This window comes from Caballeronia sp. BCC1704 (genome assembly GCF_902833455.1).
In the GTDB taxonomy this organism is placed as follows: Bacteria; Pseudomonadota; Gammaproteobacteria; order Burkholderiales; family Burkholderiaceae; genus Caballeronia.
Window position 1 is genome coordinate 802,849 of the sequence record NZ_CADFFT010000002.1, and the last position, 56,203, is coordinate 859,051.

The 56,203-nt window shown below is 61.6% G+C and carries 54 protein-coding genes and 1 pseudogene (3 of these 55 only partly in view); 18 read left to right on the top strand and 37 right to left on the bottom strand.

Annotated elements, in window-relative coordinates; genetic code table 11:
- Positions 1-74, bottom strand: partial view of an ethanolamine ammonia-lyase subunit EutC gene (gene eutC / locus HWX53_RS13335; RefSeq protein WP_279612494.1) — the 5' portion only. 826 nt of this gene lie to the left of the window's left edge; 74 of the gene's 900 nt are visible here — the first part of the coding sequence; it begins with the start codon at positions 72-74; its stop codon lies beyond the left edge, outside the window.
- Positions 1-1,363, bottom strand: partial view of an ethanolamine ammonia-lyase subunit EutB gene (locus HWX53_RS13340; protein WP_175941504.1) — the 5' portion only. The gene continues 26 nt to the left of window position 1, outside the view; 1,363 of the gene's 1,389 nt are visible here — the first part of the coding sequence; the start codon lies at positions 1,361-1,363; its stop codon lies beyond the left edge, outside the window. The genes eutC and HWX53_RS13340 overlap by 100 nt, the downstream gene beginning before the upstream one ends.
- Positions 1,364-1,506: 143 nt before the next feature.
- Between HWX53_RS13340 and mnmH the strand changes: the two genes are divergently transcribed.
- Together mnmH and HWX53_RS13350 are read left to right on the top strand one after the other, a co-directional pair.
- Positions 1,507-2,574 carry a tRNA 2-selenouridine(34) synthase MnmH gene (gene mnmH / locus HWX53_RS13345; RefSeq protein ID WP_175941506.1) on the top strand — a complete coding sequence of 356 codons (1,068 nt, stop codon included), beginning with the start codon at positions 1,507-1,509 and terminating at the stop codon, positions 2,572-2,574.
- Between the two features lie 28 nt (positions 2,575-2,602).
- Positions 2,603-3,652 (top strand): permease, encoded by a 1,050-nt coding sequence (locus HWX53_RS13350; RefSeq protein WP_175941509.1) that lies wholly within the window; start codon positions 2,603-2,605, stop codon positions 3,650-3,652.
- A gap of 24 nt (positions 3,653-3,676) precedes the next feature.
- Here the strand turns inward: HWX53_RS13350 and HWX53_RS13355 are convergent, their stop codons facing one another.
- The 3 genes from HWX53_RS13355 to HWX53_RS13365 are packed head-to-tail and all read right to left on the bottom strand — an operon-like array spanning position 3,677 to position 6,226.
- Positions 3,677-3,838 (bottom strand): hypothetical protein, encoded by a 162-nt coding sequence (locus tag HWX53_RS13355; RefSeq protein WP_175940670.1) that lies wholly within the window; start codon positions 3,836-3,838, stop codon positions 3,677-3,679.
- Positions 3,816-4,817, bottom strand: a complete 1,002-nt coding sequence (gene cydB, locus HWX53_RS13360) for a cytochrome d ubiquinol oxidase subunit II (protein ID WP_175941512.1) — start codon at positions 4,815-4,817, stop codon at positions 3,816-3,818. The genes HWX53_RS13355 and cydB overlap by 23 nt, the downstream gene beginning before the upstream one ends.
- Positions 4,818-4,819: 2 nt before the next feature.
- Complete coding sequence (locus HWX53_RS13365; RefSeq protein WP_175941515.1) at positions 4,820-6,226, bottom strand: cytochrome ubiquinol oxidase subunit I; 1,407 nt, start codon at positions 6,224-6,226, stop codon at positions 4,820-4,822.
- 404 nt (positions 6,227-6,630) lie between these two features.
- Between HWX53_RS13365 and HWX53_RS13370 the strand changes: the two genes are divergently transcribed.
- From HWX53_RS13370 to HWX53_RS13380, 3 genes are all read left to right on the top strand, one after another.
- On the top strand, positions 6,631-7,503 hold the full coding sequence (locus HWX53_RS13370; RefSeq protein WP_175941517.1) for a neutral zinc metallopeptidase: 873 nt from the start codon (positions 6,631-6,633) through the stop codon (positions 7,501-7,503).
- Positions 7,504-7,665: 162 nt separating this feature from the next.
- A complete protein-coding gene (locus tag HWX53_RS13375) occupies positions 7,666-7,896 on the top strand; it encodes a hypothetical protein (protein WP_175941520.1) in 231 nt (76 codons plus the stop codon).
- Between the two features lie 97 nt (positions 7,897-7,993).
- Positions 7,994-9,838, top strand: coding sequence for a glycoside hydrolase family 15 protein (locus HWX53_RS13380; protein WP_244140100.1), 1,845 nt, complete (start codon positions 7,994-7,996; stop codon positions 9,836-9,838).
- A 339-nt stretch (positions 9,839-10,177) separates the two neighbouring features.
- Here HWX53_RS13380 and HWX53_RS13385 read toward each other — a convergent pair whose 3' ends face one another.
- The 5 genes from HWX53_RS13385 to HWX53_RS13405 all read right to left on the bottom strand — a co-directional run bounded on the left by HWX53_RS13385 (position 10,178) and on the right by HWX53_RS13405 (position 14,200).
- Complete coding sequence (locus HWX53_RS13385; protein ID WP_175941524.1) at positions 10,178-11,566, bottom strand: FAD-binding oxidoreductase; 1,389 nt, start codon at positions 11,564-11,566, stop codon at positions 10,178-10,180.
- A 116-nt stretch (positions 11,567-11,682) separates the two neighbouring features.
- A complete protein-coding gene (locus HWX53_RS13390) occupies positions 11,683-12,567 on the bottom strand; it encodes an anti-sigma factor (protein ID WP_175941526.1) in 885 nt (294 codons plus the stop codon).
- Positions 12,564-13,082 (bottom strand): sigma-70 family RNA polymerase sigma factor, encoded by a 519-nt coding sequence (locus HWX53_RS13395; RefSeq protein ID WP_175941528.1) that lies wholly within the window; start codon positions 13,080-13,082, stop codon positions 12,564-12,566. Before HWX53_RS13395 ends, HWX53_RS13390 begins: the two co-directional genes overlap by 4 nt.
- 28 nt (positions 13,083-13,110) lie before the next feature.
- Positions 13,111-13,806: a transcriptional regulator gene (locus HWX53_RS13400; RefSeq protein WP_175941530.1), complete on the bottom strand. Its 696-nt coding sequence runs from the start codon at positions 13,804-13,806 to the stop codon at positions 13,111-13,113.
- Positions 13,807-13,888: 82 nt separating this feature from the next.
- Positions 13,889-14,200, bottom strand: coding sequence for a DUF4148 domain-containing protein (locus HWX53_RS13405; RefSeq protein ID WP_175941531.1), 312 nt, complete (start codon positions 14,198-14,200; stop codon positions 13,889-13,891).
- A 180-nt stretch (positions 14,201-14,380) separates the two neighbouring features.
- Between HWX53_RS13405 and HWX53_RS13410 the strand changes: the two genes are divergently transcribed.
- Complete coding sequence (locus HWX53_RS13410; RefSeq protein ID WP_175942411.1) at positions 14,381-15,436, top strand: catalase family peroxidase; 1,056 nt, start codon at positions 14,381-14,383, stop codon at positions 15,434-15,436.
- Entirely contained in the window at positions 15,423-15,965 is a 543-nt protein-coding gene (locus HWX53_RS13415; RefSeq protein ID WP_175941533.1) for a cytochrome b, read from the top strand. The genes HWX53_RS13410 and HWX53_RS13415 overlap by 14 nt, the downstream gene beginning before the upstream one ends.
- Positions 15,966-15,978: 13 nt before the next feature.
- Here HWX53_RS13415 and HWX53_RS13420 read toward each other — a convergent pair whose 3' ends face one another.
- The 5 genes from HWX53_RS13420 to xylA all read right to left on the bottom strand — a co-directional run bounded on the left by HWX53_RS13420 (position 15,979) and on the right by xylA (position 22,811).
- A complete protein-coding gene (locus tag HWX53_RS13420; RefSeq protein ID WP_175941535.1) occupies positions 15,979-17,361 on the bottom strand; it encodes a 3-deoxy-D-arabino-heptulosonate 7-phosphate synthase in 1,383 nt (460 codons plus the stop codon).
- 87 nt (positions 17,362-17,448) lie between these two features.
- Positions 17,449-18,651 carry a sugar ABC transporter permease gene (locus HWX53_RS13425; protein WP_175941537.1) on the bottom strand — a complete coding sequence of 401 codons (1,203 nt, stop codon included), beginning with the start codon at positions 18,649-18,651 and terminating at the stop codon, positions 17,449-17,451.
- Positions 18,648-20,219, bottom strand: coding sequence for a D-xylose ABC transporter ATP-binding protein (xylG, locus tag HWX53_RS13430; RefSeq protein ID WP_175941539.1), 1,572 nt, complete (start codon positions 20,217-20,219; stop codon positions 18,648-18,650). The genes HWX53_RS13425 and xylG overlap by 4 nt, the downstream gene beginning before the upstream one ends.
- Before the next feature lie 62 nt (positions 20,220-20,281).
- Positions 20,282-21,310: a D-xylose ABC transporter substrate-binding protein gene (xylF, locus tag HWX53_RS13435; protein WP_175941540.1), complete on the bottom strand. Its 1,029-nt coding sequence runs from the start codon at positions 21,308-21,310 to the stop codon at positions 20,282-20,284.
- Positions 21,311-21,494: 184 nt separating this feature from the next.
- On the bottom strand, positions 21,495-22,811 hold the full coding sequence (gene xylA, locus HWX53_RS13440; protein ID WP_175941542.1) for a xylose isomerase: 1,317 nt from the start codon (positions 22,809-22,811) through the stop codon (positions 21,495-21,497).
- Between the two features lie 222 nt (positions 22,812-23,033).
- Between xylA and HWX53_RS13445 the strand changes: the two genes are divergently transcribed.
- Positions 23,034-24,221 (top strand): DNA-binding transcriptional regulator, encoded by a 1,188-nt coding sequence (locus tag HWX53_RS13445; RefSeq protein ID WP_175941545.1) that lies wholly within the window; start codon positions 23,034-23,036, stop codon positions 24,219-24,221.
- Positions 24,222-24,242: 21 nt separating this feature from the next.
- Positions 24,243-25,337 (top strand): aldose epimerase family protein, encoded by a 1,095-nt coding sequence (locus HWX53_RS13450; RefSeq protein WP_175941546.1) that lies wholly within the window; start codon positions 24,243-24,245, stop codon positions 25,335-25,337.
- Between the two features lie 6 nt (positions 25,338-25,343).
- Here HWX53_RS13450 and HWX53_RS13455 read toward each other — a convergent pair whose 3' ends face one another.
- Positions 25,344-27,146: an alpha/beta fold hydrolase gene (locus HWX53_RS13455; protein ID WP_175941549.1), complete on the bottom strand. Its 1,803-nt coding sequence runs from the start codon at positions 27,144-27,146 to the stop codon at positions 25,344-25,346.
- Positions 27,147-27,404: 258 nt separating this feature from the next.
- Entirely contained in the window at positions 27,405-27,806 is a 402-nt protein-coding gene (locus HWX53_RS13460) for a hypothetical protein (protein ID WP_241269919.1), read from the bottom strand.
- Between the two features lie 18 nt (positions 27,807-27,824).
- On the opposite strand from HWX53_RS13460, the gene HWX53_RS13465 reads away from it, so the two are divergent.
- Positions 27,825-28,235, top strand: a complete 411-nt coding sequence (locus tag HWX53_RS13465; protein WP_175941550.1) for a hypothetical protein — start codon at positions 27,825-27,827, stop codon at positions 28,233-28,235.
- A 296-nt stretch (positions 28,236-28,531) separates the two neighbouring features.
- On the opposite strand, the gene HWX53_RS13470 is transcribed toward HWX53_RS13465, so the two are convergent.
- Complete coding sequence (locus HWX53_RS13470; protein WP_175942415.1) at positions 28,532-28,861, bottom strand: DUF4148 domain-containing protein; 330 nt, start codon at positions 28,859-28,861, stop codon at positions 28,532-28,534.
- A gap of 93 nt (positions 28,862-28,954) precedes the next feature.
- Complete coding sequence (locus HWX53_RS13475) at positions 28,955-29,848, bottom strand: ketopantoate reductase family protein (protein WP_175941553.1); 894 nt, start codon at positions 29,846-29,848, stop codon at positions 28,955-28,957.
- 423 nt (positions 29,849-30,271) lie between these two features.
- Between HWX53_RS13475 and HWX53_RS13480 the strand changes: the two genes are divergently transcribed.
- Positions 30,272-30,982 (top strand): FCD domain-containing protein, encoded by a 711-nt coding sequence (locus HWX53_RS13480; RefSeq protein WP_175941555.1) that lies wholly within the window; start codon positions 30,272-30,274, stop codon positions 30,980-30,982.
- Positions 30,983-31,093: 111 nt separating this feature from the next.
- A complete protein-coding gene (locus HWX53_RS13485; protein WP_175941557.1) occupies positions 31,094-31,567 on the top strand; it encodes a ferritin-like domain-containing protein in 474 nt (157 codons plus the stop codon).
- 52 nt (positions 31,568-31,619) lie between these two features.
- On the opposite strand, the gene HWX53_RS13490 is transcribed toward HWX53_RS13485, so the two are convergent.
- Positions 31,620-32,276: a peroxiredoxin gene (locus tag HWX53_RS13490; protein WP_175941559.1), complete on the bottom strand. Its 657-nt coding sequence runs from the start codon at positions 32,274-32,276 to the stop codon at positions 31,620-31,622.
- 408 nt (positions 32,277-32,684) lie between these two features.
- On the opposite strand from HWX53_RS13490, the gene HWX53_RS13495 reads away from it, so the two are divergent.
- Positions 32,685-34,112 (top strand): amino acid permease, encoded by a 1,428-nt coding sequence (locus HWX53_RS13495; protein WP_244140101.1) that lies wholly within the window; start codon positions 32,685-32,687, stop codon positions 34,110-34,112.
- On the opposite strand, the gene HWX53_RS13500 is transcribed toward HWX53_RS13495, so the two are convergent.
- The 3 genes from HWX53_RS13500 to HWX53_RS13510 all read right to left on the bottom strand — a co-directional run bounded on the left by HWX53_RS13500 (position 34,109) and on the right by HWX53_RS13510 (position 37,555).
- Entirely contained in the window at positions 34,109-36,139 is a 2,031-nt protein-coding gene (locus HWX53_RS13500) for an acyl CoA:acetate/3-ketoacid CoA transferase (RefSeq protein WP_175941562.1), read from the bottom strand. The genes HWX53_RS13495 and HWX53_RS13500 overlap by 4 nt on opposite strands.
- 71 nt (positions 36,140-36,210) lie before the next feature.
- Positions 36,211-36,930: an anti-sigma factor gene (locus HWX53_RS13505; RefSeq protein WP_175941564.1), complete on the bottom strand. Its 720-nt coding sequence runs from the start codon at positions 36,928-36,930 to the stop codon at positions 36,211-36,213.
- Positions 36,920-37,555, bottom strand: a complete 636-nt coding sequence (locus HWX53_RS13510) for an RNA polymerase sigma factor (protein WP_175941566.1) — start codon at positions 37,553-37,555, stop codon at positions 36,920-36,922. Before HWX53_RS13510 ends, HWX53_RS13505 begins: the two co-directional genes overlap by 11 nt.
- 267 nt (positions 37,556-37,822) lie before the next feature.
- On the opposite strand from HWX53_RS13510, the gene HWX53_RS13515 reads away from it, so the two are divergent.
- Both HWX53_RS13515 and HWX53_RS13520 read left to right on the top strand, forming a co-directional pair.
- Complete coding sequence (locus tag HWX53_RS13515) at positions 37,823-38,722, top strand: metallophosphoesterase (RefSeq protein ID WP_175942418.1); 900 nt, start codon at positions 37,823-37,825, stop codon at positions 38,720-38,722.
- Complete coding sequence (locus tag HWX53_RS13520; protein ID WP_175941568.1) at positions 38,719-39,090, top strand: cupredoxin family copper-binding protein; 372 nt, start codon at positions 38,719-38,721, stop codon at positions 39,088-39,090. Before HWX53_RS13515 ends, HWX53_RS13520 begins: the two co-directional genes overlap by 4 nt.
- Positions 39,091-39,117: 27 nt before the next feature.
- Here HWX53_RS13520 and HWX53_RS13525 read toward each other — a convergent pair whose 3' ends face one another.
- The 3 genes from HWX53_RS13525 to HWX53_RS13535 form a co-directional block, all read right to left on the bottom strand.
- A complete protein-coding gene (locus HWX53_RS13525) occupies positions 39,118-40,221 on the bottom strand; it encodes a VOC family protein (RefSeq protein ID WP_175941570.1) in 1,104 nt (367 codons plus the stop codon).
- A 144-nt stretch (positions 40,222-40,365) separates the two neighbouring features.
- Positions 40,366-40,614 (bottom strand): hypothetical protein, encoded by a 249-nt coding sequence (locus HWX53_RS13530; protein ID WP_175941572.1) that lies wholly within the window; start codon positions 40,612-40,614, stop codon positions 40,366-40,368.
- Positions 40,615-40,625: 11 nt separating this feature from the next.
- Positions 40,626-41,156, bottom strand: coding sequence for a lecithin retinol acyltransferase family protein (locus HWX53_RS13535; RefSeq protein ID WP_175941573.1), 531 nt, complete (start codon positions 41,154-41,156; stop codon positions 40,626-40,628).
- A 384-nt stretch (positions 41,157-41,540) separates the two neighbouring features.
- Between HWX53_RS13535 and HWX53_RS13540 the strand changes: the two genes are divergently transcribed.
- Both HWX53_RS13540 and HWX53_RS13545 read left to right on the top strand, forming a co-directional pair.
- Positions 41,541-41,831 (top strand): hypothetical protein, encoded by a 291-nt coding sequence (locus HWX53_RS13540; RefSeq protein ID WP_175941576.1) that lies wholly within the window; start codon positions 41,541-41,543, stop codon positions 41,829-41,831.
- A 52-nt stretch (positions 41,832-41,883) separates the two neighbouring features.
- Positions 41,884-42,654 (top strand): protein phosphatase 2C domain-containing protein, encoded by a 771-nt coding sequence (locus tag HWX53_RS13545; protein ID WP_175941579.1) that lies wholly within the window; start codon positions 41,884-41,886, stop codon positions 42,652-42,654.
- A gap of 11 nt (positions 42,655-42,665) precedes the next feature.
- Here the strand turns inward: HWX53_RS13545 and HWX53_RS13550 are convergent, their stop codons facing one another.
- The 11 genes and pseudogenes from HWX53_RS13550 to HWX53_RS13595 form a co-directional block, all read right to left on the bottom strand.
- A complete protein-coding gene (locus HWX53_RS13550) occupies positions 42,666-43,967 on the bottom strand; it encodes a sigma-54 dependent transcriptional regulator (RefSeq protein ID WP_175941581.1) in 1,302 nt (433 codons plus the stop codon).
- Complete coding sequence (locus HWX53_RS13555) at positions 43,964-47,023, bottom strand: peptidase domain-containing ABC transporter (RefSeq protein WP_175941584.1); 3,060 nt, start codon at positions 47,021-47,023, stop codon at positions 43,964-43,966. The genes HWX53_RS13550 and HWX53_RS13555 overlap by 4 nt, the downstream gene beginning before the upstream one ends.
- 15 nt (positions 47,024-47,038) lie before the next feature.
- A complete protein-coding gene (locus HWX53_RS13560) occupies positions 47,039-47,791 on the bottom strand; it encodes a peptidylprolyl isomerase (RefSeq protein WP_175941586.1) in 753 nt (250 codons plus the stop codon).
- A gap of 25 nt (positions 47,792-47,816) precedes the next feature.
- A complete protein-coding gene (locus tag HWX53_RS13565; RefSeq protein ID WP_175941588.1) occupies positions 47,817-49,190 on the bottom strand; it encodes an HlyD family efflux transporter periplasmic adaptor subunit in 1,374 nt (457 codons plus the stop codon).
- Complete coding sequence (locus tag HWX53_RS28035; protein WP_347879162.1) at positions 49,168-50,574, bottom strand: hypothetical protein; 1,407 nt, start codon at positions 50,572-50,574, stop codon at positions 49,168-49,170. The genes HWX53_RS13565 and HWX53_RS28035 overlap by 23 nt, the downstream gene beginning before the upstream one ends.
- A 483-nt stretch (positions 50,575-51,057) precedes the next feature.
- A pseudogene (locus HWX53_RS28040) lies at positions 51,058-51,681 on the bottom strand (FHA domain-containing protein); the annotation flags it as partial.
- A gap of 161 nt (positions 51,682-51,842) precedes the next feature.
- Entirely contained in the window at positions 51,843-53,234 is a 1,392-nt protein-coding gene (locus tag HWX53_RS13575; RefSeq protein WP_175942420.1) for an efflux transporter outer membrane subunit, read from the bottom strand.
- A gap of 235 nt (positions 53,235-53,469) precedes the next feature.
- Positions 53,470-53,748, bottom strand: a complete 279-nt coding sequence (locus HWX53_RS13580) for a hypothetical protein (RefSeq protein ID WP_175941592.1) — start codon at positions 53,746-53,748, stop codon at positions 53,470-53,472.
- Positions 53,749-53,788: 40 nt separating this feature from the next.
- Complete coding sequence (locus tag HWX53_RS13585; protein WP_175941595.1) at positions 53,789-54,073, bottom strand: hypothetical protein; 285 nt, start codon at positions 54,071-54,073, stop codon at positions 53,789-53,791.
- A gap of 218 nt (positions 54,074-54,291) precedes the next feature.
- A complete protein-coding gene (locus tag HWX53_RS13590) occupies positions 54,292-54,750 on the bottom strand; it encodes a DUF4399 domain-containing protein (RefSeq protein WP_175941597.1) in 459 nt (152 codons plus the stop codon).
- A 59-nt stretch (positions 54,751-54,809) separates the two neighbouring features.
- The gene (locus HWX53_RS13595; protein WP_175941598.1) at positions 54,810-55,247 is read right to left on the bottom strand and encodes a DUF4399 domain-containing protein; all 438 of its coding nucleotides are present in this window, start codon (positions 55,245-55,247) and stop codon (positions 54,810-54,812) included.
- Positions 55,248-55,509: 262 nt separating this feature from the next.
- On the opposite strand from HWX53_RS13595, the gene HWX53_RS27655 reads away from it, so the two are divergent.
- Positions 55,510-56,203, top strand: the 5' portion of a protein-coding gene (locus HWX53_RS27655; protein WP_244140102.1) for a caspase family protein. Its footprint extends 125 nt past the window's final position; only the first 694 of its 819 coding nucleotides appear in the window; it begins with the start codon at positions 55,510-55,512; its stop codon lies beyond the right edge, outside the window.

Here is a 56,203-nt window from a genome sequence, read left to right on the forward strand (position 1 = left end):
GTTGTCGCACTGCGCCCGACGAATGCGGAAGCAGCGCGCCGTGCGCATCCGTGACCCGCATGCGCGCGAGCCACGCCTCGAATTCAGGCGCGCGCTTCAGGTTCAGCACGCGGCGCACGTAGAGCGCGTCGTGGAAAGAGGTGCTCTGATAGTTGAGCATCACGTCGTCCGCGCCGGGCACGCCCATGATGAAATTGACGTTCGCGACGCCGAGCAGCGTCAGAAGCGTGTCCATATCGTCCTGATCGGCCTGCGCATGATTGGTGTAGCAGATGTCGCAGCCCATCGGCACGCCGAGCAGCTTGCCGCAGAAGTGGTCTTCGAGGCCCGCGCGGATGATCTGCCGCCCGTCGTACAGATACTCCGGGCCGATGAATCCGACCACCGTATTCGTCAGGAGCGGCCGGAAGTGTCGCGCGACCGCATAGGCGCGCGCCTCGCAGGTCTGCTGGTCGACGCCATGATGCGCGTTTGCGGAGAGCGCGCTGCCCTGACCGGTTTCGAAGTACATGACGTTGTCGCCCACGGTCCCGCGCGCGAGCGATTGCGCCGCGTCGTGCGCTTCCTGCAACAGCGCGAGCGACACGCCGAAGCTCGCGTTGGCGCGCTCCGTGCCCGCGATCGACTGGAACACGAGATCGACGGGCGCGCCGTGCTCGATCGCCGCGAGCGTGTTGGTCACATGCGTGAGGACGCACGACTGCATCGGCACGTCGTAACGCTGGCGGAAGTCGTCCATCATCGTGAGCAGCGCGGCAATGTCCGCGGGCGAATCGGAGGCCGGATTCACGCCGATCACGGCATCGCCGCAGCCGTAAAAGAGGCCGTCGAGCATGGAGGCCGCGATGCCCTTCGGATCGTCCGTCGGGTGATTCGGCTGCAGGCGCACCGACAGCCGGCCCGGCAAGCCGATGGTCGTCCGAAAGCGCGTGACGACCGGGCGCTTTCTGGCGGCGAGAATCAGATCCTGATTGCGCATGAGCTTGGAGACGGCGGCGGCCATTTCGGGCGTCAGGCCCATTTGAACGGCTTCGAGCGCGGCGGTGTCGGTCGCATCCGACAGCAGCCATTCGCGGAATTCGCCGACCGTCAGATGCGCGATGCGCGCGAACGCGGCGGCGTCGTGCGTATCGACGATCAGCCGCGTGACCTCGTCCGTTTCATAGGGAATGAGGGGCTCATCGAGAAATGCGCGCAACGGCAGGTCGGCGAGCGCCATCTTCGCGGCGACGCGCTCTTCCTCCGTGGCCGCCGCGACGCCCGCGAGTTCATCGCCCGACCGCTGCGGGCTCGCGCGGGCGAGCAGCGTCTTGAGGTCGTCGAAACGGTAGCGCCGCACGCCGATAGTTGCCTGATAGCCCATCGATTCTCCTGCCCGCATGACCGGATTCGCGATGCCCTTACTGTAACCGCATCGCGGCGCGCGCAAAAATCCGCCGCAAAACCGAATTCGCTGCCCGTGCGATAATTTCGGGCTTCGCCGCCGCCGAATTGCGCTCAAATTCCGTGAAAAACCTGCTCGTTTCAATCGACCGTCTTCAGGATTTCGATGAAATCGTCGATGTCCGCACGCCGCTCGAATTCGCCGAGGATCACATTCCGGGCGCGATCAACGCGCCGGTGCTCGAAAACGAGGAGCGCGTGATCGTCGGCACCATGTACAAGCAGGTGTCGCCGTTCGAGGCCACGCGCGTCGGCGCGGCGATGGTCGCGCGCAACATCGCGCGTCATCTGGACACGATCTTCGCGGACCGCCCGCGCAACTGGCGGCCGCTCATCTATTGCTGGCGCGGCGGCAAGCGCTCCGGCTCCATGACGACGTGGCTGAACATGATCGGCTGGCAGGCGCGGCAACTCGATGGCGGCTACAAAAGCTACCGGCGCGACGTGCTCGACAGGCTAACGGCGTTGCCGGCGCAATCTCGCTTTATCGTGCTGATCGGCCACACGGGCAGCGGCAAGACCCGGCTCTTGCACGCGCTCGCGCAAGCGGGCGCTCAGGTGCTCGACCTCGAAGGGCTGGCGGCGCATCGCGGCTCGCTGCTCGGCGCGCTGCCGGGGCACGCGCAGCCGACGCAGAAAGCATTCGATTCCGCGCTCGTCCATACGCTGCGCGGCTTCGATCCGGCCAAGCCCGTTTTCATCGAGGCGGAAGGCCGGCGCATTGGTTCCATCTCGACGCCCGACTCGCTGCTCGACAGCCTGCACGCCGCCGCCTGCGTGGAAGTGGAAGCGCGCCGCGAGGACCGCATCGCATTTTTGTTGCAGGACTACGCGCATCTTTTCGACGAACCCGCGTTCTTCAAGGCGCAGTTGTCGAAGCTCGTCGCGCTGCATAGTCGTGAGCGCGTGGAACATTGGCATCGGCTTATCGACGAAGGCGAGCGCGCCGCGCTGTTCGCCGAGCTGATCGACCGCCATTACGATCCGGCGTACGGCCGCAGCAGCCGCGCGCTCTACACGCAGTTGCCGCACGCGGCGCATATGCTGTTTCGTCCGAACGATGCCGACAGCGTCGATCAGGCGAAGGCGCTGCTTGCGCAGCTGTCCGAGACGACGCCTGCGCTCGGCTGAATTTTCTTTTTTCGATTCGACCAAGAATATGACCACGCTTCGACAACCCCGCGTCGCGCTCGGCTGGCTGGTGTTCCTGCTGATCGCCGTCGCGGGCCTTTTCTATGTCAAATGGTTCCCGTACTACAACCGCGCGTTTGTCGCGGCGAGCCAGCATTCCATCGGCAAGTCGATTTTGATGGGCGCGTCCGCGAGCGCGCCGGAGCCGTCGTGGCAGGCCGCGCTCGATTACGCGATGGCCTACGGCAAGGCCATCTGGCAGGCGATGGTGCTCGGCCTGTTGCTGGGCTCGGCGGTGCAGGCGCTGATCCCGCCGCAATGGGTCGCGCGCGCGCTCGGCCAGCATAGCTTCGGCAGCGTGATCAACGGCGGACTGATGTCCTTGCCCGGCATGATGTGCACGTGCTGCGCGGCGCCGGTCGTCGCGGGCCTGCGCGCGCGTCAGGCGGCGCCGGGCGCGGCGATCGCGTTCTGGCTCGGCAACACGGTGCTCAATCCGGCGGCGCTGGTATTCATGGGCTTCGTGCTCGGCTGGCAGTGGACCGGCCTGCGGCTGGTGCTCGGCGTGTTGATGGTGTTCGGCCTCGGCTACGCGGTGAACCGCATGGTGACGCCCGCGCAGGCGACGGCATCGCGCGAGGCGCTCGCGAAGCTGATCGAAGAAGACGAGCCGGGCACTGCGTTCTCGCGCTGGATCAAGATTCTCGGGCGCATGACGCTGCGGCTCGTGCCCGAGTACATCGTGCTGGTGCTGCTGCTTGGCGCGGCGCGGGCGTGGCTCTTTCCGCATATCGGGCCGGATATCGGTAACGGCGCGCTGTGGATCGTCGCGTTCGCGGTGGCCGGCACGCTGTTCGTCATTCCGACGGCGGGCGAAGTGCCCATTATCCAGGCGATGCTGTCGCTCGGCATGGCGGCCGGCCCGGCGGGCGCGCTGCTGATGACGCTGCCGCCCGTGAGCGTGCCGTCGATGGCGATGCTCGCCCGCTCGTTTCCGCCGCGCGTGCTTGCGTTCGTCGCGGGGGCGGTGGTGGGGTTCGGCGTCGTCGCAGGCACGATTGCGGCGGCGTTCTTCTGACGTCCGCCGCAACGGACTCGCGGTTCAATGAATCGCCGTCCCGAGCCGAATCAACAGCTTGAACGGCAGCGCGAGCAGCATCGCGCCGCCGACGCCCGCCATCCACAGCGCGACGAACCAGAACAGCTTCGTCGCGCGCGTCATTGCAGTCTCGCCGCCGCGCTCAGTGGTAGTGATGTTCGCCATGACGCACCTTTCCTCTGAATACCCAATAGCCCAGCGTCGTGTACGCGATGATGACCGGCAGAATCACCGCCGCGCCGACAATCGTGAATAGCTGGCTCGACCGCGGCGACGCCGCATCCCAGATCGACACGCCGGGGAAAATGTCGTTCGGCGAGATGCTCGCGACCAGTCCCGCGTAGCCCAGCACCACGAAGCCGAGCGCGACGGCGAACGGCCGCTTTTCGTGGCGCGACAAGATGGACCGCCGCATCGCCCAGGCGCACGCAAGGACGAGTATCGGCACCGGCAGCATGCGATAGAAAAGCGGCGAATCGAACCAGCGCGACGCGATGCTCGCATCGAGCAACGGCGTCCACACGCTGACGACGGCGATCGTCGCGAGTTGCAGCAGCGTCAACGGCCACACGACGCGGTACATGCGCCGCTGCAAGTCGCCTTCGGTCTTCGCGATCAGCCAGCACGCGCCCAGCAACGCATATGTGACGACGAGCGCGCCACCCGTGAACATGGAAAACGGCGTGAACCAGCCGAAGGCATCGCCGGAAAAGCGGCCGTCCGCGACCGGAATGCCGTCGAGGAACGCGCCCAGCGCCACACCCTGAAAGAACGTCGCGCCCGCCGAGCCGCCGATGAACGCGAGATCCCACATTGGCTTGGTGCGCGACGCCTTCGCGCGAATCTCGAACGACACGCCCCGGAAAATCAGGCAAACGAGCATGAGCACGAGCGGCAGATAAAGCGCCGAGAGCACGGTCGAATAGACCATCGGGAACGCGGCGAACAGGCCCGCGCCGCCGAGCACGAGCCATGTCTCGTTGCCGTCCCAGACGGGCGCGACGGTGTTCATCATCACGTCGCGGTCGTGCGGGTCCGGAAAGAACGGAAAGAGAATGCCGATGCCGAGGTCGAAGCCGTCGAGCACCACGTACATGAGAAGACCGAGCGCGATGATCGCGGCCCAGGCGAGTGTGAGGTCCATGGTCATGCTCCTTCGATGGACTGATTGGGCAACGAAAGGGGGCGGCGGGCGGTTCCCGCCGAGGAAGCCGGCGCGTGCGGCGTCTCGCCCGGCAGTGCGGGGCCGTGCCGCAGCAGCTTCAGCAGGTAGTAGATGCCCGTGCCGAAGACGATCGTGTACACGACCACGAACGCGAGCAGCGACACGCCCACCTGCTGCGCCGTCACGGGCGAGACGGCATCGGCCGTGCGCATCACGCCGTACACCACCCAGGGCTGGCGACCGGCTTCGGTCGTGACCCAGCCCGCGAGCAGCGTGATGAAGCCGGTCGGCCCCATGACGAGCGCGAAGCGATGAAACCAGCGCGCGTCGAACAGCTTGCGCTTGCGATGCAGCAGCCACCCGGCAACCGACATCACGATCATCAGCACGCCGAGGCCCGCCATCACGCGAAAACTCCAGAACACGATGGTCGAGTTGGGGCGTTCATCCTTCGGAAAAGACTTCAGGCCGCGAATTTCGCCGTTCCAGCTATGCGTGAGGATCAGGCTGCCGAGATGCGGAATCTGAACCGCGTACTTCGTCGTTTCTGCCTGCATGTCCGGAATGCCGAACACGTTCAGCGCCGTGCCGCCTTTCTCCGTGTCCCAGATGCCTTCTATCGCCGCGATCTTGGCCGGCTGATATTCGCGCGTGTTCAGGCCGTGCGCGTCGCCGACGAGCGCCTGAATCGGCGTCAGCGCGAGCAGCAGCCACAGCGCCATCGAGAAGGTCTTCTTGATCGCGGGATCGCGCCGGCCTTTCAGCAGATGCCATGCGCCCGTTGCCGCGACGACGAGCGCCGCCACGATGAACGCGGCAATCGCCATGTGCGCGAGCCGATACGGAAACGAAGGGTTGAAGATGATCGCGAACCAGTCGACCGGCACCACGTGATCGCCCTCGATGCGAAAGCCTTGCGGCGTCTGCATCCAGCTATTGGAGGCGAGAATCCAGAACGTGGAGATGAGCGTGCCGATGGCGACCATCAGCGTCGCGCCGAAGTGCGCCTTCGGGCCGACCTTGTTCCATCCGAACAGCATGATGCCGAGGAAGCCTGCTTCGAGGAAGAACGCGGTCATCACTTCGTAGGTCAGCAGCGGGCCGGTGATGGGACCCGCGAAGCTGGAGAAGCCGCCCCAGTTGGTGCCGAATTCGTACGCCATGACGACGCCCGACACCACGCCCATGCCGAAGGCGACCGCGAAGACCTTCGACCAGAAAAGGCACAGTTCCTTGTAGACCGGTTTGCCGGTTTTGAGCCATGCGCCTTCGAGCACGGCGATGAAGCTCGCGAGCCCGATGGACAGCGCCGGAAAGATGATGTGAAACGATACGGTGAACGCGAACTGTATCCGCGCCAGATCGAGTGCTTCAGGAGTCGATTGCATGATGACGTCTGCTACGTAGCGTGTCTTGGCCAGGTCGGCCGTGTTTCGGTTTGCGTTGGTAACGGGCAGAGCGTAGCGCTGAATCGCGCGAGGTGTTGCGCTGCGTCAGCAAAGCCGGCTTGCGCGGAAATGCCGCAGTTTCGACGTAGTAACGCGTCTATTTGCTTGATATTGCGAGGTTTTCGAGATAGCGGGCGCGACCGGCATGGAGGACGCAAGCAGGCATCGTCGCGACAATCGACCGCACTGCATCAAGCGCTTCCCGCGACATTCGGCAACGCGTTGCCTTCGGAAATAGGCGGACGAACGTTGACTTACCGGCCGTGTAGAGAAGGGCGCCGGCGCGGGTACGATAATCGCTTTATGAGCAGCGCGCGACGCGCCAACTAAACGGAGAAAGCAACATGCGCCTCGATGATGAAGCGGAAAGTCAGAACGTCGAAGACCGGCGCGGATCGGGCGGGTTCAGCATTGGCGGCGGCTCGATCGGGATTGGGACGATCATCGTCGCGCTGGCGGCGTCGTACTTTTTCGGCATCAATCCGATGACGATCATCAACGGCGCGCAGGTCCTGCACGGCAATGCGCCGCAACGCCAGGCCGCGCCGAGCGACGCGCCGCCGGCGAACGATCCAGGCGCGGTCTTCGTGCGCCGCGTCCTTGGCAATACGGAACGCACGTGGGAGCACATCTTCCGCACGCAGTTCAATCAGGACTATCCGGCGCCAAAGCTCGTGCTGTTCTCGGGCGGCACGCAGACGGCCTGCGGCATGGGCCAGGCGGCAATGGGGCCGTTCTATTGTCCGGCCGACCGCAAGGTTTATATCGATTTGTCGTTCTACCGCGAGTTGCGTGACCGTTTCGGCGCGGGCGGCGACTTCGCTCAGGCTTATGTCATCGCGCATGAGGTGGGGCATCACGTTCAGAACGTGCTCGGCATCTCAGACAAAGTTGACCAGGCGCGGGCGCGGATGTCGCGTGAGCAGGCGAATGCGTTGTCCGTGCGCGTCGAATTGCAGGCGGATTGCTTCGCCGGCGTCTGGGCGGCTGTGGCGCAACGGGACAATGCGAAGCTCATCGAACCGGGCGACTTCGAGCAGGGCCTGAACGCGGCCGGCGCGATCGGGGACGATCGCTTGCAGCAGGAGACGCAAGGGCGCGTGGTGCCGGAAGCGTTCACGCACGGAACGAGCGCGCAGCGGCAGCGTTGGCTGCGGCGAGGGTTGTCGACGGGCGATGTTAGGCAGTGCGATACGTTTTCGGCGCAGGGGTTGTAGCGGGGTGAGTGAAATTCTGCCTGAAACGGCACAGAACGCCTTGCGAATTGATTCTCCTCCTGCGGACCCCAACAAATTTCCGGGCGAGCGAATGCGCGTCGCCACACCGTGCGCGTCGCTCATCGATGCTACCTTGGCACGTCAACACGAAATGGGGATGAGATGAAGCGCAAGTCATCGGGCGTGGCCGTAGTCGCGGTGCTCGTGGGCGTGGCCGTCGCGGTGACGCTCTATATCGCGAGCTTCGGCAGGTCGTCGCATCACGCCAGCATCGACACGCCCGCGACGCACGACGCCATCGCAACCCAAGACATGCACGCGAGCGACGCCGCCTTCACCGCAGCGCCGATGCAGCCCGTCTCCGCTCCCAGCGACGCAACCGCAGCGCGTTAGGCTCGAACATCGTCGCGTCGACCCTTTGTCCTGGACGCGACAAATCACGGGAATGCGCCTTGCTCACCGGCTTGAAACTTCAAGCCGGAGCATATCCTTGGGCCATCCATCGCAGCAGATTCCGCCCGCCGTCCTGCCTGTCGATGCGCGCGGCATCATCGGCAACATGAAGACGGCGGCGCTGGTTTCGGTGCGCGGCACGATCGACTTCATGTGCTTTCCGCGCGTCGATTCGCCCACGCTGTTCGCGGCGCTGCTCGACGACGAGCATGGTGGCTCTTTCGCGATTTCCCCGCGCGATCCGGATGCCAACGTCAAGCAGATGTATCTGCCCGAGACGAACGTGCTGCTCACGCGCTTTATGACGGGCGAGGGCGTCTGCGAGTTGCTGGACCTGATGCCCGTGCCGTCGTCCGAAGCGCGCGTGGATGCGGTGCCGAATTGCGTGATGCGCATCGTGCGCATCGTGTACGGCCGCATGACATTGGATGTCCGGTGCGATCCGCGCTTCGACTACGCGCGCGTCGCGCACACGGCACATGCGGTAGAGAAGGGCGTGCAATTCACGAGAGCCGACAACGGCACGCCGCTTGTACTGCGCGCGAGCGTGCCGCTTTCCATCGAGCATGATGCCGTGCGCGCGACGCTCGACATGAAAGAGGGCGACTCGGCCTGCTTCGCGCTTGGCGCGGTCGACGACATGCCGAAGCTCGACACCAAAGAGAAGTTCGACGGCATGTTGCAGGAGACGATCGCTTTCTGGAAAGAGTGGTCGTCGCGCTCGACGTATCGCGGACGATACCGCGAAGTCGTGCTTCGTTCCGCGCTGACGCTCAAGCTGCTGAGTTCGGACGAACATGGCGCGATTGTGGCGGCGCCGACGTTCGGTTTGCCCGAAGCGCAGGACGGCTCGCGCCGGTGGGACTATCGCTACACGTGGATTCGCGACGCCGCGTTCTCCGTTTATGCGCTTTTGCGTCTCGGCTATACGGGCGAGGCCGAGCGCTTCATGCGCTGGATTGCCGAGCGCAATCGCGATTGCAGTTCGGACGGATCGCTTGCCGTGATGTATGCAGTGGACGGCGAGCCCGCGCCCGAAGAAACGCAACTCTCGGCGCTCGGCGAATCGGCGCCGGGCACGCTCGTCGTGGGCAACGGCGCGCGTGGACAAACCCAGCTCGATGTCTATGGCGCGCTGCTCGATTCCGTTTATCTCTACAACAAGTATGGCGCGGCGATCTCGTATCAAGGCTGGCGGCATGTGACGCGCACCGTCGACTATGTCGTCGAGCACTGGCGCGAGGCCGACCACGGCATATGGGAGTTTCGCAACGGCAAGCGGCCGCTGCTGCATTCGCGGCTGATGTGCTGGGTGACGGTGGATCGCGCGCTGCGTCTTGCGCAGAAGCGCTCGCTTCCCGCGCCGCTCGCGACATGGTTTCAGACGCGCGACGACATTCATCGCGACATACACGAGCAGTTCTTCAACGAAGAGCTGCAGTCGTTCGTGCAGACGCCGGGTTCATCGACGCTCGATGCATCCGCGTTGATGATGCCGCTCGTGCGTTTCATCGGCCCGAAAGATCCGCGCTGGACCGGCACGCTGGATGCGATCGGCCGCGATCTGCGCGTCGATCCGCTGGTGTTCCGATACACGCGCGGCACGACGCTCGACGGTCTTCCCGGCATGGAAGGCGGCTTCAGCGCGTGCTCGTTCTGGTATGCGGAGGCGCTCGCGCGCTCGGGCCGCGTGGACGAGGGGCGGCTCGTGTTCGAGAAGATGCTCGCCTATGCGAACCATCTCGGGCTGTTCTCGGAAGAAGTGGCGACCAACGGCGCGGCCCTCGGCAATTTTCCGCAGGCGCTGACGCATCTGGCGCTGATCAGCGCGGCGTATCAGCTGGATCGGGATCTGGATCGTACGCATGTGCCGTGGACTTGAGGGCGGGATGTGAGCGCTTTGGCGCTGGGCGTCAGTTGACATAACACAAATTAGCGATGTTTCAGTAAGCGCCCAAAACAGACTTCGCCGCGCCCGTGAAGCATTCTGCCGAAAGCGGCCGGCTCATTCCCCCTGGCGGCATCGGCTCCGACGCGCCGAACGAACTCTCTTGCGCCGGCGACGCGCCCGGGCCCGCCGGATTCACATCCGGCGGCGCGCCGAGCGTCCGGTTCGGCTCGCGCTCGGGCGGCGCGATCGGCTCATTCGACGGATCCGCAGCGGGCGACGTGTTCGCCCAGTTCGTACAGGACCGAAGCCAACCCGCCAGCCAACGAACGCCTAAACGACTTTGCCCGGATTCAACAGCCTGAGTGGATCGAGCGCGCTCTTGATCGCACGCATCGCGTCGATGTCCGTCTCTCGACGGCTTTGCGAAAGGAACGCTCGCTTCTTGACGCCGATGCCGTGCTCGGCCGATATCGACCCGTTCAACTCGCGCGTGACGTCGTAAATGACGCGGTCGATATCGTCATGGTCGTGCTTGCCCATGCCCGGCACGTCCACGACGATATGGATGTTCCCGTCGCCCAGATGCCCGTAAATCATGACGAGCGACTGCGGCCAGTGTTCGCGCAGACGCGCCTCGCAGCGCGCGGCAGCCTCGCCGACCTGCGCGATGGAAAAGCTCACGTCGTAGGCGGCGTGGTTCGGTATGAACCGCTGATACTCGCCGGGCGCATCGCGGATCGCCCAGAACGCGAGCGCATGCGCTTCCGACGACGCAATCGCCGCGTCCGTCACGATGCCTTCTTCCAGCATCGCGCCCAGAAACTCCTCGAACGCTTCGCCGTGGCGCGCCGGATCGGTCCCGACGCTTTCGAGCAAGACGTAGAACGGATGCGCTGAACCGAGCGGCGCGCGCAGCTGCGGCAAGTTGGCGAGCACCGCATCGTGATAGCCGGCCCACATGACCTCGAATGCGGACACGCCCGACGCCAGCCTCGCCTGCGAACGCGCGAGCAGCGTGGTCACCGCGTTGAAGTCGGGCAAGCCGCACCATGCGGTCGCCGTCGCAGTCGGCTTCGGACGCAGACGCAGCACGACGCGCGTGATGACGGCAAGCGTGCCTTCGCTTCCGATCAGAAGATGCCGCAAGTCGTAGCCGCTGTTGTTCTTGATCATCTTGTTGAGATCGCCGACGATGGCACCGCTTGCCAGCACCGCTTCCAGCCCGAGCACCTGATCGCGCATCATGCCGTACTTGATGACGCGATTGCCGCCCGCGTTCGTCGCGAGATTGCCGCCGATCGAACAACTGCCGCGTGCGCCCAAATCGAGCGGAAAGTAGAAGCCCGCCGCGCTCGCCGCTTCCTGCACGGTCTGCAACGCGGTCCCGGCTTCGACCGTCATCGTGCCGGACACTTCGTCGATCTCGACGATGCGATTCATGCGATCCAGACTCAGCGCCACTTCGCCGCCGCGCGCATTCGCGCCGCCGACGAGTCCCGTCAATCCGCCTTGCGTGACCACGGGCTGCCGAAAGCGCGAGCAAATGGAAAGCGCTTGTGCCACTTCTTCCGTCGTGCGCGGACGAATGAGCGCAAGCGGAATCTCGCCGGGCAGTCCGCTCCAGTCCACGACGCGCCGGTCGCCGAATTCTTCTGGAAGCGCGACCACTTCCGCGCCGAGAGTCTCGCGCAAAGCGCGTATTGCTTCTGTTGCCGTCATGTGCTGCGTGTCTCCGTGTGCGTTGCGGCGTCGCTTGATCGAATGCGCGCCTTCGTCACCATATACCGCACCGGGCCGCGACGGCAAGCGCGCGAGCGTATGCGCCTTGCACTGCGTCATCGCGCAGCCGCGCCCTGCCCGTTTCTCGCGGTCAATTGTTCGTACACGTCGTGCGACACGGCGAGCAATTGCGGACGCGGGATCGCACCCGACACCGCATAGCCGAAATCGCCATCGACCCAATAGAACACGTTGACAGAGCCATCCTGATAGAGCTTGAACGCAGTGACGTCCGTGCTCACCTTGCGATGCGACACGTTGAGCGTGATGCGCTCGCCCTTGGCGTCGTGATACATGAATTGCGCAATCGGGCCTTCGTCGCCGGGCAATAACCGTCCGCCCATCAGATTGAACCCCACGCGCGTGAGCACGGGCGCATGCACGTCGGTGCCGAGCCGGTTCGACAGCCACTTGACGAGCTCTTCTTCCTGGTCCGCGCCGACCTCGACGGGGCGCGTCACCATCGGCGCATACGTGACATACGCGATTGCGGATTGCCGCGCGAACGACTCGTCCTTCGTCAGGCTCGCATGACGAAGCGACGCGTTGTCGTCGCCGGACGCGAGCATGTCGCGCGCAGGCGGACTCATCATGCCGGCCACGCCAATGCCTATGCCGAGCACGAGCGCCGCCGCCATGCCCGCATACTTCGGCCAGTTCGCCGCGGGACCTCGGCCGGCGTTCGCCTTTGCGGTGCGCGTGGTGCTGGCATCGGCCGCATCCAGCACGCGCGTCAAACGCTCTGACAACGGTTCTTGCAATACGCGATCGAAGCGATCGTGAAGCATGCCGCTCAGCGCGAAGTAATCGCTGACGCGGCTTGCGAGCGCAGGATCGGTCTCCAGCAGCCGATCGATCTCTTCGCGCCGGTGCTCGGCGAGCACGCCATCGACATAGCCCTGGATTTCCTCTTCGCTGATGGAAGTCGTTTGTTTGTTCATCGCACCACCTTCAGTTGCACGCCTTCCTGCTTGCCCGCCATAAGCGCGCGTAACCTTTCCCGTCCACGCGATAGCCGCGACATGACCGTGCCGACCGGAATCTCGAGCGCGAGGGCCACTTCCGCATACGACATCTCTTCGAGGCCGACCAGCAGCACCACCTGACGCTGTTCGACCGGCAGCCGTTGCAACGCGTAATCGAGGTCTCGCATTTCGAGCGATTGCGTGTCCCGGCTTGCCACCGCGAACTGGCTTTCGTCGAGAGGATCGTCGTCGACCGAAACATGCACCGCGCGTGCATCCGCGCGTCTCGTCTGATTTGCGAAGACGTTATGCATGATCGTAAAGAGCCACGCGCGCAGATCGGTGCCCGACTGAAACTTGTCCGTGTGCCTGAGCGCGCGTTCCAGCGTGTCCTGCACGAGATCGTCGGCGAGTTCCTGATTGCGGATCAACGCGCGAGCATAACGACGCAAGCGCGGCAGATGATCCATGAGTTGTTCGCGCACGCTCATCGGCGCACCTCGCGGGGCAATCTTGCGTTCATCGTTCATTCCATTGCATGTTCTGACGAGCCATCGACACTTCGGCGGCACGCATGAGCCCCGGCGTGCCGGCGCGAGCTCCGACCACCGTGCGAACGCCCGATGTCGATATCCATTCGATAAGACGCGCTGTTCCGATTCTATGCGCGTGCCACGTCGCGCGCATGAACGACGGCGGCGCACACGTCGAGAGCAGCACGAGCGGCTGATTTCTCTCGTTGCGATACGCGAACACCTTCACGGTCGAAAATGCCCCGAGCGTGACGTTCGTCGCATCGACGGCATGAAAGCCCGCCGATGAAAGATCGGGCGCGTCCGCGATGCTCGCCGCGCGCGCTGGCGCCGCCGACTGAATCGCCAAAGCGGACACGGCTGCGCGTTCCAATGCTGCGTCCGGTAGGCGCACGGTGGCCCAGATCGCGGCGATCACGAGCGAAAGGCAACCGGCAATGGCTGCCCACAGTCGCAACCGCGCGCCCGGCCGCCGATGACTCGTTTGCCGGGCGCTGTGTTCGTCGCTGAACATCTCGCGCAAGTGCGCATTGAGCCGATCATAGAACGCCACTCTGCGCGCTTCCTCGGGCCGGCGAGCGAGGTAGGCATGCAGCGACGCGGCCCGTTCCGACGCGAGCAGGCCGTCGGCGAAGGCCTGTACGTCGGCTTCGGAAAGGGGGGTGTCGGAGTGCGGGTCCACGTTCGTTGCGCTGAGTCGTCTTCAGATGGCTAACAACGTTGCGAGGCGTTTATTCCCGCAAGCGTCGAATTTTTTGTGGCGATCACGAGCCCGCATAGATGTGGCAGAAGCTGTAAGGGCCCACGCAATCGGACGGGCTCATCGACGCACTTCCCGCGCCCGACGCGGTCTTCATGCCGCCGTAAGCGCCGCTCTCCGGCGTTTTCGTGCGCGCTGTCTGGTTCTGATAGATAGGGCTGATGTCCGGATACGAGGCATCGGTCACGAGACGCGAGCCGTTCTGCTCGGCCTGCACGAGTTGCGCGCGCACTTCGTCGCGCGTCAGACCTTGCGCGAATGCGGCCGTCGAGACGACGAGTGCGGCGGAAACGGCGAATACTTTGGCGATGTTCATGTTCGACTCCTTGAGAAAGAATTCATTGGGCTTGCATGAAGGCAAACCGTCCGCGGAGCCGGTCTATTCCAAAGAATTCAATCGACACGTTGCTGGAATAACGAGGCAAGCATTTGTGTTCGCGTCACTGATCCATCGAACAGCGAGCGAAACACCATGAAACAGGCACCTTTCTCACTGATGAGACTCTTGCGGAGTCCAAGGCGACATGTACGCGACCTCGCGAAACTGGTGGTCATCGGCGGCAGCGTGCTCGCCATCGGCACTGCGTTCGCCTACGTGGCGGGCATCGGCGACACGCACAGGCTGACTTCGACCAAGATCGTCGACACACTCGAAAGCGTGAGCGGCGTGCATGCGGGATACCGGCGCAATCATGCGAAAGGCGTATGCGTCGAAGGCTGGTTCGACGGCAATGGCAACGCGTCATCGCTTTCCCGTGCCGAAGTGTTCAGGCGGGAGCGCACGCCGGTGACAAGCCGGTTCGCGATACCGGGCCCCAATCCGTTCGTCAGCGATTCGGGCAACCCCGTGCGCAGCCTCGCCCTCGAATTCCGGCTGCGCGATGGCGAGCAGTGGCGCACCGCGATGAACAGTACTCCTGTGTTTATCGTGAACAGTGCGCAGGGGTTCTATGAGCAACTGGTCGCATCCCGTCCCGATCCGAAGACCGGCAAGCCCGATCCAGCGAAGCTCGCCGCGTTCTTTGCGGCACATCCTGAAACCCGGCCTTTCCGCGATTGGGTCAAGGCGCACGCGCCATCATCGAGCTTCGCGAATGCCGCCTACTACGGCATCAACGCGTTTCGAGCGAGCGACGCTTCGGGCGTTACGCATGCGGTGCGCTGGTCCCTCGTGCCTGAAGGCAACTACGAGGCTGTATCGCAAAGTGACGCCGCGCGTCACGACTTCCTCGACGACGAACTGAGAAATCGCCTCGCTCACGGCCCGCAACGGTGGCACCTGATCCTGACCGTCGCGCAACCGGGCGACGTCACGAACGACGCGACCAAGGCATGGTCTGACGACCGGAAGCATATCGACGCGGGCACGCTCGTGATCGACCGCGAGAGCCCGCAAGCCGACGGCGCTTGCCGCGACATCAACTTCGACCCGACCGTGTTGCCCGCTGGGCTCATGGTCTCGGACGATCCTTTGCTCGCGGCGCGTTCGTCCGCCTATTCCGTTTCGTTCAACCGCAGAACGCATGAGGAGGCGCATCATGAAGCGCACTGACGCGAACCACTTCAGTCCGGCGGCGCGCTGGATTCACTGGCTCATGGCGGTCCTCGTGATCGCCATGTTATTCATCGGTGTCGGCATGGTCGCGACGCTATCGTCGTGGCATCAGACGTTCATCGCGATACATCGCCCTCTCGGCATCGTGATTCTTGTGCTCACGGTGCTGCGTCTTGCCGTACGCATGACGCACCGCACGCCCGCCCTCCCCGACGACATGCCGCGTTGGCAGCAACGCATCGCGCATGGCTCGCACTGGCTGTTCTATGGGCTGCTTTTCGCGATGCCGCTCGTCGGATGGTCGATGCTATCCGCAGGCGGATTTCCGATCGTCATGCTGGGCGGCGTACATCTTCCGCCGATCGCACCGGTGAACGTGCGTCTCTATGCGTTGCTGAGAAGCGCGCACACGTACCTCGCGCTGCTGTTGTTCGCGACCTTCGTGATGCACTTCGCCGCGGCCCTGTTTCATGGGCTGATTCGTCGCGACGGCGTGCTCGCGAGCATGGCGCGCAGCGGCCGATGACGGACCTGCGCATTCATTCATTCGGCGAGACCTGATCGATTGCGACCAGCAAGTCTTCCGTATGGACCATGAGTTCGCGCACTCGTTGCAGCATTGGGTACTGGTCCAGCACGCCGCGCCAGCGAGGCGACTCCAGCAGATCATCCCACACGGGTTCGAGCGTTCGGACATCGGCTGGTCGATGATCCTGCAGCATGCACGCGTAATCGAGGCTCGCTGGCGCCGACAGCAGCTGCATGCGGCTGCCCGCGCCGAGCACGCGCTGCGCCGTGTCGGCAGGCGCATCGCAGCAGTAAAGAACGGTGCTTTGCAGGCTGGCCTCGTCGGTCGTCAAGCGGTGTAGCGACGAACCGCGCAAACGCACAGCGCCTTGAGCCGTATCGAATGCGTACGAGACGTTTTCCTCGGCATGCGCAAGGAGTTCGATACCACGAAGCAACCGGGAAAGATCGGTCGTCGCTGCATCGACAGAAGCCTTCGATTCGACGAGCAGACAGACATCCCATTCCGGCGCTTCATCGGTGTTGTTGGCACGTTTGAGCAGCACGGCATCCCACTCGCTCTTGGCGCGTTCGGCGCGACCGGGAATGGACGCGGGAACGTGCATTGAGGTCACCACGCGATACGCGGCGCGATCACCCGCTTCGTCGCCAAGACGGTCTGCCATAGCCTGCAACGCGTGACTGGCGCGCCCTTCGGCCGCTGCCCCGCGCTTCTGCGAGGCATTGCCTTCCGCGGCCGCTTGCGCGCTGCCGGAACGCGGACCATGCCGGTCCCATAGCGACAGATATGCCTGCACGCGCTCATCCCGAAGCAGGGTTTCGAGACGTTGTAGCCGAAGCAAGGAAGGACTTTCGATCAGCCGCGTCAGGGCATCACGGGACTGAAATTCGTCGGCGAATTCGGGAATGGCCAGCAGGCGTTGTGCGATATCGGCAAGGCCGGAAAAGTACGGCGATGACGCATAAGCGTGCAATTGCGCCAACGCCTCGCGCTGCGCATCCGACGACGCGCGCTGTTTGCCGGGATGAGCGATGGCGTTCACACTGGCGCGAATGGATCGACGATCCTGTTTCGCGTGCGCCGACAGCGACACGTATTCACGCACTTCCGCCACGCGGTGCCGGAGCAACGTGGCCTTGAAGACCGGGTCGCCGGATTCGTCGTGCAAGGCTTCCTCGATCAGGCGTGCGAGCCCTTCGATAAAAGCCTGCTTCGTCTCCATGGTCGGCGCTTCGCCTTTCGAGATCGCGCAGCGTGCCTCTTCGATGACGATTGCAAGCGCCGTGGCGGGTGAAGGTACCGACGACCCATCGGACAATGCAGCGAGCGCAGGCAAACGGTAGCGGCGCGCCACGACGCGCAATATTTGTCGAAGCAGGAGCGGAGCAGACATGAGAGCACGAGGGATAAAACGTAGCCTCGTACTTTACCTCGTCGATGCGCGGGCGGCCGCTGCCGCCCGGCACCTCGCTGCTTGCGCTTATCGACGCGCGGTTCCCGACACGACGTCGATCCACACGGCGAGCACGAGAATCGCGCCCTTGACGATCATCTGCCAGTAAGAGTCCACATCCAGCATCGACATGCCGTTGTCGAGGCTCGCCATCACGAGCGCGCCGATGATCGCGCCATACACGGTGCCGGAGCCGCCACGCATCGACGTTCCGCCGATGAAGCACGCCGCGATGGCATCGAGCTCGCCCATCGATCCGGCAGAAGGCGAGCCAGCCGCGAGACGCGCCGTATTGACGAGTCCGCCAAACGCGCACATCAAACCCATCAGCGCGAAGATGGCGAGCTTCACGCGATCGGTGTTGATGCCGGAGAGGCGCGTCGCCTCCAAGTTGGAGCCGACCGCATAGATGCGCCGGCCGAAGACCGTTTGCGTCGCGATATAGGTGAAGACGCCGAGCAGCGCGAGCAGCACGAGCACGGGGACCGGAATGCCGCCGTAACGGTTGAGCGTCGCGACGAACGCGAAGAGAATCACGCCCGCTGCGATAATCTTCACGGCGTCCTGCCACGGCGCGACAACCGGCAAGCCATAGCGCTGACGGCTGCGTCGCTGGCGCAACGTCAACACTGCGAGCAGAGCGAAGAGCGCGATGGCAAGCGTATCGCCGGCCACGCGCGGCAAGTAGCCTTGCCCGATGAACACGAGTGAATCCGACACCGGCGCAATGGTCGAACCGCCGGTTATACCCAGCAACACGCCGCGATACGCCAGCATGCCGCCCAGCCCGACGATGAACGAGGGCACTCTTCGATACGTGGACCACCAGCCGTTGAAAAGACCAATGGCAACGCCGAGCACCATCACGACCAGCAAGGTCGCCGCAATCGGCCAGTGATACGTGACATCGAGAATCGCGGCCACGCCGCCGAGCAGCCCGAGCAGCGAGCCCACGGACAAGTCGATTTCGCCGGAGATAATGACGAATACCATGCCGCACGCGAGCATGCCGGTAATCGACATCTGCCGCAACAGGTTCGAGAGATTGCGCGGCGTGACGAACGCGCCATTGGTCAGGAACGAGAAGAACAGCCAGATGACGGCGACGGCGAGCAGCAGCGCTAAGAGCTTATAGCGCGTGAATAGCTGCTTCATGCGCTGGCCGGCGGGCTGCGGCGCGCCCTTCTCGTCCTTGCTTGGCTTGGGCGTCGAAATGAGATCGGGAGTCATGCGAGGCTCGCTGAATCGATTGAGTCGGTTTCCTGCCGCGTTGCGATGGCGGCCGAAAGAATGTCTTCCTGCGTGAGGCCGTCGTTAAGAAAATCGCCCCGCAACTGGCCTTCGCCGATGACGAGCACGCGGTCCGAGACACCGAGCACTTCCGGCAATTCCGACGACACCATGATGATGGATACGCCGCGTTGCGCGAGTTCGAACATCAGCTTGTAGATTTCGTACTTCGCGCCTACGTCGACGCCGCGCGTGGGTTCATCGAGAATCAGCACATCGGGATTCGTCAACAGCATGCGCGTGAGTACGGCCTTCTGCTGATTGCCGCCGGACAGACTCGCGATGGACAACATTGGATGCGCGGCGCGCACGGACAGGCGCATCATCTCGGTGTGAATGGTGTCGAGTTCCGCAGCGGTATCGATACGTCCGCCTTTAGCGAAACGCCTGAGCACCGCGAGCGTGATGTTATGCCCGACGCCCAGTTGCGGAACGATCCCATGACGCTTGCGATCTTCGGGCACCATGGCGATACCGGCCGCGATCGCGTCGCCGGGCGTGCGAATGGAAACGGGCTTGCCCTTGACGATGACCTGCGCGGCACTCTCGCCCGCGTATGCGCCGAATACTGCCTGCATGAGTTCGGTCCGCCCCGCGCCGACGAGCCCCGCGACGCCGAGAATCTCGCCTTTTCTCAGCGCGAATGACACGTCGTCCACGCGTTTGCGGTTCGGATTGTTGATATCGAAGCACGTGACGTGACGCGCTTCGAACACGACTTCGCCGATCGGCTGCCGGTCTTCCTTCGCCGGACGCGGAAAGAGATTCGTGATTTCGCGCCCGACCATCATCGCGATGACGCGGTCGGTGGTCACGTTACGCATCGGATGCGTCGCGACGTGTTTGCCGTCGCGAATGACCGTCACGGTGTCGCACACGGCTTCGACTTCATCGAGCTTGTGCGAGATATACACGCAGGCGACGCCGCGCCGCTTGAGGTCTCGCACGATATCCAGAAGGATCTGCGTTTCCGACGCGGTAAGCGATGAAGAAGGTTCGTCGAGAATGAGGAGTCTCGCCTTCTTGTTGAGCGCCTTCGCTATCTCGATCAATTGCTGGTGGCCGCCGCCATAGTTCATCACCGGCTGCGCCACGTTAATGCCCTGTATGTTCAGCTCGCCTAGCAGTTCGCTTGCGCGCTGATACATCGCCGGGTAATTCATGCGCCCGCCGGGCAGCGTGATCTCATTACCCAGGAAGATGTTCTCGGCCACCGACAGTTGCGGCACGAGCATGAGTTCCTGGTGAATGATGATGATGCCCGCCTCCTCGGTGTCGCGAATGCCGGCCGCTCGAAGCGGCTTGCCATCCCAGATGATTTCGCCCTGCCATGTTCCATGCGGATAGACGCCCGACAGCACCTTCATGAGCGTCGACTTGCCTGCGCCGTTTTCACCGCAAAGTCCCACGCATTCGCCTTGATTCACGACGAGGTCGATGCCGTCGAGCGCCTTGACGCCCCCGAACGACTTGGCGATGCCGCGCATCTCCAATAGCGCCTGTGCCATGCTTGGTGTCCTGACTGTGCTGAACGAAGCGGGCATCGCCTAAGGCAACGCCCGCAGGACCATTAATTGCCGGCCAGTTGCGCTTGCGAATAGAAGCCGTCCTTGATGACGACATCGACGTTGGACTTGGTCAGCAATGTCGGCTGCAGCAGGACCGTGTCGACTTGCTTCTTGCCGTTGTCGTATTTCGCGTTGAATGCCGGCTTGTCGCCTTTGGCGAGATCGACGGCGAGCTTGGCGGCATCGCCTGCGATGAGTTTCAGAGGCTTGTAGACCGTCATGGTCTGCGTTCCGGCCACGAGGCGCTTGACCGCGGCGAGGTCGGCGTCCTGCCCCGACACCGGCACCTTGCCCGCGAGCTTCTGCGCGGCTAGCGCCTGAATGGCGCCGCCCGCCGTGCCGTCGTTGGATGCGACGATCGCATCGATCTTGTTGTTGTTCGCGGTCAATGCATCCTCGGTGATTCGCAGCGCCGTGGATGCGCTCCATTCCGGCACCCACTGCTGCCCGACGATCTTGATATCGCCGCGATCGACAGCGGGCTTCAGCACTTTCATCTGCCCTTCTCGCAGCATCTTCGCGTTGTTGTCGGTGGGCGCGCCACCGAGCAGGAAGTAATTGCCCTTGGGTTGCGCGTTATAGACGCCTTGCGCCTGCAATTCGCCGACCTTTTCGTTGTCGAACGAGATATAGGCATCGATGTCGGCATCGAGCACCAGGCGGTCATACGACACGACCTTGATGCCTGCCTTGTGCGCTTCAGCCACGACATTGCCGAGCGTCTTCGAATTAAACGGCACGATCACGATGACATCGACGCCACGCGAGATGAGGTTCTCGATCTGCGAAATCTGACGCGCTTCGCTTGCGTCGGCGGACTGCACCGACACTTTCGCGCCGAGCTTCGTGGCAGCCGCTACGAAATAGTCGCGATCGCGCGACCAGCGCTCCACACGCAGATCGTCGATGCAAAAGCCGATCTCGGGCTTGTCCTTGCTTGCATGCGCGAGCGGCGCCGCCAGTGAAAAGCCTGCGCACATGGCGGCGCAGACGAGCGAACTCAATACCGAACGGCGAATGGATGATTTCATGTCTCACTCCTGTTTTGGATGGCCGCGGGCGTAGTCGTGCGAGAGCGCCCGGCGTTACATACAGTGCGCCGCGAATACGTGTCCGCTGGCGTCGCTTTGATTGTTTCGACTCGAAGAGTGGCCGCTATTCGCCCGCGCTGCAATTGCGAAATCGACCGCTCGCGCTAACGTTTTTTGGCGTCGCTCAACCGTAGATCGCGCGATTGACCCAATTCTCCAGGCGCTCCTGCTGGCCGCTCACGTGCCGGGGATCGATTCCGCGAGAGATGGCATCGTTCGCCAGTGCGTCGAGTGAATAGCCGCCCGCGAACAGCTTGCGCCCGAATTCGGATTCCCAACCGGCATAGCGGTCTGCTTTCAACTCGGCGAGCCGATCGTTCTCGACAAGCCTCGCTGCGCGTTCGAGCGCGATCGCAATGACGTCGATTGCGCCGATGTGGCCATGCAGCAGATCCTCGGCATCGATACTCTGTCGGCGTACCTTCGAATCGAAATTCATACCGCCTGTCGTGAAGCCGCCGTTGCGCAGAATCTCGTATAGCGCGAGCGTGAGTTCTTCCACGCTATTCGGAAATTGATCCGTATCCCAGCCGTTTTGCGGATCGCCGCGATTCGCGTCGATGCTGCCGAAAATGCCGAGCGCAAAGGCCGTCGCGATTTCATGGTGAAACGAATGCCCGGCAAGCGTTGCATGATTGGCTTCGATGTTCACGCGGTACTCGTCTTGCAGGCCGAATTGCGTGAGAAAACCATGCACGGTGGCGACGTCGTAATCGTATTGATGCTTGGTCGGCTCTTGCGGCTTCGGCTCGATCAACAGTGCGCCCTTAAAGCCGATCTTGTGCTTGTGTTCCGCGACCATCGCAAGGAAGCGCGCAAGCTGTTCGCGCTCGCGTTTGAGATCCGTGTTCAAAAGAGTCTCGTACCCCTCGCGGCCGCCCCACAGCACATAGTTCTCGCCGCCGAGATCGAGCGTGGCTTGCAGCGCCTCGCGCACTTGCGTGGCGGCGAAGGCGAATACGTCCGGGTTCGGATTCGTGGCTGCGCCCGCTGCATAACGCGGATTCGAGAACAGGTTCGCCGTGCCCCACAGCAGCTTGACGCCGCTTGCCTCTTGCTTGCTCGCGAGATACTCACGCATGCGCTCGAAGTTGTCGACGTATTCGCGAATGCTCGCGCCTTCGGGCGCGACGTCGGTATCGTGGAACGTATAGAAAGGCGTGCCGAGTTTCCCGAAGAATTCGAACGCGGCGTCGGCTTTCATGCGCGCCATTTCCATCGCATCGCCCTGCTTATGCCACGGGCGATCGAACGTGCCGGCGCCGAACACATCCACGCCCGGCCACACGAACGAATGCCAGTAACATACGGCAAGCCGCAGATGATCGGCCATACGCTTGCCGAGGACCATCTTGTCGGCATCGTAATGACGATAAGCGAATGGATTGTCTGAACCCGCGCCCTCGAAACGGGCGCTCGGAAGATGTTCGAGCGAAGGCATCGCGTCTCCTGTTTTCGAATGCGCGCATTCGAGTCGCGCTTTAGAGTGACGCCATGCTGCCAGCCGCGCGCCCGGTGCTTCAATTGCGAAATTCGCCAGCGCGATTAGCGATTCTTGGCAATGGCCGGAGTTGATTGACGCATGCCATTAGAATGAAGCGGCTGCATAGTCGGCAGTCACCCTTCACATATGGAAAACCCTTAAGTCCGCTAAGAGATTTTCATGAATCGTCCACATCGCATCGCGTTGCTCTTCAACGCAAACAAGGTGTACGACCGCGAGATCATCACGGGCATCGGCCAATATCTGCTCTCTACGCGGGTCGCTTGGGACCTCTTTCTCGAAGAGGATTTCAGGGCGCGGCTGACCGGCATCGAACGTTTCGATGGCGACGGCATCATCGCGGATTTCGATGACCCCGCCGTCTGCGACGCGCTCGCCGATTGCCCGCTTCCTGTCGTCGCCGTGGGCGGTTCGTATCACGATGCGGCGTGTTACCCCGCATCGCTGCCCTATATCGCCACGGACAACGCCAAGCTCGTTTCGCTCGCCTATACGCATCTCATCAGCGCGGGGTTGCAGCGCTTTGCGCTGTACAGCCTGCCGGAATCGAGCGAGAACCGCTGGGCTCAGGAGCGCGAACGCGCGTTTCAGGCGCTGGTCGAGGCGGACGGACTCGAAGCGGAGATCCATCGCGGTTTGCCGACCAGCGCCCCCGTATGGAGCCAGGCGAGCGCCGAACTCACATCGTGGCTGCAAAGTCTGCCGAAGCCCGTCGGCATCATCGCCGTCACCGATGCGCGTGCTCGGCATCTGCTGCAAGCGTGCCTCATTTCGGGCATTGCGGTGCCCGAGGAAGTCGCGATCATCGGTATCGACAACGATCCGCTCACGCGCTCACTCACACGCATCGAGCTTTCTTCGGTGATTCAGGGAACAGAGGAAATGGGACGAACGGCCGCGCACTTGCTGCATCAGATGCTCGGCGGGGCGCGCTTTGCAGGGCGGCGAATACTCGTGCCGCCGGTCGGCATCAACGTGCTCGAATCCACACGCCATCAGCCCGTGGCGAGCCCTTACGTGATGCGCGCGCGCCATTACATCCGCCAATACGGATGCCAGGGCATCAAGACCGACCAGGTGGCCGATTACGTCGGTGTATCGCGTTCTTCGCTCGAAGATCACTTCCGGCGCGAACTGGGTTGCACCGTGCATCAGGAAATCCTCAGCCACAAGCTACAGGTGGCCAAGCAATTGCTTGCGAAACAGGACATACCCAGTGCGGAAGTGGCGATACGCTGTGGCTTCACATCGCTGCAATACATGTACGCCGTTTTCAGGCGCGAGCTCGATTGCACGCCGCGTGAATATCAGGAACGGCTTCAGGCCACGTCGTCGCACACAGCCTGACGCCATGAAGGGTATCGACTTATGAATATCGCCGACACCGAGGGCGCTGCCCGAACGAACGCCGACCGAATCTCCGCCGAGCACTGGGGCAGCCTGCCAGGCGGTGACAGCGTGCGTCTCTTCACGCTGCGCAACGCACACGGCATGAGAGTCGCGATCAGCGATCTCGGCGCGACGCTCGTCTCGTGGCATGCAGCGGATCGCGCGGGCCGCGTCGCCGACGTTCTGCTCGGACACGACACGCCCGAAGCCTATCTCAAGGGTCGCGCGTATCTCGGCGGCATCATCGGGCGATGGGCCAATCGCATTCGCGACGCCCGCTTCATGCTGGACGGAGTGAGTTATTCACTGGATCGCAACGAAGGCTCGCAACATCTTCATGGCGGCGCAGCGGGGTTTCATCGGGCGATCTGGAGCGCACGCGGGAGCGACGGCGCATTGGTACTCACTCACGAGTCGCCGGAAGGCGATGCCGGTTTTCCGGGCAACGTCATAACGACCGTGCGCTATGCGCTCGACGACGATGGCACGCTCACGATTCAGTACGATGCTGTCGCGGACGCACCGACGCCCATCAATCTGACGAATCATGCGTATTTCAACTTGTCCGGCGACGGTACGCCTGGCGCATGCGATATACGCGGCCATGTCATTGCGATAGACGCCGATAGCTTCTTCGACATAGACGACGCGATGATTCCCATCGCTCGCGCAAGCGTGGTCGGCAATGCGTTCGACTTCCGCGCGGGCGCGCCGATCGGCGCACGACTGGACTGGCCCGATGCTCGTCTTTCACGCGCCGGCGGCTTCGACCATTGCTATATCCTGCCGCATACGAATGATGTCGGCGTGCGCAAGGTCGCGGTGCTGTACGACCCTGCGAGCGGCAGAGAGTTGACCGTATCGACGGACGCGCCCGGCTTGCAGTTCTATACCGGCAACTTTCTGCAAGGCGTGCCGGGCCGCGACGGCAAGCCGTATCGCATTCATGCGGGACTGTGCCTCGAAGCCGGTGCGTTTCCGAACCAGATCAATATGCCGGATGCGTCGCGCGTGGTGCTGAGGCCCGGAGAGCGGTACAGTCAGACCACGCGCTATCGCGTCGGCGTGCGATAGAGTCGCTCAGGAGACAGCGGGCGCGCGCACGCCCATTGTTCCCTCTCGTACCGGCGCGTTCGTTTCCTTGATGACGCTCTCGCACAGCGCGATGACTTGCGCGGCGCTCGCCGGATTGAATAGCGAATGGTCGATGTCCGGAAACGTCATCACGCGGACATTCGGGTATCGCGACAAGCGCACGCCCAACTTGCCGCAATGCGCAGCCAGCAGATCGAGCCCCGCGTCATAGCTGCCATAGACGAGCAAGGTCTTGACGCCCTTTGCATCGAGCACGCGAGCGATCGCTTGAGGCGTCGTCGCTTGCTCGATGGACGCAATAGTGGCGCTGTCGAGGCGGAACATGTCGGCAATGCGCGAACGCATGCGCGTCCCGGCATAAGCCGCAATGAAGCCGAGCACGCGCAACAGGTTTTTTTCGCCGCGCAGTATCGCTTTCCATTTCTGCAACTCGAACATCGACGCTGCGTAGCCCGCCATCGAATTGCGTGTCGATTGACGCATCTCGTCCGCCGACTTGTCCTCGGGCTGCTTGAACGTCGGAATGTTCACGGCGATCACGCCTGTGATGGCGGGCTCGGACGCGGCCGCTTTGAGTGCGTGATAGGCGCCGGAACATATGCCGAACGAGTAGATCGACGCGTATCCGCGTTGCGAGAGCCATCGTGCGGCCGCCGCGGTATCGCGCGTCGCGACCGGATGATAGATGCGGCTATAGGGCGTATCGGTCTGACCCACGCCGGGTGCAGCGGGACTATCGCCGCGGCCACGCGCATCGAAACGCAACGAAGCGATGCCACGTCTTGCGAGATCGCGCGCAATGCGTACGGAGAGCCGGCTGTCACCGACACGCGAACTGGCTGATGTATTGGCAAGCAAGAATGCGGACCCACGCGACACGGGACGGCGCGGCTCGCACATGATGCCGATGAGACCGTCCTCGCCTATTCGCACGGGCCACTCGATGGCTTCGGGCGTTTCAATGCTCAGGTCGTCGGGCCATCCAAACGGAATCGACGGTGCGTTGTGAGAATCGTGCGTCCCGTCGGCAAGCCACTGCACCGCCTGCGCGAACGCTGCATGCGGCATGACCGTGAAGGCTGATTCCTGAATGAATCCCGTTAGGTCGTCGAATGTTTGAACCTGTACATCGACATCGAGCGAAGCAAGCGCATCGCGCAACGCGCCTTTCGAGCCGACACGTCCATGCATTAACAGCACGCGAGGCGCCGGAGCGATGCCCGACTGTTTGACGCTGGCCGCCAGATCGACGGCTTCAAGATCACGCCTGAAGTCTTCGCCATAGGTTTGACCGAGAACGTTCAGCGGACCGTCCTGCGGCTGTACTTCGCGCAACGGCGCAGCGAGCTTTTCGAGCCAGGTCTTGCGCGTCACGTTCAGTTCGCGCATGTACGTGCGCCCGCTCACAACGGGCGCAAGCAGCACGAGTTCATCCACGGGGCGGCGCAGTGCCGCATGCAACGCGAACGCGGCGCCCACTCGGAAACCACAAAGCGCCACATGCTCGACGCCCGTCTGCTCTCTCAGGAAATCGACTGCCGCGCCAATGTCATCGACTGCCGACTCGAATTGGCCCGGCGCCGCGTCGTCGCCGATGGAATCCCCGGTGCCGATGTAGTCGAAACGCAGAACCCAGAGACCGCGAGCCGCGAGCAGCTCCGCAAGCAGACGCAAGCCGCTATAGGTCCAGACATGCTCATGGCCATAGGTATTGCAAAGCACGACGCCCCGCTTACCCGTTCCTGCATGCAGCCACCCCAATCGCCCACCGAATACGACCGGTTTCATTGTTCTGTCCTCGCTCTGGCGACGTACACGAATCCCAAGGGAGGCCCCCGCTTCCCTTTTGCTCGCCTTTGCTGCGGGATTCGTCGTGCGAGATCCGCAGCGTCGGTGTGCTGGTTGTCGCGATTATATTGAGCAAGTCGACTTCGCAATGTCGGCTTCCGACATTTCGGTTGAATACGCTAGTGTTTGGCGGCTATGGCGGCGCTTAAGTCATTGTGGTGTGGTAGACGAAGGGATCGCCCGCATGCTGTCTTCACGTCAGGCGGCCATCGCAGGATTGACGGCTTCTTGCGCAGCAAGCCGCGCATGTGCGTAGACACGGTCGCGCTCGCGGGCGACAAGGGCCTTCTTCGAGGCCACCGTCTGACGATGAAATCTCGGGTCGCCCATCATTGCGACGTATTCGCCGCGACGGTAGCGCAAATAACGCTGAAAGAACTCGGCTCCGGGCAAGCCGCTGTCGAGCGCGAGAAGCACGCCATAGTCGATGTCTTCGACGTCCCCAAGCGCTTTTACTGCGGACTCTAGAGCGGCATAGCGCTGTGCCAGCGGCACGCTCTTGTCGCACAACGCATGGAAACGCTGATAAGTGAGCAATTGCCGATGTGAGGCACAACGTCGCAATGCCTTCGCTAGTTTAAGACTCAGTTCGGTTTCCACTTTCCCTCCCGCAATATCATGGATCGCAGGCGCACGACTGCGCGCCATCCGCTAAAGCCGATGGCGGTTGATACTGGCCTGCTTTCAACTGTCAAAGCAAAGAGAAATGCCGATCTTCACAGTCATGCCATTAACCGACTGCCACGGCGAATGAGCGTCGATTCGCTTGACGCGAAGATTGAAACGCAGTCAATGAGTGCGAAGTTCCGTGAGCATTACGTCAACGTTCGGCATGAGACTGTCAGTGCGAGACAATCATTAACGATGAACCCTGCGCCACCGGGCAAGGACATTGTTGGTTCAACTCGATGGTGTTTACATGCTAGCAAACATATCGCGGCTAACCAAGAAGAGATTGCTGTTTTTGCAGGCTCATACTTTTCATCAAACTGTCAACCGGTAGTTCTTCCTTCTGTCGCAAGGGGATGAGGCCCGACCGTTTGTACTTAAACGACGCGATAGAAGGTCAATGGAGATTATCTATATTATTCGCGCCGATTAACCATCGCTTATTGAACAAAGGTTGATGGAAACCGCGTCAATCGCACTGTATTGACGTGGGTAGTCTCAATGGTCGCTTCGGCGGAGGGAATCGAAACAGTCGTGAAGCGGGCGCAGCCGGGCTCATTGAATGAGGGTCACCCATAGGCGCGACGGGCTGCGCGAAGGCGTACAGTCAACGCCTCGCAGCAACCCGCCGTCAATGCCAGGAATGTCGCCGGAGATCAGTGCCCGAAATAAACCGGCTTATTCGCATCGTTCATCGGCCGCAATGCGCGCATGCCTGCGGCGGAAGTTCCATTGTCGACGCCACCGTATGCGCTGGGCTCGCCCTGCATCGCACCATTGTGGCTCGATACGCGGCTTTCCGCGTTCTGAACATCGCTCGGGTACGTCGTGCGATCCGCTTGCGCAGGGTTGTAGCCTGCGGCTTCTACCTGCCGCAAATCCTGCTGGACCTGCGCGCGCCCCACGGCAGAGTCGGTTTGGGCGAACGAAAGCGCCGGGGCAACGAGCACAGCGGCAGCAGCGACTGCTTTAACGATGGACTTCATGACAGATCCTCCGGTTGTTAGACGGCGCGCCAGCATTTCTGCGCCTGCTCCCAACATTTAGCATCGGTCGTTCCTGCGCTGGCTGCCGCGTTCTCATTCCGCCTTGGCTTCAATTAGTTTGACCAGCACGTGAAGCATGCGGTTGGCCGGCGTGGGCACTTCCAGTGCTTCGCCGCGCCGAACGATCGATCCGTTAAGGTGATCGATCTCACTATGTTTGCCGCGCGCCAGATCTTGGGCCGTGGACGAGTACTGATTCGGCATGGTTTCCGCAATGCGGCGCACTGCTGCATCGACATCGCCGGGGAGCGTCACGCCATCGGCCTTGGCGACGGCAACACACTCGTCGATGACATCGCGCATCGCGCGCGTGACGCCCTCGCCCTGAACCAGTCGTCCATAAGGCACCTGTGCAATGGCCGAAAGCGCGTTGTACGCACAGTTGAGGACGAGCTTCGCCCATAACGCGCCGCGCACGTTGCGCGATATCTCGGTAGGCACATTCGCGGCGGCGAACATGTGCGCGACGTCTTCGCTTTTGCTTGAAGGTTCGATGACCAGTTCGCCGCGCCCATGGTGACGCATATGCCCCGGACCCGCCATTTCCGCAGCGACATAGACCACTGCCGCCGCGACTTCTTGCGGTAGCAACTGGCGCAAGCGCTCGGCGTTCTCCACGCCGTTTTGCAGCGACAAGACCAGCGCGCCTGCATCGAGATAGGGTTCGAGTGCCTGTGCGGCGCTGTCCGTATCCGTCGACTTGACGCAGAACAGAACCAACTGCGCGCCCTTCGCCGCGCTCGCGTCTGTGCTGGCCAACACGCGGACGTGCTCATCGAAAGTCTGCGTGTCAAGCCTCAAGCCTTCTCGCTGGATCGCTTCGACGTGTTGGGGCCGTGCAATGAGCGCGACTTCATGTCCCGCGCGCGCAAGCATGCCGCCGTAATAACAGCCCACTGCGCCCGCACCCATGACAGCAATCTTCATGTTTCGTTTCTCCTGGTCACTGCATCACGCGAAGTCCGTTCGCTTTGCAACGGGAAAATAGCACAACACCGCTAATGGCTTCCGGCACGGGGCTCGACTCGCAAACGCTTGCGTTCTGCATGCAGACGCAACTTTGTGGGACGACGCACGATAGTCAGTCGAATTCGCAATGAACCATATTGTTAAAGCATGCCGAGGGACGATACGCTTGCTGCAGCGGATAGACGGCGCGTTTCTAGACCATGACCGACCGCTGCGGGGTATGTGCTGCACGCCTTGCCGGCGAAGGGTGCCGGGAAGGAAGGCAATGTAGGGAGACCAACTTACGGCGCGCCGAGGCGCCGCATAGGCAGGATGAGCGGTAGCGGCCCGGCAACGGGCGACGCGCAGCCGGAGCGTGGGGTGTTTTCACGAGAACAAAAAATGAACCATGGATATGAAGCATCGCTCGTCAAGCGCGTGGTGAACCAACTCGTCGCGGGCATTATCAACGGAGAATACAAGGACAACATTCTGCCGCCTCAAATCCTTCTATCGCAGAAGCATGGCGTCTCGCGCACCATCATGCGCGAGGCATTGAGCGTCCTTATCTCGCGGCGCATGTTGGATGTACGGCCGAAGACAGGCACGCGCATTCGGCCTGCGCACGAGTGGCTCATCATCGATTCCGAAGTGGCCGAGTGGCGCTTGCGCGCCCTGCCCGATCCGGACTGTCTGCGACGGCTCGTCGAATTCCGCTCGCTCGTCGATCCGCCGGCAGCGGCGCTTGCGGCAGCGCGCGCGAACCGGCATCAGCGCATCGGTATCAACGCCGCGTTTCAGCGGCTCGTGCATGCGAGTCCCACTGAGCCCTCGCAGGCAACCTCGGAAGAAGCGTTACTGACCGCTATTGTCGATGCAAGCGGCGACGAGATTCTGCGCCAGATGGGTAGCGTCGTGCGTGTCGCCATGAGGACGATCAAAGCCACGCTGCGCAATCACCCTCAGGGGCTTCTACGCATGCCCGAGTCCGAGATCAGCGATTACGGCAAGGTCGTGCGCGCCATCGACGCAGCCGATGGAGAAAGCGCGCGAACCATCATGTCGCACATGCTCGAACGTACTGCTTCGGTGTGGATCGAAGAAGCCGTGTGATCGCCCCTGCCTTTTCCAATGCGAGTACAGGAATCAATGACTACAATGGATCAATGATTCGGTCAATGATTCGGTGTGCCAGCCGCTCGGCATTGAGACTCGGAGGCAGAGATGGCAGAACTCGACAAGGAAGAGGTCGTCGCCGTATTGAACCGGATTCTCGAATCCGAGCTCGCCGGCGTCGTGCGTTACACGCACTATTCGTTTCTCGTCTTCGGGTTCGGGCGCATACCGATCGTTTCATGGCTGCGCGCGCAGGCGGATGAATCGTTGACGCACGCGCATCAGGCGGGCGAATGGATCACCACGCTCGGCGCGTATCCATCGCTCGAGATCGGTCCATTGCTGGACAATCACACGTTCGATATCGCGACCATTCTTCGCGAATCGCTGCAAGCAGAGAAAGTCGCGCTGGACCTTTATCGCGATCTTTTGAGGCTTGTGGAAGACCGCTCGGTCGCGCTCGAAGAATATGCGCGGCAGATGATTCAGACGGAAGAACTGCACGCAGGCGAAGTGGACAAGATGCTGCGCCGTCCTGGAGAAGTCGACACGTCCCCGGAAAGACGCACGGGGCATGTCTGAGAACATGCGCTGCGCGGGACACCGCACAGCGCATCGAACGTCCGGCAACCGCTTACTTCGGCTGCGCGACCGTACGCAGATAAGGCTTTAGCGTCTTGAAGCCTTCCGGGTACTTCTTCTTGGCGTCTTCGTCGGAGACCGACGTCGGGATGATGACGTCATCGCCCGGCTTCCAGTTCACCGGCGTGGCGACGGTGTGCTTCGCGTTCAGTTGCAGCGCGTCCAGCAATCTCAGTACTTCGTCGAAATTGCGGCCTGCGCTCATCGGATACGTAAAAGTCGCTTTCATCTTCTTGTCCGGACCGATGATAAACACGGCGCGAATGGTGGCGTTGTCGACGGCCGTGCGCGGACCGCCGCCGCTCGCATTCGGATGAATCATGTCGTAGAGCTTGGCGACAGTCAGGTCCGCATCGCCGATCATCGGGTAATTCACGGCCGTGCCTTGTGTTTCCTCGATGTCTTTCGCCCACTTGGCATGATTGTCGACCGGATCGATCGACAAACCGATGATCTTGGTGTTGCGCTTGTCGAACTCGGGTTTCAGCTTTGCCATATAACCGAGCTCGGTGGTGCAGACGGGCGTGAAGTCCTTCGGATGCGAAAAGAGGATCGCCCAACTGTCGCCGATCCACTCGTGAAAGCGAATCGGGCCTTCGGTGGTTTCTGCGGTGAAATCGGGGGCTTCATCGCCAATGCGGATCGACATATATGATCTCCACGTCAAGGAATAATCAGAGAGTGTTGCGCCTTCGTGCAACAAGTCTCCTTGGTTAAAGCGAAACCGACAGGCCGATTATAGTGCCGCTCTGTGAGAAAGCGGACCACCGCCACGAATCACCCCGCTGCGCACGCGGTATTCGGCACGCCGAATGCTCCAGCGACCGGGCGTTTCTGACCCATAAGACCGAGCATGCGCGGCTTCGTTCTCGTAATCCTCGGCGAAGTCTGCTATTACGAAACTGCAACTTCAGGCCGGCGTCGATTCGTCGCCCTGCAACTGTCCTGCCAAGGACTGGAGGTGATCGTGGCCGTCATGCAGAGAAAGACCGTCGCTGCACTGCAAAAAGAAGCATCGGAAACTGAAGAAGTTCTGCAGGAGCAAGGCGGCCACGCGTTGAAACGTTCGCTTACCGCGCTCGATGTGACCATGCTCGGCATCGGCTGCATCATCGGGGCAGGCATATTCGTGCTGACCGGACACGCCGCGGCTTCGAATGCAGGCCCAGCCATCGTCATATCGTTCGTGCTGGGCGCAATCGTGTGCGCGCTTGCCGGCCTTTGTTATGCGGAAATGGCCTCGACCGTTCCCGTCTCAGGGAGCGCTTACACGTACGCTTACGCAACGATGGGCGAGCTGATAGCATGGCTCATCGGCTGGGACTTGATACTGGAATATGCCGTCGGCGCAACGACGGTGGCGATCGGTTGGTCGGGCTATGTCGTGAGTTTCCTGCATTCACTGCATATTGATATTCCCGCGCAGCTTTCGCAAGCGCCCTTCGCCTATGACCCCGCCAAGGGATGGAGTCACGCGGGCGCAATCCTCAATGTGCCGGCCATGGTCATCGTGGGGCTCATCACCATCTTACTGGTCATAGGCATTCGCGAATCGGCGCGGGTCAACAGCTTCATCGTCGTGATAAAAGTGCTTATCGTGCTTGCGTTCATCGCGGCAGGCATCGCGTATGTCGATACGAGTCATTGGGTCACCGCGAAGAATCCCACGGGCGCATTCATTCCGCCCAATACCGGTGAATCCGGCGTGTACGGCATGAGCGGCGTTCTGCGAGGAGCAGCGGTCGTCTTCTTCGCTTATATCGGCTTCGATTCAGTGTCGTGCGTCGCGCAGGAGACGCGCAATCCACGCCGCGACATGCCGATCGGCCTGCTCGGCTCGCTCACCATCTGCACGATTCTGTATGTCCTCGTCTCGTACGTGCTGACGGGCATCGTGTCGTACGACAAGCTCAACGTGTCCGACCCGATCGCAGTCGGCGTGGATGCCATCGGCATGCGCTGGCTCTCGCCCATCGTGAAGCTGGGCGCGATCTTCGGCCTGACATCGGTCATTCTCGTTCTGCTGTTGAGCCAGCCGCGTATTTTCTATTCGATGGCCCGAGACGGCTTGCTGCCGCCCTTCGCCTCGAAGATTCATGCGCGCTTGCATACGCCGTACATCACGACGATCATTACCGGCCTGATCGTCATGGTTCTGGCAGGGCTGCTTCCGATCGGTCTCGTAGGCGAACTCGTCAGCATCGGCACGCTGTTCGCGTTCGCCGTGGTCTGCGTCGGCGTGCTGGTGTTGCGCATCAAGCAACCCGAACTGAAGCGGGCCTTCAAAACGCCCGCCGTGTTCATCGTGGCTCCGTTAGGGGCAATCTCGTCGGTGTTCCTCATGTCCGGCTTGCCTGCCGATACCTGGATACGGCTCATCATATGGATGGCGATCGGCATCGTCATTTACTTCACATACGGCATACGGCATAGCCGCTTGCGCGTGGACAAGCAAACGCCTCCGGCACAAACAGCAAGAAGCTAAGGTTGACGAGGCCGCCGGGTGCCATGTTCGCGCGCTTCTTGCGGGCTTTCGTAGATATACGGCGCGACGCCCCGGCGTTTCAGCGCATCGCCGAGTTTCATGCGCAGGAAGCTGCTCGTCGTATAGCGCGTTACGCCGCCATAGAACTGACTGACTAGCCGCGTGACCATTTCCGAATAAGCGTCGAGCATGCTGGGGCGAATGGAGAAGTTATCGTAATTGACGATAGCGTGCGGCTTGACGCTCACGCCCGCGAGTTGCTTCTCGACTTCGAGTCGAATCGCTTCGACGTCGTGCAGGCTCGCCACCTCATAGCCTTCGAAGTTGATGAAGAAAAGGTTCTTGTCTGCGTCGTAGCTGAATCGCTCCGAGATATCGAGGCCTAGCAGGATCTTGCGCAGGCCCATCGGCTCGTCCGTGAAAATGCGCGGATCCATCAGGCTCGGCGCGGACTTCATCACAGGGCGGAAGTCCATCTGAGCCACGATATCGCGCTCGACATCGATGCCGGGCGCCACTTCCTTCAACGCCAATCCCTCGCTAGTCAGTTCGAACACACAACGTTCGGTAATGTAGATCACCGTCTGACCGCGCTCCACGGCATAGGGGCCGCTAAACGTACGATGCTCGACGGCATCCACGAATTTGCGGCAATTCCCGTCGCGGCGAATGACGAGCTTGCCGTCTTCGATAACGATATTGAGCTTGCCTGCGTTGAACGTTCCGACGAAAACCACCTTCTTGGCCGACTGACTGATGTTGATGAACCCACCCGCGCCGGCGAGCTTCGGTCCGAACTTGCTGACATTGAGATTGCCTTCGCGGTCTGCTTGCGCAAGTCCGAGGAAGGCGATATCCAGCCCGCCGCCATCGTAGAAGTCGAACTGATACGGCTGGTCGATGATCGCCTGCGTATTCGTCGCCGCGCCGAAATTCAGGCCGCCAGCCGGGATGCCGCCTATCACACCCGGTTCGGTCGTCATCGTGAAGAGATCGATCACCTGCTCTTCGTTGGCGACGCTCGCAATGCCTTCCGGCATGCCAATGCCGAGATTCACCACGCTATTGGCCATCAGTTCGAACGCGGCGCGACGCGCGATCACCTTGCGTTCGTTGAGCGGCATGGGCGGCAGCGAACCCGCGGCGACTCGCAATTCGCTGGAAAACGCGGCGCTGTATTGCTCGCCGAACGTCTGCCAGTGATTCTCCGGGCGCGCGACAACGACGCAATCCACCATGACGCCCGGCACTTTCACTTGCCGCGCGTTGAGTGTGTTCGATTCGGCGAGCCGTTCCACTTGCGCAATGACGATGCCGCCGGAATTGCGCGCGGCCATTGCAATGGAAAGTGCTTCCAGCGTCAGCGCTTCCTTCTCCATCGTGATGTTGCCGTTCAGATCAGCCGTCGTTCCGCGCACGATGGCGACGTCAATGGGAAAGGCCTTGTAGTACAAATAGTCGGTGCCGTCTATCTGCATGAGACGCACGATGTCATCGGTCGTGCGGGCATTGAGTTTTCCTCCGCCATTGCGCGGATCGACGAATGTGCCGAGACCGACAGTCGATAGCTGCCCGGGACGATGCGCCGCGATATCGCGAAAGAGCTGCGAAATCACGCCTTGCGGCAGGTTATACGCTTCGATGCGGTTCTCGATGGCGAGCTTTTGCAAGCCGGGAACGAGTCCCCAGTGCCCGCCGATGACGCGCTTCACGAGCCCTTCATGCGCGAAATGATTGAGGCCTTTCGCACGGCCATCGCCCTGTCCGGCGGCATAGACGATAGTGAGATCGGCGAGCGGCTCGTCAGCTTCGGCATCGCCTGCTGTTTTGCCTTCGAGAAAGCGCGCTTCGAGCGCCATCGCCACTTCTTCCGCGAAGCCGACGCCCACGAAGCCGCTCGTTGCGATCGTGTCGCCCGACCGGATGAGGCGCACGGCCTCGCGCGCCGACACGATCTTGCCGCGCTCGACAAGCCGTGCCGATGACGAAAAGGCGTGGTAACGAGGCGGGGCGCTGCTGCTGTTCATGGCGTCTCCTTGATCGTTTCGGGCAAGGTAACACCAAATGGGGGCAGCGAGAAATGTGCGTCGCTATGTATTCAGCGAGGCGCGCCGGCCTCGATTGCCTGTATGAATTGATGCAACACGGCGCCCGACGCATCCGTCACGGCCCAGAAGGTCATGCCGTCCTGATTCCAGTGGGCAAGCGCATAGCCGTCGTCCGAGCGCGTGACGACTGCCTTGGCGTCCTTTTGCGCCCCTGCCGATGCTTTTTCGGGGAACACGTAGACGTCGATCGGATGCTTCAGATAGCGATAAACGACCACCGCTACCGGGCGATGCCCGATGTAGTCGAGCCGTCCGCCGACCAGCGCATAGCCGGGTCCTGCCGGGTCGATGACAGGCGGCGCATAGTCGATGCGGCCGTTGAACCACGGTTTCACCGTATGTTTATCGCTCGATAAAACGTCTATTGGACGATCCGACATCAGCGCCCGCACATGGCTCGATACGATCTCTTGCGCGATCGGCGATTCGGCCGGCATCCGGGCCGCGGTCTGAATCCACAGCACGGCGCCCAGCACGACTGCCGATAGCGTCGCGCCGGCGAATGCTCCGCCGAAGAAGGGCCACGGCGCGGAAAGACGCAGCCGCCATGTGTTGCGCGTGTTAGGCGTTGGCGATTGCCGACGTGCTTCGCGAGCCGCTTCGCCCCGCACGCGCGCCAGCACTTGCGCTCGCAGGTGCGCCGGCGCGCGATGGTATAGCGAGCCATCGGTCAGCCTCGTTTCGAGCGAGGCGGTTTCATTATTGTCCATTGCCCGATTCCTCGGAATGACCCGGCTCTGACTTGCGCACGAGCCGCACGTTCGGTCTGTCGCCCTGGGCTGCGCGCACGGCCGCCGCCAGCATTTTCCGGCCGCGCGCGAGTCTCGACATCACGGTTCCTATCGGCACGCCCGTAATGGCGGCCACTTCCTTATAACTCATGTCTTCCAACTCACGCAGCACCAGCACCTCCCGAAAGACGAGAGGCAGTGACTCTAGCGCGCGATGCACCAGTTGCACCTCGTCCTTGCGCACCGCGAGCGTCTCCGGACTCACGCCGGTATCGTCAGACCATCCCGGCAGTGCCTGGTCGCCCGCGATCTCCTCGTCATATGGCGTCGCGTCCGCCAACTGCACGCGACGACGCCACTCCGTGAACCATGTATTACGCACGATGGCGAGCAGCCATCCCCGCGCGTTCGACTCATCGCCGTCTTCGAAGCCTGAGAAGAAACGGAACGCGCGCAGATAGGCTTCCTGCACGACGTCATCGGCATCGCTCGGGCTGCCCGAGAGCCAGCGCGCAAGGTTATAGGCGGCATCGAGATGCGGCATGACCGTCGCTTCGAAGCGCGCATGCGGGGACTCGTCTACCTTCGACCTGCTTGGCCACATTGCGCGGATCTCCCAAAGCCACCGAATTGGAACCTATTGATTGCGCCCACACTCGCTGTTACCGCTTGTCTCGCCGATTTATTCCTTCGTGATTCGACCGAGGGCTAAATAATTTCTATCGGGAATATCAGAGGTGCTGCGCCGGTTCGATGAACGCTGGATACATCACTTCATCAAGGAGCCGCCGTGCAAACCGAACCTAACCCCTTATCTTGTCCGTCCGAACTCGACGATCACGGCAAACGCCGGCGCACCGCTCTCTCGTGCATGGCGTGGGCCGGTGCGGGCGTGCTCTGGACGATCAGCGGCGGCGTGCCGCGCTCGCAACTGATTTCGTCGGCTCATGCGGCAGAAACCACGCGCTCTTTCAGTTTCGTGCAAATCAGCGATAGTCATATCGGATTCAACAAAGACCCGAATACGGAGCCGACAGGCACGCTTCAGGAAGCGATCAGTCATGTCCGCGCGATGCCGCAGCGTCCCGCATTCATGATCCACACAGGCGATATCACGCACTTGTCGAAGCCCGCTCAATTCGACACGGCCATGCAGATCATCAACGACGCCGGCATGCCGGTGCATTACGTGCCCGGCGAGCACGACGTGCTCGTCGAGAACGGCGATCCGTTTTTTGCAGGTTTCGCGGACCAGTATGGCAAAGGCGGCGCGCGTCACTGGTACAGCTTCGATGAGGGCGGTGTGCATTTCATCGGCCTGACGAATGTCCTCGACCTGAAGGGCGGCGGCCTCGGCTTTCTCGGCGACGCACAACTCGCGTGGCTCAAACAGGACCTGCAGGCAAGAAGCAGCAGCACGCCGATTGTCGTCTTTGCGCATATTCCGCTTTGGGCGCTCTACCCGCAATGGGGCTGGGGCACCGACGACAGCGCGCAGGCCCTCGCGCTTCTGAAGCGCTTCGGTTCCGTGACAGTCTTGAACGGACACGTACATCAGGTCGCGCAAAAAGTGGAAGGCGACATGCGATTCTATTCCGCGATGTCGACTGCGTTTCCTCAGCCTGCGCCCGGTTCGGCAGCCGGCCCCGGACCTATGAAAGTCGGCGCAGAACAGTTGCGGTCCATGCTCGGCCTGCGAGCCGTCACGCATATACCGGGACGCGAACAGTTGGCCATCGTCGATACGTCACTCGAAGGAGCACGCGCATGAATGCCTCCTTCGCCGGACGATGCGTGCGTCAGCTAGCGGTCGCGATCATCGTCAAGGGACTCTTCGGCCTGATGCCCTCGGCTTGCGCCGAAGAGCCAGCGCAACAAGTCGCAGCGGTAGCGGCGCCGACCATCACCATCGACAACTTCGCGTTCAGCCAGCAAACGCTCACGGTCCCGGCTAGAACGAAGGTGACGTGGATCAATCGCGACGACATGCTGCATACCGTCGTGGATGAAACGAAGTCGTTCAAATCGAACCCGCTCGATAGCGGCGACACCTTCTCGCATGTGTTCGATCGGCCGGGCACGTACAAGTACTTCTGCTCGTTGCATCCGCATATGACGGGAACCATCGTCGTGCGGTGATTGCGAACAAGGCAAAGGCGCGCGCTGTCAGCGTTGCGCCTTTGCTATCGCATCCAGATTGCCTTCGCCGAAGCCGTGATGCCCGCGTCTCTCGACGATCTCGAAGAACATGTCGCCGGGCCGGCGTTCGAGAAACGTTTGAAGAAAGAGTTGCGGCGTGCCGTCCGGAAGTATTTCACCGTCGACGAGGATGCCGCGTGTACGCAGTTGCTCGATATCGAGGCCATGTCCTGGCAGACGCGTGTCGATCTCGTCGTAATAGCGCGGCGGGGGCGTGAGAAAGCGCACTCCGCGTGCGCGCAGCGCATCGACCGAAGCAAAGATATCCGAGGACGCAAGCGCGATATGCTGCACGCCCTCGCCTTCATGGTCCGGCAGATACTGCTGCATGAGATCCGTGCGATACGTGCCCTCTTCATACACGGGAATGCGAATGGAACCGCACGGTGAGACCGTGACAGCGGAATCTTGCGACACGTGCCAGTCCGGATGCACCTCGTGAATCTCTTCGAAATGCAGCACTTCCCGATAGAAATCGAGCCACTCCTGAATGCGGCCCGCGCCGACGGTTTGCGTGAAGTGATCGACTTCGAGCAGGCCCGTACCGCCGAGTCCAGTGGGCTCATGATCGAGCGGCCGAAAGTCGATGTCGTAGATCGAGGCTTCGCCGCTGTTCTTGCCGGGCCAGTGATCGACGAAATAGATATGCGAATCGCCGATACCCTGAATAGCGGGAATGGCGAGTTCGTTAGGGCCGATCTTCTCGCCCTCGAAGTCCCACGCGCCGTAGTCCACCGCGCGCTCATGAGCGATTCGCGCGTTCACCACGCGAATGCCGATGGCCGCGATACCCACGCCATGCGTCTCTGCGAAACGCGTGGCGAATGAATCGGGCTCGGCGTTGAGCAGGAAATTCATGCTGGCCTGACGATAGAGCGTCACTGCCTTGCTGACGTGCTGCGCCACTGGCACGAAGCCTAGCCGTTCGAACAGCTCCGCAAGGCCTTGTGGATCCGGGCTCGAGAACTCTACGAACTCCAGCCCCGCAATGCCGAGCGGGTTGTTCCCGGCTTCGGAATCGGGGATCGCGCCGGCGGCCGTGGAAAGGTCAGCGGATTGCGGCTGGGTCATCGACAATACCTCGAAAATGTACGAGTTGGTTCACGGACGTAAAAAGTACCATGACTGCCCCATCGTACGCCACAACGGACGCGGGCGGTCGTGCCAAGCGTAGCGGCAGCACGTCGCCCGTGTCAAAGCGAGGCATTGCTCGGCTCAAGCGGCGAGCCTTTGAGCATTCATCGACGGACGGCGTGCCTGAGGCGGAAACACGTTCCATGTGCCGTCGTCGTGACGAAAGAAAATAATATCGATCAGCGTCCCGCCATGCCATCCCTCGATGCGCACGTAGCGCATACCCGTGACGTGCGAGCGGCACAGTTGCGCGACGCGCGCAGGATGGGCGACCGTCGGCGCGAGCCATTTGTCGACGGCGCTGTGCAGTGAGTTTGCCGAAGCTTGCATGATGGTCTCCTTCAGATGGCCAGCGCGGGGCAATCCGTGGCGCAGGCAGGCAGTGAATTCGCGCGACGGCGACGCTGCGCGGCGATATAGGCTCGAACGAGCCCTTTCACCGCGTGAATGGCGACGCGAGGATGAACGAGGCAGGCGCGCACTTGCGTGCTGCGCGCCTCGCCGAACAGGCACCACGAGACGAAGTGCTCGCAGTTGTTGGTCAGAAGGCGATAGCGGTTCTCGCCCAGACGGCTGCGCGCGCGACGCACCGCTTCGACGCCGACGAAGTACGCTGAAGCGTGTTGACGAACGATCACGCCGTAGCCGTCTGCGAACTGCGCGACACTCACTTCTTCGACGGGACCGCGATGCAATGACTTGGCGAAGCCCGCATAGTGGATGACCTTGCCGTTGCCCGCATAGATGCCGTGGTGTTCATAGCCGCAGCGCCGCGTGATCAGTTCGCTGCCGACCGGCGGTTCGTCATCGAACGCAGGCACGCGCGATACGGGCGCCTGATTGGTCCTGATCGACGTTGACGTGATTGACATGGCTCGCTCCATCTTTCGCAGGCTCGGCGCGATGTGTTCGTTTCGCGCCCGTTTGCCATGTCGTTTGCAGCTTTCTTGCCAGTCGTTGCGGAGCCTTGATTTGCGGGCTTCAGCGATGCATGTGATGCTTCCGCTAGCCCGATGTGTTGAGGCTGAGCCAACGCTCTGCGACCTGATTCGTTGGGTGTGTAGCGTCAGTTAGGGCTCTAGGGCGGTGTCGGTTCATAGCGTTCTCCTCGGCAGACAATGTTGGTGAGCCGCTAACATCCCCGCTGGCGTAGGAGCGCGGAAGTCCGTCGATTAGACCGCTCGCGAGGCGCACGCAATCGGCACGGGCCTTGCATTGACTTCGTGCGTTCCTATGACACAGCCTGGAGAGGCACAATGGCCACGCTCACCATCACCGATCTCGCGTTCGACCGCCGGCTCGACCGCACGGCAATGTCGGCGATTGCCGGAGGAGGCGGCGCGCCGTGGGTCTACGGCTGGATCACGCCGTTCATAGCGGACCGTCACGCGAACTTCGGCGGCGTCGTCAACGTCTACGAGATTACGAACAACTTCACCGCCGGCCAGATGATCAACCAGTTTCAGTCCGTCGACGTGCGCAATTCGGGTGATGGAGCGAGCCTCACGGTGACGCCCAATGCAATATCGGCGAATCGCGCAGGCTGACATCGCGCGCAGCACGATTGCACTGCATTAGCGTCCGTTCAAGGAGACTGGCGTGACCTTCTCAACAGAGTTCGGATGGACATCCGCCGCGCGCTCGGACGTGGGCTGCGTGCGCTTAGTCAACGAGGACGCGGTGCTCAACTCGCCCGAGCAGGGTTTATGGGCCGTGGCCGACGGCATGGGCGGACATGCAGTGGGCGATCTCGCAAGCCGCATGGTGATCGAGCGCCTTACTGGATTATCGACAGGCGGCGCACTGGGAAACGTCATCGCAGAAGCACGAGATCGGCTTCTGCGAGTGAACGATGAACTGCGTGCAGAGGCAGCACGGCGACAGGTATCGCGCATAGGCAGTACCGTTGTATTGCTTGCCGCGCGCGGCGGCGCGTGCGCTTATCTCTGGGCTGGCGATAGCCGCATCTATCTATTCCGGAACGGCCGCCTCGCGCAGTTGACACGCGATCACAGTCATGTCGAAGAACTCAAGGCACGCGGCCAACTGACGGCGGAAGAAGCATTGCATCATCCCGCGCAGCATTTGATTACGCGTGCCGTAGGCGCGCTCGACACATTGGAACTCGACGAAAGCAGCGTCGCGCTGGCCGACGGCGATACGTTCCTGCTATGCAGCGATGGCTTGTCCAACGAAGTGACCGAAGCCGAAATGGCGAGCGAACTCGCCCCGGGCAATTGCGAGGCGGCGGCGCAGCGGCTGCTGGAAATGGCGCTGGAGCGCGGTGGACGAGATAACATTTCACTCGTCGTCGCTCACGCCGAAGACGTTCTCGGGTCGGACAGAACGCAAGTGAATCCCACTCTGTAAACCACGCTTGCTCACTGCTTGTTTCGTTGCGCTGCGAGCCTGAAGTCTTTCGAATGAAGCCCGTGCTTCTTCAGAAGCATTTGCAAGTGAGAGCGGTTCATGTCGTAGCGCCGCGCGAGTTCTGCTACGGTGCCGCCAACTTCCTGCAAGCCGCGTTCGAGAAACGCGCGCTCTGCTTCGTCGCTGGCTACACGCTTCGCTTCGCTCAGCGAGCCGGCCATGGCGACACCTTCGCCGCTTGCCGAAGGCGCTCCCATTGCAATGGCGATCGATGACTTCGGGCGTATGTCCACCGGCAGATGCTCGATATCCGCCATCTCGCCTGCGAGGCAAGCGAGCCGATACACCATGTTGCGCAACTCGCGGATGTTGCCGGGGTAGTCGTAACTGCGCAGGAAGTCCCGCAAGCGCGGCGATATTTTCACCGGACGACGCTTGAGCGCAGCCGCTGCTTCGTCGCCGAAATAGGCGAGCAGAAGCGGAATTTCATCGCGACGTTCACGCAATGGCGGCAGCGTCAGATGAATGACACTTAAGCGATAGAACAAGTCTTCGCGAAACCGCCCTTCCTCGCACCAGCGCCGCAGATTGCGATTCGTCGCCGCGACGATGCGCGTGTCGACTGCAATAGGCTCGTCAGAGCCGACGCGCTGTATTTCATGCGCCTCTAGCACGCGCAGTAACTTGACTTGGCCCGACAGCGGCAACTCACCGATCTCGTCGAGAAAGATGGTCCCTGTATGCGCGCTCTCGAACTTTCCTTTGCGGTCGTTCGTCGCGCCCGTGAATGCGCCCTTGCGATGCCCGAACAGTTCCGATTCGATGAGATTCTCCGGAATCGCGCCACAGTTCACGGAAATGTACGGCTTGTCCGCGCGCGAGCCGTTCGCGTGAATGACCTTGGCCATCAGTTCCTTGCCGGTTCCGCTCTCACCGTCGATCAGTACCGGCAGATCGGTCGGCGCCGCTTTTTCCGCGATTTCCAGCGCCTCGAGCAGCTTCGGGTTATCGCCGAACGTGCCTTCGAAGACGAAACTGCGTTCCAGGAGTGCCTGTCGCCTGGCGCCCGGCGACATCTCTCGCTTCGGCTCCGACGCCGCAGCCTGTACGAAACGTTCTTTGTGCGAGAGCTGCATGACCTCGTCGCGCAGCGCGCTCGCCTGTCGCAGCAGCTTCTCGATCTCGGGGCGTTCGAGGCGCGAGGTCCACCGCAGCGTCGAACGCAGTATCTCGATCTTCTCGATGAGCCCCGCATACGAAATAGCCGATGCAGGTACGTTGCTGTCGCTTTCCGGTTGGTCGAGTATCTTCATGCTGCGCTCAATTGCTTCTGCACGAGTTGGTAGTACATGCCCTTCCTCGCGACTAGCTCATCATGCTTGCCCTGCTCCACGATGCCGCCCTCGTAGAGCACGAGGATCTTGTCGGCGCGCATGATGGTCGACAGGCGGTGCGCGATGATGACGGCCGTTCGCCCTTTAAAAATCTCCTGCATGTTGCCGAGAATATTGCTTTCGGATTGCGTATCGAGCGCGGAGGTCGCTTCGTCGAATACCAGCAGGCGCGGGTCATGATACAGCGCGCGTGCAATGCACAGGCGTTGCATCTGACCGCCCGATAGCCCCACGCCGCGTTCGCCGACCACCTGCTCATAGCCGAGCGGCATCTTGCTGATGAAACCGTGCGCGTCGGCCATCTTCGCGACTTCCTCGATGCGCTTGCGATCCGGCGCTTCGTCGCCGCTTGCGATGTTGTCGGCGATGGTCCCGGAGAACAGCAAATTGCTTTGCATGACATAACCGATCTGCGCGCGATAGAAGCCTTTGTCGATCACGTTGATGTCGTAGCCATCGACGGTCATCTTGCCTTCCGTCGGCGCATAGAAGCCGACGAGCAGTTTCGCGAGCGTCGTCTTTCCCGATCCGCTGCGTCCTACCACTGCAATGAGTTCGCCCGGCTTTATATCGAAGCTAATGTTTTCGAGCACATAAGGCGCGTCGCCCTCACCGTAGCGGAAGTAGACGCCATTGAACCGGATGTCGCCCTGAAGGTCGGGCAGCATCACGCGTTGCTGCATGTCCGCTGGCTTCTGCTCGGGCTCGATGTCGAGCACATCGCCGAGACGCTCCATGGCGACGCCGGCGTCGTTGAGCAGACTCCAGAGATTGATGAGCCCCATGAGCGGCGACAATACGCTGCCCATGAATGCGTTGAACGCGATGAGCTGGCCAATGGTCAACTCGCGCGCGAGCACCAGATTGGCCCCTGCCCATAGCACTGCAATGGTCGTGGCGGCATTCAGTAATTGACTGCAGAAGCCGACCGCAATATTGAAGCGTTGAGATTTGTATTGAATCTCAAGTGACTTGGCGTACTTCTTCTCCCACTTCAGGCGAACGGCCCGCTCGATGCCCATTCCCTTGACGGTCTCGGCGCCACCCAGCGCTTCCATCAGGTACGACCGGGCGTCCGTCCCCGATGAGAACGTCTCCCGCGCGTTCTGTTTGATGCGAGGTGTGGCGAGTACGGTCAGCGCCGTCAGCGGAATGATGAACGCAATCAGCAGCAACGTCAGCTTGACGTTGTAGAGAAACATGATGGTGAAGTAGATGAAGATCATCAACAGGTTCAGCACTGTCGTGACCGTGGATTCAGTCAGAAACGCGCGGATCGTGTGATTCTCCTGGAACCGCGCGAAGATGTCCCCGGTCTTGCGTTTGGCAAAGAAGCTGAACGGCAGTGAGAACGTATGCTTGAAGAACTGCGACATCATCGCGAAGTCCATGTTGCGCATCATGAAGTTCGCCAGATACGCGCGGATAGTGGACATGAGTTGCGAGAAGACGTTCGAGATAATGAGTCCGGCAATCAGCACGTGAAGCAATCCGACATTCTGGTGAACGATGACGCCGTCCAGAATGTTCTGGATGATGAGCGGCGGAATCACGCCCAGAACCTGAATGACGAAGGTGGCGAGAAAGAGATGCAGCAGGATGGTGCGGTACGGCTTCATGTATCCGACGAAGCGTATCCACGGCGAACTGGATACCGCCTTCTGCACCAGATCCTGCGCTGGCGAAAAGACCAGACACGTACCGCTCCAGCCGCGTTCGAACTCGTCCACGGTCATCTTTCTGAAGCCAATCGCCGGGTCCGCCACCCACACGTTCGCCTTCGAAATGCCGTAGACGATAATGTAGTGATAGCCCTCCCAATGCGCGATGAACGGCAATTCGAACCCGCGCAACGATTCATAGGTGCACTGCACGCCGCGCGTGGTGAAGCCGAGCGCCTCGCCCGCGCGCGCGAGACTGTCGAGCGTCGCGCCTTGCGTCGTCACGTTAGCCAGTTCGCGCAGCTTGCCGAGCGTCATCCCGATGCCGTAGTGCCGGCAGATCATCGCAAGACACGCGGCCCCGCAATCCATCTCCTCGGCCTGCTGCACCCATGCAAAGCGTTTGATGACCCGTTCGCCGAGTTCCGGCTTGCTGTGCAAGTCGAGCATCGCGGGAAGACTGCGGCGTTCCGCGAGCTTCTTTTGCCGCTGTAACTCGCGCTCACTGAACCGAATGCGCTCTTCGAGCACTTCGCGCAGCCTGACGTTGCGCTCGATGATGAAGTGCACTGTCTTCTCGGGGATGACGAGCAAGCGCGTATCAGCGTTCGCAATGGCCGAGGCCATTTGCTCCTGACGCATCACGCACGCCTTCTCGCCGAAAATCTCGCCGGGGCCGAGCGTTGCAAGCACGTACTGATGCCCGCCTTCTTCGCGCACGATGCGCACTTCGCCTTGACGCACGACATACAGGCGCCTGTCGTCACGAGCGTCCTGCCTGAGAATCTCCTTCCCTTCACCGATACGCTTGACGCCGACGCTTCTCACGCATTCTTCGAGTTCCGCCTTGTCGAGCTTGCCGCGCAGATCGAACAGCTTGGCGACGAAACCGCCTGCTGAAGCAATGGCGACATAGCTGGTCGCGAATGCGAGCGCCGCGGGATTCTTCGCGATGACGGGCTCGATCGCGCGACGCGGAATGAACAAAAGTTCGGTCTTGCCCGAAGACCGCACGGACGACTCATGCCGATAGTCGCGCAGCATCGCGATATCGGCGAAAGTCTCGCGCTCCTTCTTCAGGCCCATGCTGATCTCTTTGCCGTGCTCCTCGGTGAATATGCGCACGGAGCCTGCTCTCACGACATAGAGACCATCAGCCACGTCGCCGGCATTGCACACGGTTTCGCCGAAGCCGTAGCGGCGCGACTCCGCATATTGAGCCAACTGCTCGATATCATCGCGCGAGAGCGGTGACAATATCTCCACCGTCGCGAGGAAACTGGCGAGCGAGTCGAGGTTTGATGGTGCGTCCATGTCCGTGTGTAATGTTCAGCGCGCCTGAATCACATGTTCCTGCGCTCTTGCGAAGAGCCATTCTTCCCGCAATAGCCGACGGATTTCCGCTGTCGTGTCTTCGTCCAGTTGGGCGGGATACTTGGACGTCACCGCAAAGATCTCGTATGAGGCGCCGTCTGCGGAGACGAACGGACCGAGTAGGTCGCCCGGCTCGGCATTGAACACCTTGGCCTCGATATCCGCCCGCAACTGCCCGCGCATCACGCGGCCGATAAGTCCGCCTTCTTCGCGCGTATCAGCGAGGGAATGTTCGCGCGCCATGTCCGCGAAGCTGTCGGGATCGTCGTTGAGATAAGACATCATCTCCTTCGCGCTTCCCTCGGAATCTAGAACGATATGACGCACCTCGATGCCGTCGAATCGCGGCGAATTGAGTTGGAAATACTCTTCGATGGCGCGTTGCGTGCCTACCTGCTCCAGCATCTTCTCCTGGTATAGCGTATCGGTGATATAGGTCTCGAATTCGTCGAGGCTCACATTGAGCGCGTCGAGATAGTTGTTCATGTCCGCTGCGCGGTGCAGCCCGCGGATGCGCCGGAACTGATCGGCGCGGGTCTGTATCTCGTCCGCCGTGAGCGTGACGCCGGCCTTCTTTGCCGCGCTCACCGTGAGCTTGTCGCGAACCAGTTGCTCGACGAGTCCGTCGAACTGCCCATTGAGTTTCAGAAGCCTGAGAAACTCGTCGACATCGACCACTTCATCGTCGATTCGCACAATCGCCGTCATGTCGTTCTCCGTTGGGTTTAGCCCGCTAGCCCGCTACGCTGCGGAAGGGATCGAGCCCGAGGTCGATCAGTCGCCGCTCGCGCACCACGATTTCTGCGGAAGCCGTCATGCCATAGCGAAGCGGATATCGCGTACCGGCAATCTGGTAGTAGTCGCGGTCCAGCGTCACTCGTCCTTCATAGACCGGTTGCTTCGCGATTGCGCCCGGCTTCGTCGCTGGCGAGATGAAGGCGAGCGTGCCGTCGATCACGCCATATCGTTGATAAGGAAACGCATTGAACTTGAGTTTCACGCGCTGCCCTTCGCGCAGAAACGCGCGATCGTGCTCAGCAATCTCTATCTTCAGCACCGGCCGCGCATTTGCCGGCGCAATACCACCCAGCGGCGTGTTCGCCTGAATCTTGTCGCCCGGCTGAGTCGAGGTCACGTCCGTGACCACACCCGACACAGGGGCCAGAATCAGCAGAAAGTTGTCTTTGTCGATGTTCTCGAAGCGGATGCGCGCAGCGGCGTCCGCGACGAGACGCGCGGTCTGCAATTGCAACCGCAGCTTGTCTTCCGTGCTCGTCACCTCGCGCATGGCCGACTCGTATTGCAGCCTGAGGCTCGTTGCTTCCTGACCGCTCGTTTCGAGTTGCGCCTTCGCTTGCTTGAATTCATGGCTCAAGCGAAAGTCGAGTTCAGCGAGCTTCGCCTGTTCGACGCGATAAGCGCCATCCGCTTCGAGATAGACGTTGCGCTTCGCTTCCACTTGCGATTCCGACACGCCGCCGCCGCCCGGCAAAGCGAAGAGTCGCGCGAAGCGGTCGAGTTCGCTTTTTGCGGCGTCGCGGGCGCGGCGCGCATTTTCCAGCACGCTGCGCTGCTCCTGGAGTTGCGCCTTCTGCCCTTCGGCGAGCTTGCTCGTGCCTTCGCTCACTCGCTGCTGATGCTGATGTTCCTCGACTTCCATCTGGTCCTTGAGCGCGGCGATTCTTCGTTCCATCAGCAACTTCTTCTCGGGAAACTGCTTCCATTCGCGCTCGGCGTCGTCGAGCTTGAGTTGCGCTTCCAGTGCGTTCGTCGCGGCTTCGATTGCGCCACGTGCGTTCAAGCGCGCCACGACGTCGTCCTTGCGCACCGGTTGCCCTTCCGCGATATAGAGGTCGGCCAGTTCTCCGTCGATAGGCGCGTAGAAGCGCCGCACCTCCGATTCGGGCGCAAGCGTGCCTTGCGCGGTAACGAGGACGTCCGCGTGACCGATGAAGGACCACGCGAGCGCCGCAACCACGAGCGCGACCATGGCAAGCACCACGGCTTGCGTGAGCTTCAGCGGTTCAGCCGTCAGAATCGCGACGCCTTCCGCGCCGTGATCGCCGAGCGCTTCCGAGAAAGGCCTAAGGGGCGCGTTGCGCTTCACCGCTCGTCCCTCCGATCAGGTTGAGTTTCGCTTGCAGCAGCGACGGATCCAGCACCATGCGAAGGTCTTGTAGAGAGCGCCGTTGCAGAGCCGCTTCGTCATCGATCTCTTTGCTCAGCGCATTCCATTTGCCTTGATCCGCCGCGCCGTTTTGCGAGGCTTGCCTGAGCATGCGCATGCCGCGAACGGAAGCGTCCCGCGCATCCGACAAGCGCTTGGCTTGCGTTCGAAAGCCATCCGACACATCCGACTCCAGCCGTTGCGACCCGCCTATTCCACCGTTCGTCCGGTACTGCTCCCAAAGCGTCTGCGCATGAGTCATCAACGCTTGTCCTCGCACGGCTGCTTTACCGTTGAGCGCGGCCATGTCGGGCGCGATGGCCTTAGCGAAATAGCCGTCGCTCTGCGGGTCGAGCGATTCATAGAACGAAAGCAGTGCGTCTTCATAGCGTCCGGAGCCGCGTGTCTTTTGCAACTCGTCGAACTGGGCGGCCACCGCCTTCTTGTGAGCCAGTTCGCCCTGCAAGGTCGGCGTCCAGTTGCCTTGCGGAATCTTCGTCAAGAGGTCAATTGCCTGGGCACTGCGCCCATTGCGCCAGGCATCGGATACAGCGGCGTATTGCGCCATCACAGGGGCGGGCGGCAACTGGTGCGCGCTTAATTCCGCCCACTTGTCTTTGAAAGGCGGCGTCGAGAATGTCGTCGTTCCGATCCAGTCGGCGAGCGGTGCAAGGCTCTTCGCGGTCATCGCGTGCCTGAGGCTCGCGTAGGCGTTCGCATCGGCGCGCAGGCGATCGAGACCGCCGAGACGCGGATACCGGTCTGCATAGTCCTTCAACGCGGCATCGATCGCATCGAGGTCGTCCGTGGCGAGGCTCTTCACGACACTCGCATTCAATCGATCGATGGCGGCGAGATAGACCGAATCATCGCTTTGCAGCTTGCGCAGATGGCTGAGCGCGAGCGCGTAAGGATCGCGAAACTCGGGCACGTAGCCCGCGATGCGGTCCAGATCGCGCTGATGACTTCCCGCATCCGCTTCCCAATGCTTCAGGATGTCCGCGATGCGCGGTTCGTCTGCGTACATTCGAACGGGCGCGTCAGGGCCGCCACGGCTCATGACGAAACGTTCGAGCTTGCCGATCCAGCGCAATTCATCGAGCATGGAACGGACTTCCGCGTTGTGCTCGCTCAACGCGTCCATCTGCGCGATGATGCTGTCCGCCTGCGCATAATCGCCTTTGCGCAACGCGACCAGCCAACGCGGCACGTCGGCCCTTAGAACGGCCTCTGTGTTCATCGACGTGAACGGCGCGTCGTGCGGATGCATGCGGAGATAATCGTTGCTCAACACCGCAGCTTGCGCATAGTCGCCGCTTGCCATGAGCGACTTCGCGCGGCGCTCGAGTGATCCGGCATGAAAAAGCGCGAAGCCTCCGGCTGCAAACGCCAACAACACGCAGACAGTGACGACGCGTGCCCGCCGCGTGACGCGCTGATCCTCGCCTATGAACGCCCGTTCCAACTCGCGAATGAAGAGAGCCCACTTGCCGCGTTTGAGTTTGACCTCGCCGCGCTGTTCCTTTTGAGCCGAGTCGGCCTGAGCGTCGGCGTTGATCTCATCATCGCCCGGCGCGGCATGATCCACGCAGAAGATGTCAAGAAACGAATGCGCAGAGCCGACGAAAGTCGTCTTGTCACTGTCGCGCTCGTCTTGGGCATCAGGCTGCGCTTGGACCGCCATTTCAGTCAACGTGGATTCGCTTTCGTCGCCATGCAGACTCACTCGATAGACGAAATGCGTGCCGCCGAACGCCAGAGTGTCGCCGTCCTTGAGTGCGATAGCCGAGTCGCCTATGCGTTGGCCGTTGACGAAAGTGCCGTTGGTGCTGCCGAGGTCTTCGACGAAGGGCGCCCCGCCCTTTACGAACACATGCGCGTGACGGCGCGACACGTAGTTGACCTGATGCGGGTAACGCGGCCGATAACGCGCGAAGATGTCGTCGGTCTTGCTGACGAGATATGGAAACTGCGCGAGTTCGATCGATTCGAGACCGAGTTCTTCGCGCACTGGCACGAGCGTGAGCGCGACCTGCTTCGCCGCATGAATTCGACGACGACGGGGCACGAATTGCACGCGATACGCGAGCCGGCTACCGAACGCAATCTCGTCACCGTTTCTTACGCGAGCGGGGACATCACGCACGGGCGTGCCATTCAACGTCGTTCCGTTCTTGCTCCCCAAGTCCGCGATATAGACGCAGCCGTGCTCAATGAACATGCGCGCGTGACGACGCGACAGTTGCGCGACGGCTTCGGGCGGGCTCTCGTCGAACGGCGCTTCGCCGCGGCCGATCGCGAAGAGGTCATCCTCGATGCGAATCTCGCTCAACGCATGCGCTGGAGTGCCGCGCGACGCCGGCTGAAGGACGACATCGAATGCTTCGTCCACGCGCGGCTGCGGTTCGGCTATCGGTTCGCCTGGAGCCATGTCAGTTCACAGGATGCGTCGGGCCGCTGCGAAGCGAGCGGCTGTTCGAAGTGTAAGACACGCATTCGCTTAGTCAATTGGGCATTAGGGTGAGCGAACGTCATCGTGTGGACGCCGCGTATTCCGGTACGATCGTTAGCCATGCGATTCACTGATTCTTTTCAAATGGCAGCGCTCTGTACGTCGACCGCCGGCCATCCGCCGCCGAGCGCCTTGTAGAGCGTGACCGTGTCCGACAAGATCTGCTGATGATTTGCGAGCAACGCGAGTTGTGCCGCGAGCAGCGTGCGTTCGGTCTCGAACACTTCGAGTTGTGAAATCACGCCTTCTTTGAGTTGCGCATCGATCTGTGCGGCGACGATCGTCAGATGCGCGACTTCCTGCTGCAATTCTTCTCGCTGCTTCGTATGCGAATCAAGGTTGACGAGCGCATTCTCCACTTCCTCGAACGCATTCATCACCGTGCCTCGATACTGCTGTTCCGCTGCCGTGCTTTGCGCTTCGGTGGTCTTAACGTGCGCACGCACGCTCGGGTCGAGAATCGGAATATTGATGCTCGGTAAGAAGCTGAACGTGAAGGACTTCAATAAGTCCGTCAACGCAAAGCTCGCGGTGCCGCCACGCCCTGTCAGGCTAATCGTGGGTAACTGCGCGAGTTTTGCTTGTCCGACCAGATCGTAAGACTCGAGCACGCGATATTCAGCGGCAATCAGATCGGGCCGTCGCGCAAGCAACTGGGACGGCAGTCCGGAAGGCACAGGCGGAATCTGCACGCGCTTCTGCAATTGGCCGTCGGGCACCTTGAATTCGCCAGCCGGCACGCCGGTCAACGTAGCCAGCGCATTGTCCGCAAGGTCACGAGCGCGGCGCAGTTCAAGCAGATCACGCGTAAGACGATTCAGTTCGGCGCGTTGATTCAGCACCTGCGTATGCGGCACAAGACCGTTCTTCTCCATGCCCTCGAATATCGTCAGTATTTTCTGGTTCGTCGCAATGGTCAGCATCTGCTGCTGAATCTGGTCATCGAACTGGAGGATCTGGAAGTACGTCGTCGAAACGTTCGCGACGAGTTCGAGATAGCCGGCACGCCAGTCCGCTTCGCTCGCGCGATACTCGGCTTTTTGCGCCTGCACGCCCTTTTCCACGGCGCCCCAGATGTCGATGTCCCAGTTCACCTGCGTGCCGAGGTTGTATTGCTTCGTGAACGGCTGGCCCGTCGTCTTTTCGAAACTGGCGCCCGCGCCCACATCCATCGAAGGCAGCGCGCCCGCGCGGGCCTCGCCGATTTGCGCACCCGCTACCTGAATTCGCGCTGCAAGCACCTTGATATCGAAGTTTCCGTTAATGGCCTTGTCGATCAGTCCGTCGAGATACGGATCCTGAAACTGCTTCCACCAATCGGGGCGGATCGTCTCAGCGGGAGCGGCTCTGGGGACGCTTATCGTGGTGAACGCCGTCTTCTCCGGCGTATCGGGCCGCTTATAGACGGGCACACTCACATCGATGCAGCCGGCGAGCAGCACGGCGGCAAAGAGAATCGCGCATGCGGTCATGAGGCGCGACGAGGGGATCAAAGCTCGCACGATCTGCTCCGACGATCAGGCTAGTACGAGGAATGCGCGTTTCTCCATCACCGCGCTCGGGTGCGGATCGCTCGCCGTCTCCGGAACGATGAGCGATCCGCGCCGCCTTGCGACAGGCGGTTGATGCAGCGGAGCTCCCCGTGCTCCGCCTCTACTGCCAACAACATGAAACACCTACTCCGCCGTTATCCGGCGTGTTCCTGCTTCACGCCGCATACGGCCCATAGACGTTGATGTGGCTCGTGTTGTCCGCTTTCTGATGCGGCGCGACTTTCGCCGTGGTGTCATACGTGAAAGCGTTGTTCACGCCGTTTGCGCTGAGCGTGTTCTGCGCCTGATTAGTCAGTTGCTGCGTAGTGGCGCTCAGATCGAAGCTCGACTTGTAGCTCGGGAAATAGAAGCCGGTGCCGCCGCGCACTGCGGACATTTCATGGCGGCCCAGTTCGGCGTGATGGACGAGATCGTGGATGGTCAGCGTAGACATGATGTCGGTTCCTGGCTTGAGAGTGATGGATGGTGGTCGATCAGCGGAGCTCGAAGCCCGACCCGATGTTGATGGTGCTCGTGTTGGTCGCTTGCTGCTTCGGCGCGACGTGGGCCGTGATGTTGCCGCCGAACGCCAGGTTCACGCCGTTTTGGCTTTGCGTGTTCTGCGTCTGGCCGATGAACTGCTGCGTATCGAACGAGAGCTCGACCTTCGAGACGTCATAGCCGGGAAAGTAGAACGAGCTGCCGCCGCGTACAGCCGACATCGCGCGGCGGTCGAGTTCTTCGGTGAGGGGAATGTCGAGGATCGTCAGCGTTTTCATGGTGGTTCTCCTTGGGTGCGCATTGCGCGTCGGGTGGCTTTGAGCAATCTGTTTGCTCGGGCCAGTACAATGCACGGGTTATGCCATCTTTACGCTGATTCCTGCGATGCCTTGCGGTACAAGGCTTTTCACTCCAACTGCCCGATGCCAGTCCGCGTTCGCGATCGGCTGCAGACAAACACTTCGTAGTCCGACTGTTCGTCTTTCACCGACACTGCTCACCTGACGTAGACCGTGATCTTCTTCGAATAGACGGGCGGATTGTGCGGAATATGCCGGTCGTCGCCCATCAAGAGTTGAAGCGTATGCTTACCCGGCGGCAATTCGAGCATGGTCTCCGTTTCGCCTGCGCCGTAATGCAGATGATTACGGTCGGACGGAATCTCCTGATCCAATGGCGGCAAATCCGTATCGATCAATAGATGGTGATGTCCGGTGTTCGGAAACTTCACGCCGCGCGGAGCGACGCCCATGAACCGCAGTCCGAACCATACGCGAAATGGTTTTCCCGCCGGAAGCGTCTGCCCGTCGTTGGGATAGCCGATATAGGCGTGCGCGTTGGCGGGCGCGGGCGTCGGTCCGCCCGCCGCGTGGCTCGCGTGGAATGGCGCGGCTAGCGCCGCGGCGAGCAGAATCGAACGTGCGCACGAATGTGCGCCGGCAGTGCGTCGTTTCATGTCGTGTACCTTCAGGATGTGCGCCGGACGGTGTGCATCGGACGAAGCGACGGCCCGGCTCATTTCATCGTGATCGTGATCTTCTTCGAATAAACGGGCGGGTCATGCGGTACATGGTTGTAATCGCCCATGAGCAGTTGCAGCGTGTGCTTTCCGGGCTGCAACTCGATGCGCGCATCCGTTTCGCCCGCGCCGTAGTGCAGATGATTGCGATCCGACGGAATCTCCTGGTCGAGCGGCGGAAGGTCCGTATCGATCAGCAGATGGTGATGGCCCACGTTAGGCATATCGATGCCCTTCGGACACACGCCCATGTTGCGCAGGCCCATGCGAACCCATAGCTTGCCGCCTGAAAGGACGGCGCCGTCGGGCGGCCAGATGATGTACGCCTCTGCGTTCGCGGGTGCCGGGCTGCGGGTACGCCCGGCGGAAAACGACGCGTCCGCGGCCAGCGCCGCTATGGAAGCGAGCGCGCCGAGCACAGTTCTTCTCAGCATGTTTCGGATGCCTCTTCAAAGAAAGGCCGTTCACAGGCCAACGATCAAGCTCTGTGTTCAGATTAGAACGTAACGATTTGAAAAGATACATGCGTGCGAGGGGTCGCGGACGCTGCATGCGGATACCTACGTTTAGGGGATCAAAACGTGGCGGACAGCGTGCTATCGTTGTTTGTGCGGCACACGTGCGTCTCCCTCAACGCCATACGGACCGGGTATGAATATGTGGCGGATATTCTTCGTTGCGATTGTGTTCGTCGCCATGAACGCAGCCTTCGCGCAATCCGGTCAGTCGCCCGCTCCCGTACTCATCGATCACGACGGTTCAGCGCATAGCGTCGCGCTCGTCATCGGCAACGACCGTTACGGCGAAGAGCCGCTGAGCAGCGCGGCCACCGACGCGAGAGACATGAGCGCCGCACTCTCCGCAATGGGCTTCGACGTGACGCGCCGCACGAATCTCAGTGCCGATGCAATGCGGCAAGCCGTTCAGTCATTCATCGATCATCTTGGTCCGCGCGACACCGCGTTGGTGTATTTCGCCGGGCACGGCGTTGAGGCGCGCGGACAGGCGCTGCTCTTGCCGATCGATGCAAGCAACATCGAGAAAGGCATCGCAGCGCAGGATCTCGCGGCGCGCATGGCGCGTGCGAGGCCGCTTGCTACGAACGTCGTCATACTCGACATGTGTCTGGGCTATTCATCGCCTCATGTTTCGGCCGGACCTCTTCAACTTCCGCCGCGAACGCTGATCGCATTCGCAACGCAGTTCAACGCAGGCGCAGCCGAAGACGGACGCAACGGTCGCTATACCGCAGCGCTTCTACGCGCCTTCGCGAAAGACAAGCAGATGACGTCCGCTTCATTCGATACTGCCGCGTCCGACGTCGCCAACGTCTCGCGGGGCGCACAGCGGCCGTGGGTGGCATCGACATTGACCGGCAATGTCACGCTCG

What these genes read in the sequence shown, in the direction of transcription:
- HWX53_RS13350 (WP_175941509.1), top strand. Translation starts at nt 2,603, where the DNA reads ATGACCACGCTTCGACAACCCCGCGTCGCGCTCGGCTGGCTGGTGTTC.
- HWX53_RS13355 (WP_175940670.1), bottom strand. Translation starts at nt 3,838, where the DNA reads ATGGCGAACATCACTACCACTGAGCGCGGCGGCGAGACTGCAATGACG.
- cydB (WP_175941512.1), bottom strand. Translation starts at nt 4,817, where the DNA reads ATGGACCTCACACTCGCCTGGGCCGCGATCATCGCGCTCGGTCTTCTC.
- HWX53_RS13365 (WP_175941515.1), bottom strand. Translation starts at nt 6,226, where the DNA reads ATGCAATCGACTCCTGAAGCACTCGATCTGGCGCGGATACAGTTCGCG.
- HWX53_RS13370 (WP_175941517.1), top strand. Translation starts at nt 6,631, where the DNA reads ATGCGCCTCGATGATGAAGCGGAAAGTCAGAACGTCGAAGACCGGCGC.
- HWX53_RS13375 (WP_175941520.1), top strand. Translation starts at nt 7,666, where the DNA reads ATGAAGCGCAAGTCATCGGGCGTGGCCGTAGTCGCGGTGCTCGTGGGC.
- HWX53_RS13385 (WP_175941524.1), bottom strand. Translation starts at nt 11,566, where the DNA reads ATGACGGCAACAGAAGCAATACGCGCTTTGCGCGAGACTCTCGGCGCG.
- HWX53_RS13390 (WP_175941526.1), bottom strand. Translation starts at nt 12,567, where the DNA reads ATGAACAAACAAACGACTTCCATCAGCGAAGAGGAAATCCAGGGCTAT.
- HWX53_RS13395 (WP_175941528.1), bottom strand. Translation starts at nt 13,082, where the DNA reads ATGAGCGTGCGCGAACAACTCATGGATCATCTGCCGCGCTTGCGTCGT.
- HWX53_RS13405 (WP_175941531.1), bottom strand. Translation starts at nt 14,200, where the DNA reads ATGAACATCGCCAAAGTATTCGCCGTTTCCGCCGCACTCGTCGTCTCG.
- HWX53_RS13410 (WP_175942411.1), top strand. Translation starts at nt 14,381, where the DNA reads ATGAGACTCTTGCGGAGTCCAAGGCGACATGTACGCGACCTCGCGAAA.
- HWX53_RS13415 (WP_175941533.1), top strand. Translation starts at nt 15,423, where the DNA reads ATGAAGCGCACTGACGCGAACCACTTCAGTCCGGCGGCGCGCTGGATT.
- HWX53_RS13420 (WP_175941535.1), bottom strand. Translation starts at nt 17,361, where the DNA reads ATGTCTGCTCCGCTCCTGCTTCGACAAATATTGCGCGTCGTGGCGCGC.
- HWX53_RS13425 (WP_175941537.1), bottom strand. Translation starts at nt 18,651, where the DNA reads ATGACTCCCGATCTCATTTCGACGCCCAAGCCAAGCAAGGACGAGAAG.
- xylG (WP_175941539.1), bottom strand. Translation starts at nt 20,219, where the DNA reads ATGGCACAGGCGCTATTGGAGATGCGCGGCATCGCCAAGTCGTTCGGG.
- xylF (WP_175941540.1), bottom strand. Translation starts at nt 21,310, where the DNA reads ATGAAATCATCCATTCGCCGTTCGGTATTGAGTTCGCTCGTCTGCGCC.
- xylA (WP_175941542.1), bottom strand. Translation starts at nt 22,811, where the DNA reads ATGCCTTCGCTCGAACATCTTCCGAGCGCCCGTTTCGAGGGCGCGGGT.
- HWX53_RS13445 (WP_175941545.1), top strand. Translation starts at nt 23,034, where the DNA reads ATGAATCGTCCACATCGCATCGCGTTGCTCTTCAACGCAAACAAGGTG.
- HWX53_RS13450 (WP_175941546.1), top strand. Translation starts at nt 24,243, where the DNA reads ATGAATATCGCCGACACCGAGGGCGCTGCCCGAACGAACGCCGACCGA.
- HWX53_RS13455 (WP_175941549.1), bottom strand. Translation starts at nt 27,146, where the DNA reads ATGAAACCGGTCGTATTCGGTGGGCGATTGGGGTGGCTGCATGCAGGA.
- HWX53_RS13465 (WP_175941550.1), top strand. Translation starts at nt 27,825, where the DNA reads ATGGATCGCAGGCGCACGACTGCGCGCCATCCGCTAAAGCCGATGGCG.
- HWX53_RS13470 (WP_175942415.1), bottom strand. Translation starts at nt 28,861, where the DNA reads ATGAAGTCCATCGTTAAAGCAGTCGCTGCTGCCGCTGTGCTCGTTGCC.
- HWX53_RS13475 (WP_175941553.1), bottom strand. Translation starts at nt 29,848, where the DNA reads ATGAAGATTGCTGTCATGGGTGCGGGCGCAGTGGGCTGTTATTACGGC.
- HWX53_RS13480 (WP_175941555.1), top strand. Translation starts at nt 30,272, where the DNA reads ATGAACCATGGATATGAAGCATCGCTCGTCAAGCGCGTGGTGAACCAA.
- HWX53_RS13485 (WP_175941557.1), top strand. Translation starts at nt 31,094, where the DNA reads ATGGCAGAACTCGACAAGGAAGAGGTCGTCGCCGTATTGAACCGGATT.
- HWX53_RS13490 (WP_175941559.1), bottom strand. Translation starts at nt 32,276, where the DNA reads ATGTCGATCCGCATTGGCGATGAAGCCCCCGATTTCACCGCAGAAACC.
- HWX53_RS13500 (WP_175941562.1), bottom strand. Translation starts at nt 36,139, where the DNA reads ATGAACAGCAGCAGCGCCCCGCCTCGTTACCACGCCTTTTCGTCATCG.
- HWX53_RS13505 (WP_175941564.1), bottom strand. Translation starts at nt 36,930, where the DNA reads ATGGACAATAATGAAACCGCCTCGCTCGAAACGAGGCTGACCGATGGC.
- HWX53_RS13510 (WP_175941566.1), bottom strand. Translation starts at nt 37,555, where the DNA reads ATGTGGCCAAGCAGGTCGAAGGTAGACGAGTCCCCGCATGCGCGCTTC.
- HWX53_RS13515 (WP_175942418.1), top strand. Translation starts at nt 37,823, where the DNA reads ATGGCGTGGGCCGGTGCGGGCGTGCTCTGGACGATCAGCGGCGGCGTG.
- HWX53_RS13520 (WP_175941568.1), top strand. Translation starts at nt 38,719, where the DNA reads ATGAATGCCTCCTTCGCCGGACGATGCGTGCGTCAGCTAGCGGTCGCG.
- HWX53_RS13525 (WP_175941570.1), bottom strand. Translation starts at nt 40,221, where the DNA reads ATGACCCAGCCGCAATCCGCTGACCTTTCCACGGCCGCCGGCGCGATC.
- HWX53_RS13530 (WP_175941572.1), bottom strand. Translation starts at nt 40,614, where the DNA reads ATGCAAGCTTCGGCAAACTCACTGCACAGCGCCGTCGACAAATGGCTC.
- HWX53_RS13535 (WP_175941573.1), bottom strand. Translation starts at nt 41,156, where the DNA reads ATGTCAATCACGTCAACGTCGATCAGGACCAATCAGGCGCCCGTATCG.
- HWX53_RS13540 (WP_175941576.1), top strand. Translation starts at nt 41,541, where the DNA reads ATGGCCACGCTCACCATCACCGATCTCGCGTTCGACCGCCGGCTCGAC.
- HWX53_RS13550 (WP_175941581.1), bottom strand. Translation starts at nt 43,967, where the DNA reads ATGAAGATACTCGACCAACCGGAAAGCGACAGCAACGTACCTGCATCG.
- HWX53_RS13555 (WP_175941584.1), bottom strand. Translation starts at nt 47,023, where the DNA reads ATGGACGCACCATCAAACCTCGACTCGCTCGCCAGTTTCCTCGCGACG.
- HWX53_RS13560 (WP_175941586.1), bottom strand. Translation starts at nt 47,791, where the DNA reads ATGACGGCGATTGTGCGAATCGACGATGAAGTGGTCGATGTCGACGAG.
- HWX53_RS28035 (WP_347879162.1), bottom strand. Translation starts at nt 50,574, where the DNA reads ATGGCAAGCGGCGACTATGCGCAAGCTGCGGTGTTGAGCAACGATTAT.
- HWX53_RS13575 (WP_175942420.1), bottom strand. Translation starts at nt 53,234, where the DNA reads ATGACCGCATGCGCGATTCTCTTTGCCGCCGTGCTGCTCGCCGGCTGC.
- HWX53_RS13580 (WP_175941592.1), bottom strand. Translation starts at nt 53,748, where the DNA reads ATGTCTACGCTGACCATCCACGATCTCGTCCATCACGCCGAACTGGGC.
- HWX53_RS13585 (WP_175941595.1), bottom strand. Translation starts at nt 54,073, where the DNA reads ATGAAAACGCTGACGATCCTCGACATTCCCCTCACCGAAGAACTCGAC.
- HWX53_RS13590 (WP_175941597.1), bottom strand. Translation starts at nt 54,750, where the DNA reads ATGAAACGACGCACTGCCGGCGCACATTCGTGCGCACGTTCGATTCTG.
- HWX53_RS13595 (WP_175941598.1), bottom strand. Translation starts at nt 55,247, where the DNA reads ATGCTGAGAAGAACTGTGCTCGGCGCGCTCGCTTCCATAGCGGCGCTG.